Below are 57,411 nucleotides of genomic sequence, written 5' to 3' on the forward strand. Positions count from 1 at the left end.
GTGGTCAGCGGCGCGATCCAGGGCTACGTTTCGCCGGCGCAGGCGGGCGCCACCGTCTATGCCCAGCAGAATGGCGTGACCATCAAGGGTACGCTGGCCGACAGCAATGGCGCCTTCACGCTGTCGCCGCTGCTGCGCAGCAGCGATGCGGGCAACTACAGCGTCGTGGTGGTGCAGAACGATCGTGCGACCGGCGTGATCCAGAACGTGCCGGTCACCGCGCAGGCCACCACCACGGTGTCGACCTCGGCGGCGCCGATCGCGCTGCCGGCCTCGCCGATGCGCCGGATCACGGGCGCGGTGCTGCCCGCCTCCGCGCAGGCCTTCGTGCAGGCGAAGCAGAATGTCGCCGGCGCTCCGATCGAAGTGGCCGTCGCCAATGCGAACTTCGATACCGGCGCTTATCAGTTGAACGTGCCCAACGCCGCGCCGCTGGCAGGCACCTATCAACCGACGCTGCCGATCGTGCTGAGCGCGGATACCGCCGCGGCAGGCAGGTACACTGTCACGGCGACATCGATCACTGGCGCCACGCTGAGCACCGACCGCGACGTGTCGGCGGCCGATGCGACGGCGAACTTCCAGTTTTGATGAGCTGAACCCACAGATGGACGACAAGGAAAATATGATGAAGTCGATGAAGGCAATTTGCGCGCTGCTGCTCGGCGCCGGCACGATGCTCGGTGGCTGCGCCGTCTATACCCCGCACGGTGCGGTGGTCACGCCGGGCGCGGTCGTGGTCGATCCGGGTCCCGGCCCGTATCACTGCCCGCCGGGACAGGCCAAGAAGGGACGCTGCTGATCGCGGCGACAGGTTGGCGATCCGCCGACCGCCACGGTAAGGATGGGCCTGCGGGCCCATCTTTTTTTGCCTGCTTTTGCCAATACGGCCGGTGGCAATTGCTCAATCGCGGATCAGCTTGTCGAGCTTGCCGTGGACGCTGGCCCAGACCTCGTGCTCCGGCAACGGCCCCTTTGCCTGCGTCAGCCGTTTCCATTCCGGCTTGCGGGCCAATTCCGCGTTGATGGCAACGAAATGGCGCTGGTCGTCGGGAAGCATCTCTTCGGAATAGATCGCGCCCACCGGACATTCGGGCACGCACATCGAGCAATCGATGCATTCGTCCGGGTCGATCACGAGGAAATTCGGCCCTTCGTGGAAACACGACATCGGGCAGACTTCGACGCAATCGGTATAGCGGCACTGGATGCAGGCATCCGTTACGACAAACGTCATGGGGCAACGCGCAAGAACGGCGGGGACAACGAAAAACCCGATGCTAGCGCGCGAGCCGGCGGATGTGCCGGCCCGGGTTTGTGCGACACCATCAAGAACTTTCAAGCCATGCGATGACGCGGGCGGGCGCCTGCCGGACCGCCAATAAAAAGGTTCATCGAGGAATACCGGGGAAGGCAGCGCGGATTTTGAGGAAGAAGTACTCCTCATCGCGATAGCCGTAAGCGCGCCGCTTGATGACCTTGATGGTGTTATTGATGCCTTCGACGACGCTGGTGTTCAGCGGGTGCCGGCACCGGGCCACAATGCCGTGCCAGTAGCCGCTCAAGCGATGGGCGAACTGCTGTAACGGACCAATACCGCTTTGCTGCGCTTGCTCAAACCAGTTGTGCCATGCCCGCTGCGCCCATCCCGGGCGGCGGTAGAACCACAGCCGCTTGAGTTCGTCGCGCAGGATGTAGACCGTCATCAACGGTCGGTTCGCAGCCAACACCTCGTTCAGATGAATGGCCTGACCCTCGCTCAGATTGGCCCGATTGCGCAGCAGGAGCCAACGCGTCGACTTCAGAACGCGTCGCGCCTGCCTGTCGTGGCGTAGCCGATTGGCTTGATCGACCCGAACCCGATCAATGACCTCGCGTCCATATTTGGCCACGATATGGAACAAGTCATAGACGACTTCGGCCTGCGGGCAATGCTCGCGGATCTCGAGTTCATATGCCGTCGTCATGTCGATGGCAACCGCTTCAATCCGCTCTGCCGCGCCCGCTGGCAGTTGCTCGAAGAAGGCGCGCGCCGTCTCGCGTGAACGGCCCTTGCCAATCCACAGCACCTGCCGGCCGATCGGGTCCACGACGACCGTGGCGTAGCGGTGGCCCTTATGCAGCGCAAATTCGTCCATCGCCAGATAGCGGATGTTGGCCCAGTCCGGCTCCGTCACCGCCTCGCGCAAGCGCGCCTTGTCGATGGACTTGATCGTGTGCCACCCAAGCTCATAGAACGCGGCGACAGCGCGCACCGAGCAGTCGCGCAACAGTCGACCACAAGCCTCGGCCAGGCGCGCTGTCACGCGCTGATAGCGCCCGAGCCAATCCAGCCGCTCCAGCCGCGGGCCGCCACATTGATCACACCAGACACGCCGGCGCGGCACGTGTAGAACGACGCGATAGTCGAAAATCGGCAGGTCTCGTACCCGCCGAACGGTGGTCTCGTGTACCTGCTTGCAGCGCGCGCCGCATTCCTGGCAGTGCATGACCTTGCTGGTCGGCTTCAGATAAAGCGATAGCGTCCGACTGTCGCCTTCGGGCCAGACTACCCGCTCAAGACGGTATCCGGTCCAGCAACCCAGCGCCTGCAACGTCTTCCGATCCAGCATTCCCGCTCCTGACCCCTGAAATAACAGGCATCAAGCATACGAAAAACCGGAACCCTTCACGGAATTCTGCGAAGAACCAATAAAAAGGGGCCGGTAATACTACCGGCCCAACGTCCTTGCACCCATGAAGAAGACAAGGTCGATATGATCGTTCGCGCGGCGGCGCGCCCTGGCGCCGCCGCATGCCCGCATGGCGGGCGTTCGAGGCTTCGCTTAGAAGCGGTGACGCATGCCGATCGTCACGCCGGTCTGGTTCTCGCCGGCCTGGGCGGTACCAGCGCCGTTCAGGCCCCGGTCCGAACCGTCCTTGTTGCGCACGTAGCCGACGTTCAGGTAGACGTCCGTGCGCTTGGACAGCGAGTAGTCGGCGGACAGCACGAACATCCACGGATCGGCACCGGTGTTCTTGGTGTCTTCGTAGTAGGCCGCGCCGGTCAGGCTGAAGGCCGGGGTGAACTTGTAGCGAGCGCCGGCCCAGTACAGGTTGCTGCGGGTGCTGGTGTCGGTCAGCGCGCCGAGGCCTTCGTCGCGCATCCAGCGATAGCCGGCGAACACCTTGGCGGCGCCGAATTCGTAGGCGGTACCGACCGCCAGGCGCTTGGCCGCGCGGTCCTGCAGCGCGACGGTGGCGCCCTGGTACTGGTCGTAGGCGGTGCCGATCGAGAAGCCGCCCGCTGCATACGACAGGCCGCCGCCGAACTGGCGCGCCACCTTGGCTTCGCCCGGCACTTCACCGTTGTTGTCGCGGCCGAAGCTGTAGAAGCCCGTCGCGGTCAGGCCACCGAACTTGCCGGTGTACTTGATGTTGTTGTCGGCGCGGCCGTTGAATGCCGAATCGACGCTGTTCAGCGAGTAACGCGGACCGACGCCCATCGGGTCGAAGGCGCCGAACAGGTCGTACAGCGCGTTCTGCTGACGGCCCAGCGAGATGGTGCCGAAGTTGCCTTGCAGGCCGACATAGGCGGCGCGGCCGAACAGGCGACCGCCCTGGGCCGAACGGCCGGTGTCGATGTCGAAGCCGCTTTCCAGCACGAACAGACCCTTCAGGCCGCCGCCCAGGTCCTCGGTGCCGCGCAGACCCCAGCGCGAGCCCGACAGGTTGCCCGAGTTCATGCGCACGGCGGTGTCGCCGCCGCCGGCACTCGGCGCGTTGCTGATGACTTCGATGCCGGCATCGACGATGCCGTACAGCGTGACGTTGGTTTGGGCGGACGCTGCGCCGGAGGCGGCGGTGGCAGCGGTCGCGGCCAGCGCGAGGAGGGCTTTCTTCACGGTGTGTTCTCTTTTGACTGGTGATGGAAGACTGAAGAGGTCTGCCGCCGGCAGCGTGGCGCGGGTTCGACCCGTGAACCCCTGCCGGCGCAAACGGGGGCGATCTTCGCTTGCTTTTATGACACCTATAAGTAAGGTGAAAATCACGTTGTAAAAAAGCCGCAGTGCCATCCCGTTACGGCGTGCGGGGTCCGTGAAGACTTCGGATCAAACAGAGATGAAAAAGGGCGAAGCGCCGTCGCGCTTCGCCCTGGTGGCCATTCACGGCGAGCGACGGCCCGCGGCGGTTCAGCCGCCCTTGGCCAGACGGCCTTGCATGCGCTTGGCGCGATCGGCCGAGCCCGGGTGCGAATCGAACATGCCGGACTTGCCGCCGTCGAGCTTGGCCAGCTTCTCGAAGGCCGTCACCAGGCCCTGGCGATTGGCCTTGTGCCGTATTGCCCCTGGATTTTTATTGATTCGAATCAAGCGTGCCCGACGAATAAAGGCGGCGCATTGTACGATCGTTTTATATTCGGATTGCAAACAACGGTAATAGAAAAAACGCCGGTCAGGCCGGCGCTTTGTTGGAATCGCGGCGCAATTCAACGCTTGCGATTGACGAATTCCGCCATATAACGCTGCGGCTCGCCGGTATCGAACGCACTGCCGAATTCCGCGACGCTGTTGGCGATTGCCGTATCGACCGGCTGATCCTCCCATTCGCGCAGCAGCCGCTTCTGCTGGCGCACGACTGTCGGCCCGAAGCCTGCCAGCAGCAGTGCAACCCGCTCGACTTCGGCATCGAGCTCGGCCAGCGGCACCACGCGATGCACCAGCCCCCACGACAGCGCCTGCGCGGCATCGCACAGCTCGCCGGTCAGCAGCATCCAGGCCGTGCGGGCATTGCCGATCAGGCGCGGCATCAGCGCGGCGTGAATCACCGACGGAATGCCGACCTTGACCTCGGGCATGCCGAGGTTCGCGTTGTCGCCTGCGATCCGCAGGTCGCACGCCAGCGCCAGTTCCAGTCCGCCGCCCAGGCACCAGCCCGGCATGCGCGCGATCACGGGCACCGGGCAGTGCCGCACGGCGTCGCACAGCGCGCGCAAGCCGGAGATGAAGCGCTCGGCGCTGTCCCGCGTCAAGCCGGCCATCTCCTTGATGTCCGCGCCGCCGATGAATCCCTTGTCGCCGGTGCCGCGCAGGATCAGCACGCGCACCCGGGGGTCGGCGGCCAGCGTGCGTACCGCCTCGGTCAGCGCGGCGATCACCGGCGTGCCGAGGATATTGAGCGAGCCGGCCTCGCTGATGGTCAACGTGGCAATGCCGCGCGCGTCGACGGCGACGGCGGCGTGGCGGCCCGGATCGGCAACCGGTGTGGCGGTGGTGCTCATGGTGTCCTCACTGCAGTTTGGCGAACTGGATCTTGTCGACGACGCGTTTCCAGTGCTGGTTTTGATTGCGGATCAGGTCGGCGAAGGCCTTGCGCGAGGTCCACGCCGGAATCGCGCCCTGCTTCTCGATGGCGGCGATGACCTCGGGATCGGCCAGCGCCTGGCGCACCGCGTCGTTGAGCTTGTCCAGGATCGCATCGGGCGTGCCGGCCGGGGCGCCGAGGCCGAACCACGATGGATTGTTCATCGCCGGCAGTCCGGCCTCCGCGTAGGTCGGCACATCGGGCAGCAGCTTCAGCCGCTGCCTGGCGGCCACTGCCAGCGGCTTCAGCCGCTTGCCCTGGATCAGCCCCGACGAGGACGGAATATTGTCGAACACCACCTGGATCTGTCCGGCCACCGCGTCGTTCAGCGCCGGTCCCAGGCCCTTGTAGGGGACATGCAGCATGCGCGTGCCGGTCTCGCTCATGAACAGCTCGCCGTTCATATGGCTCAGGCCGCCGTTGCCCGAGGAGCCGAACGAGTATTTGCCGGGGTTGGCCTTCAGCAGCTTGATGAAGGAGGCCACGTCGGTCGCCGGGAACGAAGGGTTGACCACCAGCACGTTGGGCACGTCGGCCAGGTTGCTGATCGGCGCGAAGTCCTTGACCGGGTCGTACGGCGTCTTCACGTAGACGTTGGGATTGACCGCGTGCGAGCTCTCGACCTCCATGACCAGCGTGTAGCCGTCGGCCGGCTGCTTGGCCGCATAGGCGCTGCCGACCGCGCCGCCGGCGCCGGGCCGGTTTTCCACCACGACCGGCTGCGCCAGGATGGCGCCCATCTTCGTGCCGACGATCCGCGCCAGGATGTCGGTGGTGCCGCCGGCCGCGTAGGGAACGATCAGCTTGATCGGCTTGCTGGGATAGCTGTCGGCATGCGCGTGCGTGGCGACGGCGGCGATGGCGAGGATCGCCGCGAACGACGGAATGGATTTGCGCGCGGCGGCGCGACGCGAATGTTTCAAGGGTGTCTCCTCGTGGATGTTGGTATGGGACGAAAGAAATCAGGCGCTGTGCTCGCCAAGCAACGGCGGCGCGGCGAGCGAAGTGGTCGGTGCGTCGGTCGTGGTGGTCGGCGAACCCGGCAGCATCGGATTGCGCACCATCGGAATGCGGCCGAGCACCGGATGCTCGGCGTACTGCAGCAGGCCGCGATGCCGGACCTGCGGATGCGCGAACACTTCCTCGATCGAGTGGATCGGCCCCCAGGGTACGCCGGCGGCATCGAAGGCGTCGGTCCATTGCCGGCGCGAGCGGGTTGCAAAGACCTGCGCGAGCAGGACCCGCAATGCCGGCAGATTGGCGATGCGCGCGCTGTTGGTCCGATAGCGCGGATCGGCCGGCAGGTCGGCGAGACCGGCCACCTCGCAGAAACGCGCGAACTGCGCATCGTTGCCGATCGCCAGGATCAGATGGCCGTCCGCACAGCGGAATACCTCGTAGGGCGCGCAATTCGGGTGGGCATTGCCGCTGCGCGGCGGATTGCGGCCCGAGAACAGATAGTTGGCGCCCTGGTTCGCATTGAGCGCCACCGCGACATCGAGCAGTGCGATGTCCAGATGCTGTCCCGCACCGGTGGCCTGGCGCTGGAACAACGCGGCCAGCACCGCCGACGTGGCATACATGCCGGTGCTCAGGTCGACGACCGCGACGCCGGTGCGCAGCGGTCCCTCGCCGGGCTCGCCGTCGGGCTGGCCGGTATAGCTCATCAGCCCGCCCATGCCCTGGAACACGTAGTCGTAGCCGGGCTTGTCGGCCATCGGGCCGCTTTGGCCGAAGCCGGTGATCGACAGGTAGACCAGCCGCGGGTTGCGCGCCTGCAGGCTCGCGTAGTCCAGCCCGTAGCGCCGCAGCGTGCCGGCCTTGAAGTTCTCGACCAGCACGTCGGCCTCGTCGGCCAGCGCCAGGATGGCGGCCTTGCCCTCGGCGGTGGTGAAGTCGATCGCCAGCGAGCGCTTGCCGCGATTGCAGCAGGCGAAGTACGCGGACATCCGTTCGCTGCCGTCGGCCGATTGCAGATAGGGCGGGCCCCAGCCGCGCGTATCGTCGCCGCGCTCGGGGTGCTCGATCTTGATGACCTCGGCGCCGAGGTCGGCCAGATTCTGGGTACACCAGGGCCCGGCAAGGATTCGGGACAGGTCCAGCACCTTGATGCCGGACAGGGCCTTGTGCAGCATGGGGTCTCCGCGTCGATTCGATCGCGGAGCAGTATATTTTTGCGCCCGGCGGCCAACCAGTCGAATGTCTTCAAGCCACCGTTCGCGGCAATTCAACGGTCGGGCGGCCGGTCACGCCAGCGCGTCGCGGGTCGCCGCCACGTGCGGATCGCCCAGCAGGAACTCGGCAAAGGCCTCGGCGAAGGCGGGCAGCTTGCCGGCGGCCGGCAGCACCAGATTCAGCCGGCGCCGCGCCCAGTCCTCGGCCAGGCGTACGCCGGCGACGCGGCCGTCGCGCAGCGAGGCCGCGGCGACGCTGCGCGGCACCAGCGCCAGCCCGACGCCGGCTTCGACCAGCGCCAGCACCGCGTCGAAGGTCGGCGCGTGCAGGCGGATATTGGGCGAGCGGCCGAGCCGGTGCGCGGTATCGCGCAGGAACACCACATTGCTGGTATCGCGGCCCGGGCAGACGAAGTCGTGGTCCAGCGCTGCGCCAAAGCGTACGCCGCCCGGCTGCGCCTCGGCCTCGCGCGCCAGCGGATGATCGGCGGGCACGGCCAGCATCAACTCGTCGACCGCATACGGCATCCATCGCACCCCCTGCGTCTCGACTTCGCCGGCCTGCACGCCGACATCGGCCTCGCCAGCGGCGATGGCGGCCGCGATCTCGAGGCTGGCCCGCTCCTCCAGATCGATATTGACCTCGGGATGGGCGTTCAGGAAGCGGCCGACGCTGGGCAGGATGAAGCCGTTCAGCGAACTGCTGTTGGCGATCAGGCGGATGTTGCCCTTCAATCCCGCGGAAAACCGGCCGAGCTCGCCATGCATTCGTTCGAGGCCGCGCAGCAGCTCGCGCACGTGGCCGAGCAGCGCGGTGCCGGCCGCCGTCAGCTCCATGCCGCGCGCCGCGCGCACGAACAGCGGCGTGCCCAGCGCCAGCTCGAGGTTCTTGAGCCGATAGCTGGCCGCCGACGCAGTGATATGGATGGCGGCGGCGCCGCCGGACAGGCTTTGCGATTCGGCGATGGCCTGGAACAGCCGAAGGTCCGTCAATTCGTAGCGCACCGGGTTCTCTCTGGCGGGTCGGTCGGCGGGCGGCGCCTTGCATGGCGCGCCCGGTGCCGCATTCTAAGCCCCCCGCCGCGGCGGCCGGCGTCGGCGCGCAGCGGCTACAGGCCGAACGGATACGTGTCCGGCATGCCGGTGCGCGCCGCGGTCGGCAACGGCGTCACGGCGTCGGTGCGATCGAACCAGGCCAGCGCATCGAACTGCTGCGGCAGGCAGGCAAACGCATAATGGCTGGCGAACTCGGTATCGGGCCGGTACACCACGCCGATGAAGCGCTCCTGGCGCGGCACCGTCAGCAGCGCGCGAGCCTGCTCGTGGACGCCTTCGCGCAGGTCGATGAAGCAGCGGTCGATGCCGGTGCGCTGGAACAATGCCTCGTAGCTGTCGGCGCGCGCCGGTACGACGTCCATTACCTGCATCGGCCCGTCCCAGTCGGACGCCGCGGCCACCGTGCCGCGCGACGTGGAAAAGCCGATCAACGCCGCGTCGCTGCCGAAGCGCGCGCGGCACAGGCGGCCGATATTGGTCTCGCCATGGTCGCGGCCCATCGCGGTCGCCTCCGCATCGCCGATATGCGAGTTGTGCGCCCACACCACCGCCTTGGCACCGGGCGTACAGGTGTCCAGCAGCCGGGCCAGCGTGTCGAACATATGGGTGTCGCGCAGGTTCCAGCTTTCCGGGCCGCCGTAGTACATCAGCCGGTAGTACTGCTCGGCCGAGGCGACCAGATGCGCGTTCTGCGCGGCGTCGAAGAACGGCTCCTTGCCACGCGTCGCGTAGTCGAGCTGGCGCTCCAGCAGCGCCTGCAGCTGGGCGATGACTTCGTCCTCGCAATCGCGGGCGCGGCCGGTCAGCACCGCACGCCCATAGCGCGACGGGTCTTCGCGCCACGGCAGCAGGCAGCCGTAGCGCTCGCGCGCCTCGCGCGCGCCGTCGGGATCGACACGATTCAGGTAGCCGAGCACGGTGGCGATCGAGCTGCCCAGGCTGTAGATGTCCAGACCGAAGAAGCCTGCGCGCGTATCCGGCGCGCGTTCGGCGTTGTAGCCGCGCATCCATTCGACCAGCGCCTCCACCGACGTATTGCGCCACATCCAGGTCGGAAAGCGCCGGAACGGCGGTTCCTGGTGCTCGGCCGCTGGCAATTGCCGGACATAGCGGTCGATCGCCGCGGCATCGGGCCAGTCGGCCTCGACCGCGACGATGCGAAAGCCGTGCCGCTCGATCAGCCGTCGCGTGAAGGCGGCGCGGGCCTCGTAGAACTGCGCGGTGCCGTGCGTCGATTCCCCGAGCAACACCACGCGGCAATCGGCAAACCGGTCTACCACGGTGGCGAAGCCGGCATCGTCGATGGCCGGCAGCCGTTCGGCCGCCTCGGCGATCCGCTCGACGATATCGGTGTCGGCGAGCACCTGGCCGGTCAGGGGATCGTGCAGTGCGCTGGTCATGTCGGTCCTCCGTGGATGGTCGATGGCCTTCAACTCGATGGACTTCAACTCGATGGACTTCAGTCGCCGGGTGGTTCGTTGCCGGCCTCCTCGGCCGTGCGCGCGACCAGCGGCACGAAGGCCACGCCGGCGAGATCCTCGCGCTCGAGCGTGCCGTCCTCGCGCTTGGCGATGCGCAGCAGCCGTTGCGCATGGCCGGGATGGCCGTGCGGCATCACCAGCGTGCCGCCCGGTGCCAGCTGCGCCAGCCACGCGGCGGGGATATCAGGGCTGGCCGCGGCGGAAACGATGGCGTCGTACGGCGCGCCCGCCTCCCAGCCGGCGGTGCCGTCGGCCAGGTGCACTTCGACGTTGTCGAAATCCAGCGCGCGCAACACGTCGCTGGCCCGCTCTGCCAGCCGCCGCCAGCGTTCCAGCGTGATGACGCGCGCCGCGATACGTGCCATCACCGCGGCCGCATAGCCCGAGCCGGTGCCGATCTCGAGCACGCGGGAGGTGGGATGCAGCCGCGCGGCCTCCACCATCCGCGCGACGATATAGGGCTGCGAGATGGTCTGGCCGGAGCCGATCGATAGCGGCGCGTCATCGTAGGCGGAATGGCGCAGCGCGTCCGGCACGAAGCGCTCGCGCGGCACCTCGCGCATTGCCGCCAGTACCGCGGGATCGCGAATGCCGCGCGCGGCGATCTGCAGTTCGACCATACGCTGGCGGTAGAACTCAGGCTGTTGTTCGGGGCTGTTCAAGAGAGCAGGGGTCATGGCGGCATCGAGGGGCGGCGAGCGTGGCGCGCGCCGTGCCAGCCAGTCGTGCTGGCGTGTCGTGCTGACGTGTCTGGTCCGGATTGACGCATCGACCGTGCCATCGATGACGGGGACCATGCCGCGCGGATTCCATCACGTCGTTTCGCTGGCGTTCACGGGGCTGGAAGATCGTGCACGGGCCCGCGTACAAGCCGTGTAAATGCTCCCAACGCGTGCGCGTCGCCGCGGGGGCGATGCCGCTGGCGCCATTCTTGCGTACCGCTCGGCGTCTTTCCCCCGCCGTCCGGCGGCTTCCAAGGAGCATGACGATGAAGAGCAAAGCACCTCACACGAGCGCGATCTCCGCTGACGTCACCGATGTCACCGATGTGACCGAAGTGACCACCGGGCGCCTGGCTGAGCAGCGGCCGATTCCCGCGGTCACCGAAGTGCCCGACGCCTCCACCATGCTGGCGCGCGACTATCTGAAGCTGACCGCGCTGGGCTGGAGCTTCTATGCGGCACTGATGGAAGAAGCAGGCTTCCAGTGGACCTCGTGGGCCTGGAAGTGGAGCCCCGACGAGCGCCTCGCGCAGCAGATCACCGCGCCGGCACCGGCACTGTCGATGGCGACGAAGTACGGGCAGACCGCATGGGAAATCGGCGCCGACATGCAGGGGCGCTGGCTCGATGCGTGGATGCGGTTCCTTACCTGGAATCCGGCGGCGATGTTGGGCGGGATGACGGGGACGGCGAACGTGCGCGCTGGCTCGTAGCCGCAGTCGTGCGCATGTTCGAGATGGGACGATCTACCGCTGGCGCTGGTGAAACGCTCCCCTCTGCTTGTGGGAGCATGGTTGCGGAGAGGCAGGGGCGGTCCAGCGTCAGATATCGCTGTTGCGAACGACCTCTCCACCCACCCCTCTCCCGCCTCGCGGGAGAGGGAGCAACTCATCCAGCGCGCAGGCGCCGAAGCACGCTTACGGCGCGGTGCATGTGTAATTCGACGCCTGCGCCGCCGCTGCCGCGTCGTTCGCCGGTCCCGTGTAACGCGGATACTGCGGGTAGCGGCACAGCGGACGCGAGAACGCGGTGGCGCCGTTGTTCTCCTTGGTCGCGGTCAGCGTACCTGGCGCGTCGCCTTTGGTGACCCAGCTGTCGAGCGCGGCCAGCAGATCGGTCTGGTCCGCGCCCGGTCCGCCCGCGCAATGGTTGACGCCCGGTGCCAGGTAGTAGCGCACGAACTCGTCGGCCGGTGCCTGCCCGCCCACCGCGGCGACCATCCCTTCGTAGTAGGCGTTGGTAGCCTTGAAGCTCAGTGCGGCATCGTTGGTGCCATGCCAGAGGATCAGCTTGGCGTTGCTGTTCTTCAATGGCCGCAGATCGGTATTGGTCGCGTCGTTCAGATTGGACAGGTTGGCCAGCGCGGCGACATTGCTGTCCCAGGTATAGGCCAGCGAGTTCTGCGAGCGGTCGCGCGCGAGGTAGTTCTTGACTGTCGTGTCCTGGAAGAGGAACTGCAGCGCCATGTTGACGTTGCCGTTCCCGGTCAGCCAGGCGCCCCACGCTCCCGGGTCGTCCTCGTTGCCGCTCAGCGCCCAGCCGGCATTGGAATAGGCGCCGTTGGCCCACACCGCAGGCGAGGTCCACGATTGCACCGCCGCCAGCTGCGCGTCCGACAGGCAGGCGTCCCCGCCATCCGTGCCGCCGGCACAGCGAAGCACCGCCGGATCGAAGCTGCACGACCGCGGATTGGAAACGACGCCGTCCGCGATGCCATCCTGCGCATCGCAGGCATCCCGCACCGCCTTGGCGAGCAAATTGATCTTTGGCGCGCCCAGCATGCCGCCCGGAGCGGCGAGGGCCTTGGCATTGCGATTGAAGGCGCCCATGAAGCCGACCCAGTTGTAGGCCGGCGCGCGGGCGATGATGCCGTCGAACAGGTCCGGATTGCGCTGCGCCGCCATCAGCGCCTCACGGCCGCCATTGGAGCAGCCCTCGAAGTAGGACCGCTCCGGCGCCTTGCCATAGGCGGTTTGCAGCATCTGCCGCGCCGACGACATCACCGTCGGTACCGACTGATGGCCGAACAGCGCGGCGGCGTGCGGATCGTCGAGCGCGAAGTCCGCTGACAGCACGTTGCCGGCATGCCCGGAGTCGCTGTTGACGGTGGCGTAGCCCTGTTTCAACGCGGTCAGGTTGGTGGGAACGTCGATGCCGGGGATCGACCCGTTGTAACCGCCGCCGCCGCCGTAATACAGCTTGCCGTTCCACCGATCGGGGAGCCGCAGTTCCAGGTTCAGTCGCGGTGCGATGGTCGCGTTGACCTTGCAGAATAGCGGTTGGGGCCCGCTTGCCGCGACGGTCGCGGCCGCCGTGACCGTCGCGCCGGCGACGGTCTTGCCCGCCAGCTGCGAGCACGCCTGCTCGGCATTGGCCGAGGCCGACGGCCCCGGTTTGTGGTCGTCGTCGCTGCCGCCGCAGGCGGCCAGCGCGGCCATCGCGACAGCAGTCAGGGCGATACGATGCCAACGGAAAGCGAAAGTCTGTGCCATGTCGTCTCCTTCGATGTCGTGGAGTCAGGCCAGGACGGGCGCGACCTGCCCCTCGACACCGGTCTGGCACAGACTCGAGCGGCTGCTGCTGTTGCTGCTGTTGCTGCTGCTGGGGGCGGTCCGAAGGAAGAATAGACGGGAGGCGAGGTGCAGATTGTCCCCGCGCGGACAATCGCGCCGCCATCGGATCGGGGTTTGCCCTAGGCTCGGCACTTGATGTGCTGCGCGGGCAGCCTGCCGGCAAGGGAACGGCGGGCGGTGCCGTGCCTCAGCGCCGCCGCTCGTGCTCGATCAGCTGGGCCAGCAGCCGCACGCCTTCCTCGATCCGTTCCTCGGCGATCCCGGTGTAGCCGAGGCGGAAGTGCGGCGATGGTCCGTCGGTGGCAAAGAACACGTCGCCGGGCTCGATGATCACGCCGTGCCGCAGCGCGATATCGCCGAGCTTGCGCGCGTCGAGGCTCGGCGGTCCCTCGACCCAGAACGATGACGCGCCGGGCGAATTCTGGACGCGGCATTGCGGCAGATGCCGCGCCAGCATGTCGCGCAGCACGGCCGCGCGGCGCTGGAAGATCGGGGCGACCCGCCGCAGCAGCGCGTCGTGGTGGCCCAGCGAGATGAACAGCGCGGTGGCGCGCTGGTTGTTGGCCGGCGGGTGCCGCAGCATGTAGCGCCGCAGCGCCCGCGCCTGGCGGATCACCGAGCTCGGCGCGACGATATAGCCGAGCCGGATGCCGGGCACGAAGGACTTCGACAGGCTGCCGACATAGATCACGCGGCCCTCGCGATCCAGGCTCTTCAGCGCGGGAATCGGCTGTGTCAGCGCCGGATTCTCGGTGTCGTAGTCGTCCTCGATCAGCACCACGTCGTGCCGGTGCGCCTCGGCCAGCAGCGCCTCGCGCCGGTCCAGCGGCATCGTCACCGTGGTCGGGCACTGGTAGCTGGGGGTGACGAAGGCATAGTCGCAGCGCGCCAGCTCACCCTCGGGACGCAGGCCCGAGTCGTCGACCGGCAGCGGCACCACCTCGCGCGCCCGCATGCCGAAGATCGCGCGGGCATCGCTGTAGCCCGGCTCTTCGAGGCCGACCACGGCGTCGCGCATCAGCAGATCGGCCAGCAGGTAGAGCGCATGCTGCGCGCCCAGCGTGACCATGATCTCGTCCGGATTGGCCCAGACCCCGCGGCGCGGCAGCACGTGCCGCTGCAGCTGCTCGATCAGCAGCGGATCGTCGCGGTCGATCAGGTCGGACGCCCAGCCGCGGATCTCCAGCACGGCCAGCGCCATGCGCGAGCATTCGCGCCAGTCCGCGGTCGGAAACAGCGCCGGATCGAACTGCCCATAGATGAACGGGTAGGGGTAGTTCTGCCAGTCGTTGGGTTTGACGATCGCGCGCTGCCCGCTGATGTCGGGCAGCCGTTCGCTCCAGTCGGGGCCGATTGCCCCGCTGCCGCCCTCGGTGCCGGCCGCCGTGTTGGCGCTCGCGGCGCAGGCCGGTGGTGCCACGCTGGGCAATTGCTGTACGACGAAGTAGCCGCGCCGCGGCCGCGTTTCGAGGAAGTGCTCGTCAACCAGCTGCTGGAAGGCCAGGATCACGGTATTGCGCGCGATGCCGAGCGTCGCCGCCAGTTCGCGGCTCGACGGCAGCGCGCTGCCTTCCGGCAATTGCCGCGACAGGATGGCGGAGACGATCTGCTGGCGCAGCTGCGCCTGCAGGCTCAGCGCCGAGTCGGCGGGCAATTGCAGCAGCCGATTCCAGAAGGTGTTTCCCTTGCCCGCCGTGGCCATGCCGTTCGCGCTCCGTATCGTCGGTTTCGTCCTTGGATCGGGGAGCATTATCGGATATGGGGCGGGGAGGGGGTATGGGTGGAAAGCCGGTGAGCGAAGGCGATGCGCCGCTGAAGGCTTTGCTCCCTCCCGCTTGCGGGAGGGGGAGCGCTTAGGCGGTCGGCCAGTCGCGCCGCACTGGCAAGCGCCTCAACTACAGCACATCATCCTTCAGGTGATACCAGTGGTACAGGAACCGCTGCCCCAGCCGCCGGAACGGGGCGAACGCCGGCGACTCGACCCACTCGCGCACATTGGGGAAGGGCAGCGCCGAACGGAAGATCGGCAGTTCCGGTCCCGGGTTCTTGCCCGCAATCATCGCGGCCATGCGCCGGCCGGCCTGGGCCGAATACATGACGCCGTTGCCGCCATAGCCCATCGCGTAATAGATCGTCTGCGCGGGATCGGGCCGGAAGATGCGCGGCATCATGTCGTGGCTGACGTCGACCCAGCCCCACCACGAGTAGTCGATCGGAATGCCTTTCAGCGCCGGGAACTTGCGCACCATGTCGTCGACCAGCTTCTGTTCGTATTGGGGCCGCGGTGCGTCCGTGCCGGTGATCGCGCTGCGGCTGCCGATCTGCAGGCGGCCGTCCGGCATCAGCCGGTAGTAGTGGCGCAGGATGCGGGTGTCGGTGATCACCTGCGTCGTGCGAAAGTTGCAGGCCGCGATTTCATCGGGCGTCAGCGGCCGCGTCACGATCGAGTTCGACAGGATCGGGAACAGCCGGTTCTTCAGATGCGGATGCAGGTTCTGCGAGGTATAGCCGCCGGTCGCGACGCCCACCGCGCGCGCCCGCACGATGCCGCCCGGCGTGCGCAGATAGTGCACGCCGTCGCGCGTTGTCCAGTCGAGCACCGGGCTCGACGGGTGCACGGTCGCGCCCAGCGCGCGGGCACGGCGCAGATAGCCGAAGGCCAGCTTGCCGGCATGGATGCCGATGCCTTCGGGCTCGTGCATCGCGCCGGCCGCCTCCTTGTCGTCGACGTATTCGCGCTTGACGGTATCGGCATCGAGAATGCGGGCGTCGTAGTGGAAGACCTCGCGCAGCAGCCTGGCCTCCTTCTCCAGCGCCGGCATCGCCTCCGGACGGTGCGCGATGTACAGGTGGCCGCCGGGCTGCGGATCGCAGTCGATATCGCGGATCAGCGTCTTGAAGGTCTCCATGCCGGCGCACACTTCCTCGTGCAGCCGGAGCGCGGCGTCCAGCCCGTAGCGCTGGATCCATTGCGAGCGCTTGAGCCGGCCCGACGCGCATTGCGCCTGCCCGCCGTTGCGCGTGCTGCAGCCCCAGCTGACGCGGTTGGCCTCCAGCACGGTCGCCTTGATGCCGTGCTCCTGCGCCAGGAAGATCGCGCAGGTCAGCCCGGTGAAGCCCGAGCCGATGATCGCGACATCGACGTCGACGTCGTGCGTGATCGGGCCGTCGTCGGGCGGCGGCTCGCCGGCGGTGCCGATCCAGTAGGTCGGTGCGTAGTCGCGGCCCTGGCCGGGCGTGGGCGCGACCAGCGGGTCGTAGGCGGGATCGTAGGGCCGGGACGGACCGGTTGCCCGGTTTTGTCCGGTGTGGCCGCCGGCCTGTCCCGGCGCTCCGTTCTCCCGTCCGATGGCGGTGATATCGGCAATGGCTTCCATCGCTGCGCTCCTGTTGGCGACGCGTTTGGCGACGCGTTCGATCAGCCGCGCGAACCGGCCGCGAGCGCGGGACGATCCTTGCGATAGGCGTTCTTGACGGCGATCTTGCCGTCGCGGAAGGTGAACACGTCGACCATGCGGGCCTCGATGCGCGAGCCGTCGGCCTTGGTGCCGCGGAACGTCGATTCGCTGACGCCGCGGTCGCCGCAGACGAAATGCTCGCCATCGAGCCAGGCCGCGTCCGGGAAGGTCTGCCAGGCCAGCTGGAAGCCCTCGCGCACCGCCTCGCGGCCGCTGAAGGTGCGGCCGAACAGCTCGCCCCCGGCCACCGCGTGGAACACGCAGTCGTCGGTCATGAAGGACATCAGCGCGTCGATGTCGTGGCGGTTCCAGGCGTCGCTGAAGGCCTGCAGCGTGGCGGCGGTGACGCCGCCGCTGGCGCCACCGGCCTGCTGTCCGGACGGGTTGCTGTCGGCCGCGACGATGGCTTCGGTGCCGGCCTGCTTGCTTGCGTACTCCACTTGAATCTCCTCGATGTTGTTGCGGTCCGCGCGGCAGCGGACCCGGTCCTTTGCACGTTCCCAGCATAGGGAAGCGCCGGGATGCGCTGTAGGGCCAGTTGGATGGAATCGATTGGGCCAGCGGTTGCTGGCTCGGCTGGCCGTCCCCGGCGATCGCGGGGACGACAGGGCTAGCGCCGTACCGCCTGGGCGCGCGGCATGTCGCCCAGGTGCTGCTGGTGCGGGTCGATCTCGCTGTCCCGCAGCTCTGCGCCGCGGCGGTACTGCCGACGCACCAGATAGGCCAGCAGCAGGATGCCGAGGCTGACGACGCCGAGCAGCAGCGGCTTGCGCTGGTCCGGGATGAAAGCCATTGCGATCACGATGCCGGCCATGCCGATGATCGCCACATAGGTCAGATACGGATACATCCACATGCGCACGCGCAGCTTCTCCGGCGCCTCGCGTTCGAGCCGCGCGCGCAGCCGCAGCTGCGACACCGCGATCAGGATGTAGACGAAGATCGCCACCGTGCCGTAGGAATTGACCAGGAAGGCGAACACCGTATCGGGCGACACGTAGGACATCACCACCGCGGCATAGCCGAACAGCGTCGAGAACAGGATTGCGCGGACCGGCACGCCATTGCGGTTCAGTTTGGCCAGCGCGGCCGGCGCGTCGCCGCGGCGCGTCAGCGCGAAGATCATCCGCGACGACGCATACAGGCCCGAGTTCAGCGCCGACAGCACCGCGGTCAGCACCACCGCGTTCATCACCTGCGCGGCGCCGCGAATGCCCATCGCGTCAAGCGCGCTGACGTACGGCGTGGCGATGCCGGGCGAGTTCCACGGCACCAGGCAGACCACCAGCAATACCGAGCCCACGTAGAACACCAGCACGCGCGTGATCACCGAGTGGGTCGCCTTGGCCACGGCCTTCTGCGGCTCCGCGGTCTCGGCCGCGGCGATCGTGACGATCTCCGCGCCGAAGTAGAACCCGGTCGCGGCGACGGCGCCGGTCAGCACCGGCATGATGCCGTTGGGCGCGAAGCCGCCATGCGCGCTCAGGTTGGCGACGCTGGGCGCGGTATCGGGCCACATGCCGAGCACGAACAGGCCGGCCAGGAACAGGAACACGACGATCGCCGCCACCTTGATCGAGGCGAACCAGAATTCGAACTCGCCGAAGGACTTGACGGAGAACAGGTTGGTCAGCGTCAGCATCACCAGCAGCACAAGGCTGATGGCCCAGGACGGCACGTCGGGCAGCCAGTAGCGGATCAGGTCCGCGCCAGCCACCGCTTCGATGGCGACCACGATGACCCAGAAGTACCAGTACATCCAGCCGGTCAGGAAGCTGGCCAGCGCTCCGGTCTGGGGCTTGTCGCGCCATGCTTCGCGCGCGTATTCGTAGAAGGAGCCGACGGTGGGCAGCGCGCACGCCATCTCGCCGAGCATCCGCATCACCAGCACCACCAGCATGCCGGTCAGCAGGAAGGACAGCACGGCCGCCGGGCCGGCCGACTTGATCACCACGCCGCTGCCGACGAACAGTCCGGCACCGATCACGCCGCCGAGCGCGATCATCGTCATGTGGCGCTGTTTCAGGCTGTGCTTGAGGCCGCGCGAGCCCTCGGGGTTATCCAGCAATTTTTGTCTCCAGTGCTTCTCATGATGGTGTCGTCACGGCTTCGCTGTCTTTGTTTTGTCTGTCCGGGGCCGCATTGCTGCGGCGGCCCCGCAGGCCGTGATCGCGCGGCGCGGCAGGGCCGCACCGCGCGCCTCGTTGCTTCCGTTATACGTAATCCTTGTACTTGTCGAGCAGGCGGACCGGCTTGGACAAGGCATCGCGGCGGAACGGATCGCCCAGTTCGCGGGTGCACATGATTTCCACGATGGTGGTCTTGCCGTGGTTCATCTGCAGGTCGATGGCCTTCTTCAGCGCCGGGCCGACGTCCTCGAGCCGATCGACCACGATGCCTTCGGCACCCATCGCGCGGGCGATGTTGGCGAAGCTCGGATTGTCCAGCTCGCCGGCGACGAAGCGGCGATTGTAGAAGTCCACCTGGTTCTTCTTCTCCGCGCCCCACTGGCGGTTGTGGAAGACCACCGCGGTGACCGGGATGTTGTGGCGCACGCAGGTCATCGTTTCCATCAGGCTCATGCCCCATGCGCCGTCACCGGCGTACGAGATCGCCGGCCGGTGCGGCGCGGCAACCTTGGCGCCGATGATGGTCGGGAAGGCGTAGCCGCAGTTGCCCCAGCTCATCGCCGCGAAGAAGCTGCGCGGCTTTTCGAAGCGCAGATAGCTGTTGGCCACCGAGTTGATGTTGCCGATGTCGGTCGACACCATCACGTCGGCCGGCATCGCCTTCTCGAGCTCGCGCAGCACCTGGCGCGGATGCAGGTAGGTGCCGCCGTTCGGCGTGCGTTCGTTCTTCTGCTCCTCGATCATGTCGAGGCTGAACGGGTCGCGCTCGTGCGTCCACTCGTCCAGTTCCTTCTCCCAGGCGGCCTTCTCGGTGGCGATCTGGTCGGCGCGCGCGGCGCGGGTTGCGTCGCAGGCCAGCGTGCGGTTGGCCAGCCGTTCGGTCAGCGCGACGGCGGCCGCCTTGGCGTCGCCGCAGATGCCGACCGAGATCTTCTTGACCAGGCCCAGCATCTTGTGATCGGCGTCGATCTGGATGATCTTGGCCGTCTTCGGCCAGTAGTCCATGCCGTGCTGCGGCAGCGTGCCGAACGGTCCAAGGCGCGAGCCGAGCGCGACCACGACGTCGGCGCGCGAGATCAGCTTCATCGCGGCCTTCGAGCCCTGGTAGCCGAGCGGCCCGCACCACAGCGGGTGGCTCGCGGGGAAGGAGTCGTTGTGCAGATAGCTGTTGACCACCGGCGCGCCCAGCCGCTCGGCCAGCGCCTTGCATTCCTCGACGCCATCGGCCATCACCACGCCGCCGCCGGAAATGATCACCGGGAACTTCGCCTGCGCCAGCAGCTCGGCCGCTTCGTTCAGGCTCTGCTCGCCGCCGGGGCCGCGGTCCAGCCGGCGCGGCTGCGGAATCTCGGCCTTGATCTGGCCGTAGAAGTAGTCGCGCGGGATGTTCAGCTGGGTCGGGCCCATCTCGGACATCGCGCGATCGAAGCAGCGGCCGGTGAATTCGGCCATGCGCGCCGGATTGGTGACGTGGCCCTGGTACTTGGTGAACTCCTGGAACATCGGCAGCTGGTTCGCTTCCTGGAAGCCGCCCAGGCCGATGCCCATGGTGCCGGCCTCGGGCGTGACGATCACGACCGGGCTGTGCGCCCAGTAGGCCGCGGCAATCGCGGTCACGCAGTTGCTGATGCCCGGGCCGTTCTGGCCGATCACGACGCCGTGGCGGCCCGACACGCGGGCATAGCCGTCGGCCATATGGCCGGCGCCTTGCTCATGCACCACCGGGATCAGGCGGATGCCGGCCGGCGCGAAGATGTCCATCGCATCCATGAAGGCCGAGCCCATGATGCCGAACATATCGGTGACGCCGTTGGCGGCGAGGGTTTCGACAAACGCCTCGGAAGGCGTCATGGCCTGCGGGCCGGCGGTGGGGGTGTGGTCGGACATGCTTGCGGTCTCCGGTAGGTTGGGATCGTTGTGACTCGTAAAACGGTACGTTGTGTACCGAAAACTGTTGTTTGGCTGAAATGTAGGACGGAGCTCGGGCATCGTCAATAGGAAAATCCATTATTCGGTATGAGTTGTACCTAAAAGTGAGACTGGGATAAGATGGCCTCGTGAACAGCCGGCGGCGGGCATGCGCCTGCGCGGCGCGTCGAAGTAGTCCAGCCTTATCCAGGAGAAACCGAAGTGGCGATCGACCTTGCCAGCGTGGCACCGGACCGCATGGTGTCGGTGCGTGAAGTGTTCGGCATCGAGAGCGCGATGCGGGTGCCGGCCTTCGGCGTGCGCGACGACCACGTGCCGGAGATCGATCCGGGCTACCGCTTCGAACCGGAGGTCACGCTCGCGATCCTGTCCGGCTTCGTCAGCAACCGCCGCGTGCTGGTGCAGGGCATGCATGGCACCGGCAAGTCGACCCATATCGAACAGGTGGCGGCGCGGCTGAACTGGCCGTGCGTACGCGTCAACCTCGATGGGCATATCGGCCGCATGGACCTGGTCGGGCGCGATACCGTGGTACTGCGCGACGGCCAGCAGGTCACCGAATTCCAGGAGGGCATCGTGCCGTGGGCACTGCAGCGGCCGATCGCGCTGGTGTTCGACGAATACGACGCGGGCCGGCCGGACGTGATGTTCGTGATCCAGCGCGTGCTCGAGCGCGATGGCCGCTTCACGCTGCTCGACCAGAACCGCGTGATCCAGCCGCATCCGTTCTTCCGGCTGTTCGCGACCGCCAATACGGTCGGCCTGGGCAACCTGACCGGCATGTATCACGGCACCCATCTGCTGAACCACGCGCAGATCGACCGCTGGAACGTGGTGGCGACGCTGGACTACCTGCCGCGCGAGGCGGAGATCGATATCGTGCTGGCGCGCGTGCCGGAACTGTCCGATGCGGCCGGGCGCGAACTGGTCGGCACGATGGTTGCCGTCGCGCAGTTGACGCGCGAGGGCTTTGCCGCGGGGGACGTGTCGACGCTGATGTCGCCGCGCACCGTGATCGCCTGGGCCGAGAACTGCCAGATCTTCCGCGATCCGGCGCTGGCGTTCCGGCTCAGCTTCCTGAACAAGTGCGAGCCCGGCGAGCGAGCGATCGTGGCCGAGTATTTCCAGCGCGGCTTCGGCACCGAGCTGCAGCCCTGCGGCGACGCGGCGGCCTGACGATGTCGACGCCGGCGATACCGGACGCGTCGGGCACCACGGACGCCGCGATCACGGAGCCCGCGAAACCCGCGCTGCCGGCTGCGACGCAGCGCCGGCGCGAGGCCTTGTGCGCGGCGGCCTTGCGCGCGCTGGCAGGGGACGCCGCCTTGCATTACCGCGCAGGAAGGCCATGGCGCGGCCAACGGCCGCTGCCGCTGCAGGCCCCGCACCTGCTGACCGATGCCGGCCGCGATTCCCTCCCCGACCTGCGCGGCAGCGTGGACGCGGTCGCGCTGCGCCTGCGGCATGGCGATGCGGCCCTGCACCGTGCGCTGCGTCCCGCCGATCCCGTCGCGCGGCTGCTGTTCGAGCTGTTCGAACAGCTGCGCTGCGAGACTCATCTGCCCGCCGGGATGTCCGGCGTGGCCGCCAACCTTCATGCCCGCTTCGAACGATGGTCGCTGGCCTTCCATCGCTCCGGGCTGACCGAAGGGCGTTTCGGCATCCTGATCTACACGGTGGCGCAGGTGGTCTGGTCGCGCCTGTCGGGCCGGCCGGTGGTCGAGCAGACCGAGGACCTGATCGAGGCCACGCGCGCCGCCATCGTGCCGGCGCTGGGCACCGCGCTGGCCGGCATGCGCCGCACGCGCGCCGACCAGCGCGCCTTTGCCGAACATGCGCTGGCCGCGGCCGGGATGGTGGCCGGAATGCTGCGCGACGATGCGCGGCGAGCCGGGGGGGCCGACGGCGATGGACGCGAAGCGCCCGAGTCCGTGCGCGACGGCTTCTCGCTGCTGCTCGATTTCGAGGACGAGGCGCTGTTGCAGGAAGGAGGCGGCGCGGGCCAGGGCAGCGCGCACGCCGGCGCCGGCGAGTCCGGCGTGCCAGCCTACGCCGCCTTTACCACTCGCTACGACCGCGAACTTCGCGCGGCCACGCTGGCGCGGCAGGCTTCGCTGCAGGCCTGGCGTGAACGCCTGGACCGGCGGATCGTCGACGGCGGCATCAATGCCGTGCGTATCGCGCGCACGCTGTCCTCCGCGTTTGCCATGCCGGCCGCCGATGGTTGGTCGTCCGGCGAGGAGGAGGGCCGGCTCGATCGAAGCCGGCTCGCGCAGCTCGCCTGCGCGGGCGGCCAGCCGCGCATCTTCCGCCAGCCGCGCCTGCAGCCGCGCACCGACGCGGTGCTGGCGTTCCTGATCGATTGCTCCGGCTCGATGAAGGCGCATGTCGACCACATCGCCTTGCTGGTCGATGTGATGACACGCGCGGCCGATGCCGCGGGCCTCGCCACCGAAGTGCTCGGCTTCACCACCGGCGCCTGGAACGGCGGCCGCGTGGCGCGTGACTGGCAGGCGGCGGGCCGCCCGCAGTCTCCGGGCCGCCTCAACGAGGTCTGTCATCTGGTGTTCAAGGATGCCGACACCAGCTGGCGCCGCGCCCGCACCGGCATCGCCGCGCTGTTCAAGGCCGATCTGTTCCGCGAAGGCATCGACGGCGAAGCGGTCGACTGGGCCTGCGCCCGCCTGCTGTCACGCCCGCAGGCACGCCGTCTGCTGGTGGTGGTATCCGACGGCAGCCCGATGGACCGCGCCACCGCGCAGGCCAACGGCGAGCGGCTGCTGGATGACCATCTGAAGGACGTGGCGGCCCGCCACGAGGCCCAGGGGCGGATCGAACTGATGGGGCTGGGCGTCGATCTGGACCTGAGCCCTTACTACCGGCGCCACTTCCCGCTGGACACCACCCGGCCGCTGGATACGGCGGCGATCGATGCCATTGCGAGGTGGGTGGGGAGTGGGGGGCGTGAGGCCCAACACTAGCGCCGCAGGTGCCTCGGATTCTTGGTAGGCCAGTCGCTGTTCATTTCCGCACCCGTCGCTTTTTGATCGCCGTGAGGTTCTCGATCCATGGTTCGATATCGTAGGCTTCTGCGGACAGCAACACCCCCAATTCCCGAAGCAGATGCAGAACCTTCCCCAATTGCGTTGTGGGTTTGCCGGCTTCGACATCGGTGATGAAGCTAGGCGACAGACTCGTTCCACGTGCCACTTCGTCACGGGTCAGTCGTTGAGACAAGCGGGCGGCGCGTACAAGTTGCCCAAGCGTTTCAGCGTCGGAGATGCGAACGATCATGGCGCCATACCTTAGAGGACCGGACTCGATCATAAAACGTCCGCTCGGCTCCTTTATGGCGATTTCAGGAGGGAAAGTTCCATAAAGGATACGAGCGGCTACGGTAGCCCTTATGGTTTTAAGCTGAATACGCCATAAACCACTGCCACAGCGCTCCCCCCATCAAGTACGCACCCAGCACGACCAGCACGCCAAACGCGAGCCTTCGGGTGGCTTCCGTCGACAACGGCGGCGGGAAGCGCCGTGCCGCGATCGTGCTCAGGGCCACGACCGGGAAGGCCAGTGCGGCCTGCAGCCACACGTCGCCGGCCAGCTCGCCTTGCCAGGCGCTGTAGGCGGTGCGGACGGCCGAAGTGGTGGTGAAGACCAGGATCAGCGCGCAGCGGATCTGCACCATGTTCAGCGGCTGGCGATAGAACTGGAAGATCAGCGGCGGCCCCGAGACGCCGAACAGGCCGCTGAGCAGGCCGCCACAGACGCCGCTGACGAAGAAGCTGCCGTCGCCGGAGCGGCTGGGCAGCGCGGCGGGGCGCAGCGCGGCGCCGATGCCGCCATACAGCACGACCGCACCGAGCATCAGCTGCAGCACGCCGGCGGCGGTGCCGCTCAGATAGTGCAGCAGCACGACACCGGCGACCACCGACGGCAGGATGCCGAGCGTGGCGGCCCGCACCGCGCGCCAGTCGATATGGTGCAGCTTGCCGGGCAGCGCCAGCGCGCCGTTGGCGAGCGTCAGCAGGCTGACCAGCGCGGCCAGCGTGGCGACCGGTGCCAGATGCAGGCCGCTGGCCGCGCCCATCACGATCAGACCCATGCCGAACCCGGTCACGGTCTGGAAATAGCTGCCGAGCCCGAGCAGGGCCAATACCGGCAGCAAGGTTTCGACATTCATCGGGACTGCGCGGCTCCCGATGGTGGCGTGGCGGAAGGCAGGTCGATGGGCAGCGCCATCTGCGCGCGGGCATCGGTATCTTCGAGGTCCGCGGCCTGCGCCTGCACCACGGTCACCGCGATCACGTGGAAGATGTCGTCGGCGCTGCAGCCGCGCGACAGATCGTTGGCGGGGCGCCGCAGGCCCTGCAGCATCGGCCCGATCGCCACCGCGCCGCCGAGGCGCTCGGCGAGCTTGTAGCCGATATTGCCCGCCTCCAGGCTCGGGAACACCAGCACGTTGGCATGCCCGTGCACCTGCGACGCCGGCAGCTTGCGCTCGGCGATCTCGGCGACGATCGCCGCATCGAGCTGCACGTCGCCGTCGATCGCCAGGCCGGGCCGCAGCGCACGCACCCGCTGCGTCGCTGCGGCGACCTTGTCCACGGCGGCGTGGTGGGCGCTGCCATTGGTCGAGAACGACAGCATCGCCACGCGCGGCGTTTCCATCAGCAGGCTCTGCGCGCTGTCGGCGGCGGCCATCGCGATCTCGGACAGCGCCTCGGCGTCCGGGTCGATCACCAGGCCGCAGTCGGAGAAGATCAGCCCGCCCTTGAGCGAGTGGAAGGGCTCGCAGAACATCATCAGGAAGAAGCTCGATACCAGCCGGAAGGACGGCGCGATACCGATGACCTGGATCGCGTGACGCACCACGTCGGCAGTGGTATGGACCGCACCGGCCACCGAGCCGTCGGCGTCCCCGGCCCGCACCATCAGGTTGGCGAAGCATAGCGGCGCCAGCACGTCGCGTTGCGCCTGCTCGGGCGTCATGCCCTTCGATCGGCGCAGCGCCAGCCATTGCCCGGCGTAGCGGTCCCGCTGCGCAGCGCTGGCCGGGTCGACCACGTCGATGCCGTCCAGCGCGATGCCGTGCCGCTCGGCGGCATCGGCAATACGGGCGGCATCGCCGACCAGCACGATGCGCGCGATGCCTTCTTCCGCGGCGCGCCGCGCGCCCTGCAGCACGCGCGGGTCCTCCGCCTCGCACAGCACGATGCGCCGGGGGGACGAGCGCGCGCGCTCGATGATGCGGTGGATCGCTTTCATGGCGGATACGGTGAATAAAAAAGCGGGATGAAACGTACCGAAAACGGGATCTTACCGAAGCATAGGGCGGCCGGCCCTATCGGTCAACAAAAATCTCGAAAAACGGTACGTTAGATGCACTAAAACGGGACGGAAGGGGCCGTCATGGTGCGAGCGACGAGCGCGCGCGGCTGGCCGCAGGGCCGAATACGGTGCCGTTCAGCGGCCGGTCAGCGCTTGGACCCACGATTGCCGCCCAGTGGCACTATGGCGCGCGCCACCCGCTGCCTACGATAGCGCTACCCAACGTGCAAGGCGTTGGCCGCCGATTGCCGCCACGATGCGGCGACGGCCGATCAAAGGACGCGACAGCCGTCCACTGCAAGGAGACATTGGCATGCGACCTGCTTCCAGTCTTCCCCTCCTCGAGTAGGCACCTCGCCGGTGCCTGGATTCTCCGTGCCGCTCCCTGGCTCCCTGCCGCGGCACGCAACCTGTCTTTCTTGAGGAATACGACGATGCGTTGGATCGAGCGTTGGATCAAGCAGTTCGCAACAGGCGCAGTGCTGGCCGCCGCCGTGCAGACGGGCGCGCTGGCACAAGCGAAGGAAGTGGTGATCGCCTACCAGGACATGGTGGTGCCATGGCGCCATGTGCAGGACGCCAAGGAGATCGAGAAGCAGACCGGCTACAAGGTGTCGTTCCGCCAGTTTTCCGGCGGCGGCGACGTGATTCGCGCGATGGCGTCGGGACAGATCGCGATCGGCGAGGCCGGCACCTCGCCGATTGCCTCGGCACTGTCGCAGGGGCTGGACGTCGAGCTGTTCTGGATTCTCGACGACATCAACGCCGCCGAGGCGATGGTCGCGCGCAACGGCACGCGCATCGACAGCGTCGCCGATCTGAAGGGCAAGCGCGTCGGCGTGCCGTTCGTTTCGACCACGCACTATCACACGCTGGTCGCGCTGGAGCAGGCCAAGGTCGATCCGAAGCAGGTCCGCATCATGAACATGCGGCCGCCGGAAGTCGCCGCGGCCTGGCAGCGCGGCGACATCGACGCGACCTTCATCTGGGACCCGGTGCTGGCACGCATCAAGCCGACCGGCAAGGTGCTGCTGACGTCCGGGCAGATCGCGCAGTCGACCGGCAAGGCCACCTTCGACGGCATGATCGTCAGCAAGAAGTTTGCGCGCGAGAACCCGGACTTCATGGTCAAGTTCGTCAGGATGCTGGCCGCCGCGGATGACAGCTACCGCAAGAACAAGGCCGCGTGGACCGCCGATTCGCCGATGGTCAAGACCGTCGCGAAGGTGTCGGGTGCCAGGCCCGAGGACGTGCCGGGCAGCATGTCGCTGTACGCGTTCCCGACGCTGGAGGAGCAGGCTTCGGCGCGCTGGCTCGGCGGCGGCGCGGCCAAGGCCCTGCAGTCGGCGGCGCAGTTCCTGAAGGAGCAGGGCACGATCCAGACCGTGCTGCCGGACTACTCCGCCGGCGTCAATGCCGAGTGGGTCAAGCGGGCGATGCGTTGAGCCGCCGTCTGTCCAGTTCTTTCAGCGATTCGCCAACGACCCCACAGGGAACCGAGATGGCCAAACTCGAAATCGACAACCTCAGCGTCAACTATGGCGGCGCGGGCGGCACGCAGACGCTCGCGCTGTCGCAGGTCAACCTGACCATGGAGCGCGGCGACTTCGTCGTCGCGCTGGGCGCCTCCGGCTGCGGCAAGACCACGTTGCTGTCCTGCATCGCCGGCTTCATGCAGCCGTCGGAAGGCGAAATCCGCCTCGATGGCCGCGCCGTCAACGGGCCCGGCGCCGAACGCGGCGTCGTGTTCCAGAAGCATGCGCTGATGCCATGGCTCAACGTCGCCGACAACGTCGCGCTGGGTTTGCGCATGCGCGGCGTCGGCCGTGGCGAGCGGCTGCGCATCGCACGCGACAAGCTGGCGCTGGTCGGGCTCGAGCATGTCGCCGACAAGCCGGTCTACCAGCTGTCGGGCGGCATGCAGCAGCGCGTCGGCATCGCGCGCGCGCTGGCCAACGATCCGGCGGTGATGCTGATGGACGAACCGCTGGGCGCGCTCGACGCGTTGACGCGCGAGTCGATCCAGGCGCTGATCCTGCAACTGTGGGCGCGCGAGCAGAAGATCGTTTTCTTCATCACGCACAGCGTCGAGGAGGCGCTGTTCCTGGCCACACGGCTGATCGTGATGACGCCGTCGCCGGGCCGCATCGCCCACACCTACGAGCTGCCGTATGCGCGCCGCTATATCGAATGCGGCGATGCCCGCGCCGTCAAATCCGATCCGGATTTCATTCGCCACCGCGAAGAAATCGTCGACCTGATCCATGCCACGCCACAAGGATAAGCCGATGCCTGCCACCGTTCAGAGCCTGCCGGGCGCGACGCGCGCGCCGGGCGCCGTTGTTGCCAACGAGATGTCTTCCACCACGACGACCGCCGCCGCGGCCCCGGCGGCACCGGCAGCACCTTCGGCGTCAGCACGCAAGATCCGCACGGTCTCCGGTTACCGGATGCCGGGCGAGGGCTCCAGTTCGCGCATTTCCGCGGTCACCGTGGTGTCGCTGCTGGTGCTGTGGTGGGTCGCCAGCCATTTCGGCTGGCTGCCGCCGCTGTTCCTGCCGACGCCGGAATCGATTGGCGCCGCCTTTGTCGATGCGTGGAACGGCAATGTGCAGGGCGGCCTGCCGCTGCTCGACCATTTCTGGGCCAGCATGGTCCGCGTGTTCGGCGCCTTCGCGCTGGCGGCTGTCACCGCGGTGCCGGTCGGCGTGCTGATGGGCGTGTCGCGCATCGCGCGCGGCGTCTTCGATCCGCCGATCGAGTTCTACCGGCCGCTGCCGCCGCTGGCCTATCTGCCGCTGATCGTGATCTGGTTCGGCATCGACGAGACCTCGAAGATCCTGCTGATCTTCCTGGCGTGTTTTGCACCGATGGCGATGTCCGCGCGCGCCGGCGTGCGTTCGGTGACGATCGAGCAGATCAACGCGGCCTATTCGATGGGCGCCACGCCGTGGCAGGTGATTCGCCATGTGGTGCTGCCCGCCGCGCTACCGGACATCCTGACCGGCATGCGCATCGCGATCGGCTTCGGCTGGACCACGCTGGTCGCGGCCGAGATGGTGGCCGCCACCGCGGGCCTGGGCCAGATGGTGCTCAACGCGTCGAACTTCCTGCGTACCGACGTGGTGGTGATGGGCATCGTGCTGATCGGGCTGATCGCCTATGGCTTCGACCTGCTGATGCGCGGCGTCGAGAAGTGGCTGGTGCCGTGGAAGGGAAGGGCTTGAAGGGCGGATGCGCGATGCCGCTGGACTACTTCCCTCTCCCGCGAGCGGGAGAGGGAACACCGCATCGACGCCGGTGCGCCTGCCTCAGAACGTCGAGGCCAGGTCCGCCGCGGCCTGCTGCAGCCGCGGCACGAATTCCAGCGAACGCGACAGCGGCGAGCGTACCGTCGGCGCATGGACGGCAAGGGCGGCCACCACCTGTCCGCGCTCGTCGCGCACCGGCACCGCGACGCAGCTGATGCCGGCGACGAACTCCTCGTTGTCGACGCCGATCTGCTTGTGCGCGCAGCGGTCGAGCTCTGCCTCGAGCAGTTCGACATCGGTGATGGTGTTCTGCGTGAAGCGCTCCAGCGGCAGTTGCCGCACCAGCGCGCGGCGCTGTTCGCGCGGCAGCAAACCGAGCAGCAGCTTGCCGCTGGCCGAGCAGTGCAGCGGCACATGGGAACCGGGCTTCAGGTCCAGCCGCAGTGGCCAGGGCGCCTCCATGCGGTCCAGGTAGAGCACCGCGCTCTCGTGCAGCATGGTCAGGTTGACGGTCTCGCCGATATCCTCGACCAGCCGCGACAGGATCGCGTGGCGCAACTGGCGGGTGCCGGAATGCGTGACGATGGCCACGCCCAGGCGTGCCAGCCGCGGACCGACCGCATAGGCGTTGCGCGCGCCGGGTTCGCGGATCACCAGCCCGCCGGATTCGAGTGCGCCCAGCATCCGGTGCAGCGAGGCCTTCGGCGCCTCGAAGCCTTGCATGATCTCCGCCAGCGTCAGCGGCCGGTCCGCGGCGACCAGGAATTCGAGCAGCGCGAAGGCGCGCAGCGTCGGCGTGTCGCCGCGGTCGTTGGCCGCTTCGCTGGGCGGCGGCGGGGGCGGCACCGGGGCGGGCCGCGCAGCGGCCTTGGCCGCTGCGGCTGGATTGGCCTTGGCGGCTCCGCGCGCGCGCGGAGCGGACGTCGCGGCGGTGGTGGCGGTTTTCAAAGCGATTCCTCCGTTCCGGAAAACGAGACAAAGCGATTGTACTTCCGGATTGGGTGTGCCGCCATGCGACCCCGGTACGGCACGGCGGCGGTCCGCGCCTCAGGCCCTAACGCGCCAGCTGCAACGTCACGATCCCCGCCAGTACCAGCGCCGTCGCCAGCAGCCGCCGGCGGTCGAACGGCTCGCGCAGCAGAAAGTGGCCCAGCAGCGCGGCGAAGATCACGCTCGATTCGCGCAGCGCGGCCAGCTTGGCGACCGGCGCCAGCGTCATCGCCCACAGCATCAGCGCATACGAGCCGACCCGGTTGATGCCGCCGATCCACGCGCGCTTCCACTCGGTGCGCAGCAGCGTCAGCAGCGTGCGGCCGCGCCGGACCGCCGCGTAGCCCGGCATGAACAGATGCGACAGCGTCTGCAGCCAGACGATGTACGAGAACACCTGCCCGTGGCGCTTGACCGCGGTGCCGTCGATCACGGTGCCGCCCGCCAGGCACGCGCCGGCCAGCAGCGCGAACCCCATCAACTGCGGCGATTGCGTGCGCCACCGCACCAGGCTGACCAGCCCGCAGCAGATCAGCGCGATGCCGGCGTAGCCGCCGGGACCCAGCCGCTCGCTGCCCATCGCGAGCAGCAGCAGCGCGACCATCATCGGCGCGCAGCCGCGCATCAGCGGATAGGCCTGGCTGAAGTCGCCGCGGTTGTAGGCGGCCACCAGCGACAGCTTGTAGACGACCTCCAGGCAGACCGTCGCCAGCAGGAAGGGCCAGACCGCCGGCGCGGGCAGCGGCACCAGCAGCAGGAAGGGCAGCGCCGCCAGCAGGCAGAACGTATCGATCAGCGCCATCGACGACAGCCGGTCGCCGCCGATCTTGACGATCGCATTCCAGGAGGCGTGCATCACCGCGGACAGCATCACGGCGACGAACGCCATCCAGTGGAAGTCGGCGGGAAGGGTCATGCCGCCCTGGCCAGCTGCGCCGCCATGTCGATGCCCATCTCCTGCAGCGTCAGCCCGATCGCGGACACCACGTTGCGCATTTCGTTGTCGTCGATCGCGCCGATGCAGCCGACGCGGAAGGTCTCGACCTGGGTCAGCTTGCCCGGATAGGGGATATAGCCGCGCTCGCGCACCTTTGCATAGAAGGTCTTGAAGTCATAGCGGGGGTCATCGGGCGCGTGGAACGTCACGATGATCGGCGCCTGTACCTCTGGACGCAGGAAGGGACGGAAGCCCAGCTCGCGCATGCCGTCGACCAGCGCGGCGCAGTTGCGGCGATAGCGCGCGCCGCGCACCGCTTGTCCGCCTTCGGCCAGATACTGGTCCAGCGCCGCGCGGAAGGCGGCGACCACGTGCGTGGGCGGCGTGAAGCGCCACTGCGTGGTCTTCTGCATATAGGCGTACTGATCGTACAGATCCAGCGCGAGCGAATGGCTGTTGCCCTGGCTGGCCTCCAGCACGTCCTTCCTGACCAGCACGAAACCCATGCCCGGCACGCCCTCGATGCATTTGCCGGTGGCCGCCACCAGCGCGTCGAACGGCATCGTGCGCGCGTCGATCTCGATCGCGCCGAACGAACTCATCGCATCGACGATCAGGCCCTTGCCGAGCCGCGCGCACAGCTGCGCGATCTCCGGCAGGGGATTGAGCACGCCGGCACCGGTCTCGCAATGGACCTGCGCCACATGGGTGATCGACGGGTCGGCGGCCAGCGCGGCCTCGATGGCCGCCGCGCTGGCGGGCTGGTCCTCGGGGATAGCCAGTTCGACCGCGGCGCGGCCGATCGCCTTGCAGATCTTCAGGATGCGCTGGCAATAGGCGCCGTTCTGCGGCACCAGCACCTTGCCGTCGCGCGGCACCACGTTCGCCATCGCCGCTTCGACGGAAAACGTGCCGCTGCCCTGCATCGGCACGCAGACATGGGTGCCTTCGCCGTGCACGATGCGAACCAGATCCTCGCACAGGCTGCCGGTGATGGCGTTGAAGGCGGCGTCCCACGAGCCCCAGTCGCGCAGCATGGCTTGCTTGGTCGCGAGCGAGGTGGTCAGAGGGCCGGGCGTCAGCAAGATGGGGTCGTTGCCGCGAATCATGGTCGAATCTCCTGGCAGGGTGTGGTGGAGCGGGAATCGTCTGTGGGTTGTCGGGCTCAGTCGGGCTTAGTCGGGCTTAGTCGGGCTCAGTCCGGCTCAGTCGCGTTGGCCGGCGCCGCGCCATGCCTGCGTGCGGCGCTCGAGCCAGCGCTGCAGGCTGTGGTATGCCAGGCACGCCGTGGCGCAGGTCAGCACGACCAGGGTCGCCATCGCCGCGGCTGGGCCGATATCGCCGGATTCGTCCAGATTGACGATCTCGACCGAGGCCAGCTTGGTGTCGGCGCCGTACAGGAACACGACCGCCGACACGGTGGTCATCGCATTGATGAACAGGTAGCGCGATATCTCGACGATCGCAGGCAGGCAGGCCGGCACGGTCACGCGCAGGAAGGTGGTGTAGAACGGCACCTTCAGCGAGGCGGAGACCGCCTCGAATTCGCCGTCGAGCTGCTTGAGGGCCGTGACGGCGGTCAGGTGGCAGGACGCGTAGTAGTGGACGATGGTGACGAGCACGAGGATGCCCAGCGTCTGGTACAGGACGTGGAGCGGATTGGCGGCCGGCACGAAGAAGAAGATATAGCCCAGCCCCAGCACCAGCCCCGGCACGCCCATCGGCAGCACCGCCATCAGCCGCACGAAGCCGCGCAGCCACTGCAGGCCGCGCGTCTTCTCCAGCAGATAGGCGGTGGTGAAGATGAACACGGGCCCGATCAGCGCGCAGGCCAGCGCCAGCTTCAGGCTGTTGAACCAGGAGGCGACGACGCCGCCCTCCACCAGTCCGACCCGGTAGTGGTTCAGCGACAGCGAGAAGTTGTAGGGCCACAGCTTGACGAACGACGCATAGATCGCCATGCCCATGACGGCGACCATCAGCGCGGCAACGAGCCAGCAGAACGCCGCCATCGCGAGGTCGAAGCGGCGGCTGCGGCGGGGGACGTAGGGCACCGAGCGGGCCGACATCTGCGCCAATTGCCGGCGCTGCACGCGCGCGTCGATGCAGTAGGTGATCAGCACCGGTACCAGCAGCATCAGCGCGACCACCGCGCCCTGCGAGAAGTCCTGCATGCCGACACCAGCTTGTAGATGTCGGTGGCCAGCATGGGGAAGTTGCCGCCGATCACCTTCGGGATGCCGAAGTCGGAGATCGCATAGGTGAAGACGACCATCGAGGCACTGACCAGGCCATACCGCGCGGCGGGCACGGTGATCGTGAAGAACTTGCGAATCGTCGATGTCCCCAGCGCGTCGGCCGCCTCGTACAGCCTGGCATCGGTCAGCGACAGTGCCGTGATCAGGATCATCAGCGCATGCGGGAAGGTCGCGAACACCAGCGCGCCGACCACGCCGAGCGGCCCGTAGATCTGCACGTCGCCCATATGGGGCTTGAGCAGCCCCTGGTTGCCGAACCAGAAGATGAACGAGATCGCGGCGAGCAGCGATGGCGCCAGCAGCGGAATCAGCGCGAGATTGCGCAGCAGGCCCTTGGCGCCGATGCGGCTGCGCGTCAGCGCGTAGGCGAAAGTCAAGGCGAGCGGCACCGTGATCGCGGTGGCCAGCGTCGATACCCAGACGCTGTTCCAGACCGAGCGCCACAGCGCCGGCGTCGTCAGGTACGCGCGGAAATGCGCGATGCCGGCCAGCGTGCCGTCGCGGTTCTGCACGCTCTTGGCGAGGATCATCACGATCGGCGCCAGCACGAAGCACAGCAGCGCCAGCGCGGCGAGCCACAGCAGTGCGTGGGCAACGCGGTCGGTCCAGTGGGTACGGACCGTGCCGCGGATGGCGCCGGATGCGATGGCGCCTGATAGCGGTGTGACGGGCGGAACGGTCGTCTTCGACAGGAGCAGGCTCATGGCTGACGGAACACGCGCAGGCGGTCGGCGGGAATGGCCAGGCGCAGCGGATCGCCGGCGCTGGGACGCAGTTCGTGCATGTCGTTGAGCGACAGGTCGGCATAGAGCGGCGCCGCCGCGGCGCCACCGTCAGCCAGCTTCAGCGTCAGCCGCGAGAAGGCGCCGAGGAACTCGATCTTGTCGACGGTGGCGTCGAGCACGTTTTCGCCCTGCTGGTCGCAGCCGCGCACGCAGACATCCTCCGGCCGGAAGAAGACCTGCACGGTGTCATCGGTACAGCAGCCCGGCGGCGCGATGCATTGCAGGCGCCGTTCGCCCAGCCGCAGATGGCCGTCGCTGCCTACCGTCGCGGGCAGCATATTGGTCTTGCCGACGAAGTCCGCCGCGAACGGCGTGGCCGGGCGCTGGTAGATCTGCGCCGGCGTGCCGATCTGCTCGATCGCGCCGTGGTTCATCACGACGATGCGGTCCGCCATCGACAGCGCTTCCTCCTGGTCGTGCGTGACCAGGATCGTGGTGATGTTCAGCCGCTGCTGCAGCGCGCGAATCTCGCTGCGCAGCCGCACCCGCACGCGCGCGTCGAGCGCGGACAGCGGCTCGTCGAGCAGCAGCAGGCCGGGCGAAGTCGCCAGCGCCCGCGCGATCGCCACGCGCTGCTGCTGCCCGCCGGACAGCTGGCCGGGATATTGCGCGCCGCGCTCGGGCAGGCCGACCAGGGTCAGCAGCTCGGCCACGCGCGCGCGCCGCAGCTCGCGCGGCATGCGGCGGTTGACCAGCCCGTAGGCGACGTTGTCCGCGACCGTCAGGTTGGGGAACAGCGCGTATGACTGGAACACGATGCCGTAGTCGCGCTCCATCGGCGGCAGCGTCGAGATGTCACGCCCCGCCTGCATGATGGTGCCGGCGGTCTGCGATTCGAGGCCGGCGATGATCCGCAGCAGCGTGGTCTTGCCGCAGCCGGACGGGCCGAGGAAACACAGCAGCTCGCCCTCGCGCACGTCGAGGTCGACATGTCGCAGCGCGGTGAAGCCGTCGGCGCCGCCGAACCGCTTGTGGATGCCTCTGAGGCTCAGATAGCTGTCGTGCCTGCCGGGGGACGTGGACATGGATGTGGGCTCCATCGGGTCAAACGAAGGCGGCGCGCCTGGCGGCCGCGGCGAGCTGTCGAGAGCGCGGCGTCCTACTATTTCTCGGCCTTGGCGCTGTAGCGCTTCTGCCATTCGGTCAGGACGCGCTCGCGGTGCTTCGCGATGTAGCCGAAGTCGTTCTTGACCAGCATCTTTTCGTAGCCGGCCGGAATCGTCTCGATCCTGCGGGCCACGCCGGGGTAGGCCACGATAGCCCAGTCGCGGGCGAACAGCTCGTTGGCTTCCCTGCTGGCGAGCCAGTCCAGATAGCGCTGCGCGGCCTCCTGTTTTCTGGTGCCCTTGACGATCGCGGCGGCCTCGATGTCGTAGCCGAGTCCTTCGCGCGGGAAGATGATGTCGATCGGCGCACCGGCGGCCTTGGTCTTGTGCGCCCGCAACTCGAACGAGATGCCGATCGGGAATTCGCCGGCGCCGGCCTGCTTGCACGGCTTCGAGCCCGAATGGGTGTACTGGGCGATGTTCTCGTGCAGCGCGTCCATGTACTTCCAGCCCTCCTGCTCGCCGAACAGCTGCAGCCACGCGGTCACGTCCAGAAAGCCGGTGCCCGAGGAGACCGGGTTGGGCATCACGATCATCCCCTTGTAGATCGGCTTGGCCAGATCGCGCCAGGTCTCGGGCCGGGGCAGGTTGCGCTTCTTCGCTTCGATGGTGTTGAAGCAGACCGTCGCGCCCCAGACGTCGAGTCCGACCCACGATGGCGGCGTCGCTTTGTCGCTGTAGTCGCGCGTCAGCCGTTCGAAACCCTTCGGGCTATAGGGCTGCAGCATGCCTTCCTGCTTGAGCAGCTCCAGGCTCGAGGCGGCGAGGCCGGCGATCACGTCGGCCTGCGGGTTGGCCTTTTCGGCGAGCGCCTTGGCGGTGATCACGCCGGTCGAGTCGCGCACGTACTTCAGTTCGATATCGGGGGCGACCTTGGCGAAGCCCTCGGCGTAGGGCTTCAGCGTCTCGATTTCCCAGGCGGTGTAGACGGTCAGCGTGGTCTTCTGCGCGAACGCGGCGCCGGTCAGAACAAGGGCGGCCGTGGCGGCGAGGGCTTGCTTGGCAAGTGTCATGGCGGTTCTCATTGTGGGGCTCCTTGTGGCATTGTATGTGCCATGTTGTGTCAATTTGGTGAATTACGTGCAGTGCCACACGAAGCCATGCACCACCTTGAATCACCGCGAAACCCTTGTGTAGCAACACCTGCAAGACATATGCCCATACGGAACCGCGCTTTTTTCTCCGATCCAGCGCTCCGCGGCGTCTTGGTTTGTTGACAATATACAAACCGCTTGCTTTAATCGCAACCAGCAAATGCACGCACGCCGGCCGGTCTTGGCGGACCGCTGAAACGCCCTGCGCCGCGTGCAACGCCATCCCCAGCAAGTCAGGAGTGTTCATGTCCCGCCAAGCGCCGCTGTCCAGCGAAATCGAGATCCTGCAGAGCCAGTCGCTGACCTCGCTGGTGCAGCGCGAGCTGGAGCGGCGCATCACCGCGGGCGAGCTTGCCCCTGGCGACAAGCTCAACGAGATCGAGCTGGCCAGCGAGCTCAACGTGTCGCGCGGCCCGGTGCGCGAGGCCTTTCGCGCGCTCGAGCAAGCCGGGCTGCTGCGTACCGAAAAGAACCGCGGCGTGTTCGTGCGCTCGGTGTCGCTGCAGGAGGCCGACGAAATCTATGCGTTGCGTGCCGTGCTGGACGAATACGTCGGCCGGCAGCTGGCGCAGCGCATCACGCCCGAAGCGCTGCGTGAGCTGCGCGCGATGATCGAGGCGCTCGGCGCCGCCAGCGCGGCGCGCGACCTCGACGACTATGCCCGGCTGAACTTCGCCTTCCACGATCGCATGGTCGAGCTGGCCGGCAATGGCAAGCTGCTCGAGACCTATCGACGCCTGGTCAAGGAATTGACGCTGTATCGCCGCGAGGCGCTGTCCGCCGCGCCGACCGCGATGCCTGCCTCGACCCGGGAGCATCGCGACATCGTCTCGGCGATCGCGTCGCGCGATCCGGAGCTTGCCGGCCGGCTGATGCGCGAACACGTCGAACGCGGCCGCGCCCGGCTGCACGCGGCGGTGCAGGGCCAGGCCGGAGCCGGCACGGCGGCGCCGCCCGACACACCTGCAGGTCCCGCCTGAATTCATCATCGACTGACGGCGCCTGGTCTCTGCCGGGCGCCGTCCGACCCTTGCGCTTCCTTCCGACCAGGACCACCGACATGCCCGCCCCTCGCTCCGACTCCTCGCCCGGCAAGCCAGCCGTGACCGTCAACCAGCGCACCTACCGATGGATGCAGCAGCCCGTGGTGGTGGTCTGCGTCGATGGCTGCGAGTTCGACTATCTGGAAGCGGCCGCCGCCAGCGGCACCGCGCCGTATCTGAAGCGGCTGCTGGCCGAGGGCGCGGCATTCCGCGGCGCCTGCGTGGTGCCGACCTTCACCAATCCGAACAACCTGTCGATCGTCTGCGGCGCGCCGCCGTCGGTGCACGGCATCTGCGGCAACTACTTCTTCGATCGCACGGCCAATGGCGGCCGCGGCGAGGAAGTGATGATGAACGACCCGAAGTACCTGCGCGCCGGCACCATCCTGGCGGCGTTCGCCGAAGCGGGCGCCAGCGTGGCGGTGGTCACCGCCAAGGACAAGCTGCGCCGGCTGCTGGGCCATGGGCTGCGCGGCATCTGCTTCTCGTCGGAGAAGGCGGACCAGGCCAGCGTCGAAGAGAACGGCATCGACAACGTGCTGGAGCTGGTCGGCATGCCGATGCCCAGCGTCTACAGCGCCGAGCTGTCCGAATTCGTGTTCGCCGCCGGCGTGCGGCTGATGCAGACGCGGCGTCCTGACCTGATGTATCTGTCGACGACCGACTATATCCAGCACAAGTTCGCCCCCGGGTCGGACGGCGCCAACGCCTTCTACGCGATGATGGACCGCTATCTGGCCCGGCTCGACGAGCTGGGCTGCGTGGTCGCGCTGACCGCCGATCACGGCATGAATGCCAAGCACGACGCCGACACCAAGGCTCCGAACGTGGTTTTCCTGCAGGACCGGCTCGATGCCTGGCTAGGCCGCGGCGTGGAGCAGGGCGGCGCGCGCGTGATCCTGCCGATCACCGATCCCTATGTCGTGCACCACGGCGCGCTCGGTTCGTATGCGACCGTCTATCTGCCCGACGATGCGGGCGCCGGCGACGCCGCCGCGTTGAAGGCGAAGCTCGGCGATATCGAGGGCGTCGAGGCCGTGCTCGACAATGCCGAGGCGTGCGCGCGCTTCGAGCTGCCGCCCGATCGCGTCGGCGATCTGGTGGTGATCAGCGGCAAGCATGTGGTGCTCGGCACCAGCCGCAGCCGCCACGACCTGAGCGGCCTGGACGCGCCGCTGCGCTCGCACGGCGGCGTGTCGGAGCAGACCGTGCCGCTGCTGTTCAATCGCCCCACTGCCGGCATTCCGGGCAAGGCGGTGCTGCGCAACTTCGACATCTTCGACGTCGCGCTCAATCATCTGCATTGATCGGGCCCGGCCCGGCCGGTCCGAATCGCATCACCCTTGCCTGCACCTCACGGAGCCCCGAACATGAACGCCCCCCAGTTTCCCGCCGCCCAGGTCAGCCCGCATTTCCGCGCCGAAGCGCTGCGTATCGACGGCGAGCGGGTCGTGCGCGACCGCGTCATCGAAGTGCGCAATCCCTACGACGGCACGCTGGTCGGCACGGTGCCGAAGGCGACCGTCGAGGACGTGCGGCGCGCCTACGCGGTGGCGCGCGCCTATCGCTCGACGCTGACCCGCTACGAGCGCGCCGCGATCCTCGATCGCGCCGCCGCGCTGCTGCGCGAGCGTACCGAGCCGGCCTCGGACCTGATCACGCTCGAGTCGGGTCTGTCGAAGAAGGATTCGCTGTACGAGATCGGCCGCGTCGCCGATGTGCTGAACTTCGCCGCCAACGAGGCGCTGCGCGACGACGGGCAGATGTTCTCGTGCGACCTGACACCGCACGGCAAGAAGCGCCGCGTGATGACGCAGCGCGAGCCGCTGCTGGGCGTGATCACCGCGATCACGCCGTTCAACCACCCGATGAACCAGGTCGCGCACAAGGTCGCGCCGTCGATCGCCACCAACAACCGAATGGTGCTCAAGCCGTCCGAGAAGGTGCCGCTGTCCGCGTACTACCTGGCCGATCTGCTGGTCGAGGCCGGCTTGCCGCCGCAGATGCTGCAGGTGCTGACCGGCGATCCGGCCGAGATCGCGGACGAGCTGATCACGCATCCGGCGGTGGACCTGATCACCTTCACCGGCGGCGTGGCGATCGGCAAGTACATCGCCGCCAAGGCCGGCTACAAGCGCGTGGTGCTGGAGCTCGGCGGCAACGATCCGCTGATCGTGATGGACGACGCCGACCTCGACCGCGCCTCCGACCTCGCGGTGCAGGGCTCGTACAAGAACTCCGGCCAGCGCTGTACCGCGGTCAAGCGCATGCTGGTGCATCAGGCCGTCGCCGCGCGCTTTACCGAGCTGGTGGTCGAGAAGACCCGGGCGTGGAAATACGGCGACCCGATGGACCGCGGCGTCGACATGGGCACGGTGATCGATGCCCAGGCCGCGGCGCTGTTCGAGGCGCGCGTCAACGAGGCGGTGGCGCAGGGCGCGCGGCTGCTGATCGGCAACCAGCGCGACGGCGCGCGCTACGCGCCGACAGTGGTCGATCGCGTCGATCCCGCGATGACGCTGGTGGGCGAGGAGACCTTCGGCCCGGTCTCGCCGATCATCACCTTCCGCGATATCGACGAGGCGATCCGCATCTCCAACGGCACGGCCTTCGGCCTGTCCTCGGGCATCTGCACCAACCGCATCGAGGACTTCACGCGCTTTGCCAACGAGCTGCATGTCGGCACGGTCAATCTGTGGGAGGTGCCCGGCTACCGCATCGAGCTGACGCCGTTCGGCGGCATCAAGGATTCGGGGCTCGGCTACAAGGAAGGCGTGCAGGAGGCGATCAAGAGCTTCACCAACTTGAAGTCGATCACGATGCCGTGGGGGTGAGGGTCGGGGTGAGGGACGGGGTGAGGGGCGGGGGAGCGGGCAAGCGGCGTGCACCGTTGCCCCGCCGTCCTGTCATGACGCTCGGCTAAAATTCCCGCACCTTCCACAAGCCCCGGAGTCCCCGTGCTGGCCGAACAACGGCAGAAATACATCCTCGACCAGCTGGCCGCCAGCGGCGCGCTGCAGATCGGCCAGCTGGTCGCCGAGTTCGGCGTGTCGCGCGAGACCGTTCGCCGCGACCTCAATGCGCTGGCCGCGCGCGGCCTGCTGGTGCTGACGCACGGCGGGGCGCTGGCGTCGAACCGCGCCGAGGCCGATACGCAGACGCGGGCGGCCGTCAATGCCGAAGGCAAGCGCGCGATCGGCGTGCGCGCCGCCGAGCTGGTGCCCGACGGCGCCTCGGTGATCATCGACTACGGGACCACCACCCATGCGGTCGCGCAGGCGCTGCTCGGCCACCACAACCTGCTTGTCTATACCAACGACCTGTCGATCGCGCTGCTGCTCGGGCGCCGCAATGGCAACCGCGTGGTCGTGCTGGGCGGCGAGCTGCAGGACAACGAGGACGCCACCAACGGCTGGGACACCGTCGAGCAGCTGTCGCGTTATCACGCCGATTTCGCCTTCATCGGCATCGGCGGCATCAGCAACGACGGCGAGGTCAGCGAGTATTCGCGGCCCGCGGCCGAGCTGCGCGGCCGTATGCTGCTGTCGGCCAGCGTGCCATGCGTGGTGGCCGACCATACCAAGTACGGCCGCCATACCGGCGTGCAGGTCAGGCACTTCGACAAGGCCGCCTATCTGATCAGCGACATGGCCCCCGAGGCCCCGCTGGCCGAGGCGCTCAAGCGCCGCGGGCCGGCGCTGCTGATTGCCTGAAGCGCGGGCCGGAACGCCCGGTCCGGCATTTTTTCGCTCGGGGTCACAACACTTTTGACTGTCGAAATTCACCATTTCGGTGCTAAAGTCGCGCTCCAACTCAAGAAAATCGACAGAGACAGCCGTGAGCCTTCCGACCCTCGAAGCCTTCCTTGCCGGCGTGGCCCGGCGCGATCCTGACCAGCCCGAGTTCCAGCAGGCGGTCAAGGAAGTGATGATGACCCTGTGGCCGTTCGTCGAGCGCAATCCGCGCTACGCCGACCAGGCCCTGCTGGAACGGCTGGTCGAACCCGAGCGCGTGATCCAGTTCCGTGTGGCATGGACCGACGACCAGGGCAAGGTGCAGGTCAACAGGGCGTTCCGCGTGCAGCACAGCTCGGCCATCGGGCCGTACAAGGGCGGCATGCGCTTCCACCCGACCGTCAACCTGTCGGTGCTCAAGTTCCTCGGCTTCGAGCAGACCTTCAAGAATGCGCTGACGACACTGCCGATGGGCGGCGGCAAGGGCGGTTCGGATTTCGATCCCAAGGGCAAGTCGGACGGCGAGGTGATGCGCTTCTGCCAGGCGCTGATGACCGAGCTGTATCGCCATCTCGGCGCGGACACCGATGTCCCGGCCGGCGACATCGGCGTCGGTGGCCGCGAGGTCGGCTTCATGGCCGGCATGATGAAGAAGCTGTCGAACCAGTCGGCCTGCGTCTTCACCGGCAAGGGCCTGGCCTTCGGCGGCAGCCTGATGCGTCCCGAGGCGACCGGCTACGGCACCGTCTATTTCGCGCAGGAGATGCTGCACCGGACCGGCCGCGACTTCGACGGCCAGCGCGTGCTGATCTCCGGCTCGGGCAACGTCGCGCAATACGCGGCGCAGAAGGCGATCGAACTGGGCGCCAAGGTGCTGACGGTGTCCGATTCGGGCGGCGTGCTGCACTATCCGGAAGGCATGAACGACGAGCAGCTGGCCGCGCTGATGGCGTTCAAGAACGAGGAGCGGGGCCGTCTGTCGGACTTCGCCGAGCGCCAGGGCCTGCGCTTCGAGGCGGGCCGCACGCCGTGGCATGTGCCGGCCGACATCGCGCTGCCGTGCGCGACGCAGAACGAGCTCGGCGGCGAGGATGCGAAGCGGTTGCTGGCCAACGGCGTGTTCTGCGTGGCCGAGGGCGCCAACATGCCGTCGACGCTGGAGGCGGTGGACCATTTCCTGGCCGCGCGCATCCTCTACGCGCCCGGCAAGGCCAGCAATGCCGGCGGCGTCGCGACGTCGGGCCTGGAGATGTCGCAGAACGCGATGCGCCTGTCATGGCATCACGCCGAGGTCGACGCCAAGCTGCACTTCATCATGAAGGACATCCATCAGAACTGCATCCATCACGGACGCAAGGACGACGGCTATGTCAACTATGTCGAAGGCGCCAATATCGCCGGCTTCGTCAAGGTGGCCGACGCCATGCTGGCGCAGGGCGTGATCTGACGATCGGGTCCGTCGCGCGGGCGATGTAGCTTCTTGCCGGCGTTGCCGCGACGCCGCTGGTGGCGTGGCAATTCTGCAAGCCCGTGTAAGAACGCGCCGCCGGCGCGCCGCGATACCGCACCGCACAGCGGGCCTTCGGGCCCGCTTTCTTTTTTGTCAGTCGCTGTCGGCCACGGCGCCCGCGGCCGGAATGGCTCTTGCATCTTGGCGCTGGCGCGGCCGGCACAGCGTGACCAGCGGCAGCGCGAGCCCGAAGGCGACATAGACCAGTGCCAGCGACCACGGCGACAGGCGCCGCTCGAAGCCCGGCGTCAGCCGTTTCGGCGTCAGGCGCAGGTCGACCACGCAGGCGGCGGCCGCGACCGCAAGCCCGGCCAGGATCGCCGCCGCGGGCCGCTGCGGCTGCGGCGAGCGGCCCACCCAGGCTTCGTAGAACGCGGCCCAGAATACCGACATCGCATGATGGATCACGTATCCCACCGCGGTATAGCGCCAGGCCGGACCATTGGCATGGATCGCGCGATCGCCCCAGACCCAGTGGCTGACCGCATTGACCGGCGCCAGCGTGTTGCGGCAATCGAAATGGCCGCCGCAGGCCAGGGCGATGGTGGACAGCACGCTGGCGCTGGTGCCGGAGGCGAGGCTCCGGCCGACGAAATCCTGGATGGCGCTCATGTCGGTTCCTCGGAACGGGATGCGGCGACGGGCGGCACCGCGCGTCCCACGGTGCTGCTGACCGGCGCCAGCGGCTTTATCGGCGCCGCGATTGCCTCGGCGCTGGCACGCGCCGGCTGCCGGGTCCTCTGCGGCGTGCGCGACCCGGCGAAGGCCCCGCGCGACCTCGGCTCATGCGAATTCCGTGCCGTCGATTTCGGCGCGCTGACCGATGCGCAGGCATGGCTGCCGCTGCTCGACGGCGTCGACGTCGTCGTCAATGCGGTCGGCATCTTCGCCGAGCGCGGCGAGCAGACCTTCGAGCTGTTGCACCGGCGCGCGCCGATCGCGCTGTTCGCCGCCTGCGCGCGCGCGGGCGTCCGCGCGGTGATCCAGATCTCCGCGCTGGGCGCGGACGAGCAGGCCACCACGCCCTACCACCTGAGCAAGAAGGCCGCCGACGATTACCTCGCTGATCTTGGCCTGCCCGCGGCGATCCTGCAGCCCTCGCTGGTCTACGGGCCGGGCGGCGTCAGCGCGCGGATGTTCGGCACGCTGGCGACGATGCCGCTGCTGCCGTTGCCCGGGGGCGGCAGGCAGCGCGTGCAGCCGGTCCATCTGGACGATGTGGTGACCACGATCGTCAGGCTGGCCACGATGGCCGACGGCAATCCGGGCGGTGCGGCGGCAATGCGCCCGGATTGGCCGCAAGGCCGCATCCCTGTGGTCGGACCGACTGCGCTGGACCTGCGCGACTATCTCGGCCAATTGCGCAGCGCGCTTGGGCAGCCCGGCCGGCTGCGCGTGGTGCCGATGCCCGACGCACTGGTCCGCGCCAGCCTGCCGCTGACGACGCGGCTGGCGCCCGGGCTGCCGCTGAACCAGGATGCGCTGGCGATGCTGGCGCGCGGCAATACCGGCGACCCGGAGCTGATGCATCGGCTGCTCGGCCGTCCGCCGCGTGCGGTTCGCGACTTCGTGCCCGCGCGTTGGCGCGAGGCCGCGCGCACGCAGGCCGTGCTCGGCTGGCAATTGCCGATCCTGCGCACCGCCGTCGCGCTGGTCTGGATCGTCACCGGCATCGTGTCGCTCGGGCTCTATCCGGTCGAGGACAGCTACGCGTTGCTGGCGCGCGCCGGCGTACCGCAGGCGCTGCGGCCGTTGGCGCTGTACGGCGCGGCCGGCCTGGACCTGCTGTTCGGGCTGATGTGCTTCGCCCCCGCGCGTTGGCGCTTTCCGTGGATCTGGGCCGCGCAGGCCGCGCTGATCCTCGGCTACACCGTGATCATCAGCGTGCGGCTGCCCGAGTTCTGGCTGCATCCCTATGGCCCGCTGACCAAGAACCTGCCCATGCTGGCCGTGCTGTGGCTGCTGGGTACGCTGGAGCGCAAGCGATGGACTACATGATCGTCAAATGGATCCACGTCGTCGGCAGCACGCTGCTGTTCGGCACCGGCGTGGGCAGCGCCTTCTATCTGCTGGCCGCCTCGCTGACGCGCGACAGCCACGCGGTCGCGGTGACCTCGCGCCATGTGGTGATCGCCGACTGGCTGTTCACCACCAGCACGGCAATCCTGCAGCCGGTCACGGGCTACATGCTGATGCGCATCGCCAATTTTTCATGGGAGCTGGCGTGGCTGCGCGTATCGATCGTGCTGTACGTCGTCGCCATCGCCTGCTGGCTGCCGGTAGTCTGGCTGCAGATGCGGATGCGCACCGTGTCCGCGGCAGCGGCAGGCGCGCGCACGCCGCTGCCGCCGGCCTACTGGCGGTACTTCCGCTGGTGGTTCGCGCTCGGTGTGCCGGCGCTGTTCAGCTTCCTGGCGATCTTCTATCTGATGATCGCCAAGCCGGCCACGCTGTTCTGAAGCGCGCGGGCGAAGCCGTCCACGCGCCTGCCTCCGGCGGCCGGCGTCAGCGCGCGCCGGTCTCGCGCGGATCGGTGCTGGGCTCGCGCGCCTGGTCGATCGCCGCGCCGCCGCTGCCCTTGCGCTCGCGGCCCTTCAGCGGCGCGGGCGGTGGCGACGGCGCGGCGCCGGAGGCCTGGGTGCGCGGCGACGGCTCGTCCTTGCCGCCGGGCGGGTTGGGCAGCGGATCGCCGAGCTTGCCGAGGCCGCCCGGATTCGAGCGGATCGCTTCGCCCTCGCGGGTCGACGGCTGGGTCACGGCCTTGGGCTGGCGCGACATCTGGCTGCCGCTGCCGCGTTCGGATTCGGTTGGCACATTCGCCGGCTGGGCGGCGGCGGTGGCGGCCCATGCCGTGCCCAGCGCCAGCAACGCCGCGCAAACACCATGTCGATGGAACAGCATGATTTCTCTCCTCGCAGGGGGATCTCGACATGGACAAGCACAACGCGGGCCAAGGTAGGCCACTCAAAACTAAAACCTGCGAATCGAACTTAACAGTTCGCTAACACTTCGGCCAACACTGCTGAACAGTATCGGCGAGCGACCCGGTACTGGCACCGCCAGGGCCTGGCGGTCCGATCGATCCCTTCGTCAGGAGCCATCATGACCGGCACGCCTACCGCCATTTCGCCCGCGGTCGTTGACCACCGGCCGCCGCGCGAGGCGGACACCGTTCCCCTGGGCAGCGCTGCGACGATGGCGGTGCAGGCCGGCGGCAGCGCCGTCCGCCTGCGATGTCACCCTTCGCCGGCCAGGCCGTTTCCATCGCGGTCGTCGGCAGACCGCGTGTCGGGCGCATGGCATGCGGTCGTGTCCCTTCTGCGGCGCAATTCGCCGAATGCGATGAAGCGGTGCGCCAGTTCGGAACTGCGTGCGGGTCCGGACAAACCGTGTCGTGCCGGTGGCGGCATCCGACCGGCCGCGGCGGACCCGCCGCCGCAGGCAGCGCAGCGTGCCTCGCGGTCTCTGTTGCTCGATCTTCCCCTTGAGCTGCTGTGCGAGGTGCTGGCGAAGGTGCCGGCTTGCGACCGGCATTTCGCGTTCAGTGGATCGCCGCTGTCCGCCACATGCCGGTTCTTTCATCTCGCGTGCAACACCATCGCGACGATGCGGCAATACCAGGACGAAGATGCCATCGCCCGGCGTATCGCGGGCATGCGGCGGCCCGCTCAGGTCCGGTCGACCACCGACGTGCTGGCCATGCAGCCGCCTTCGGTACGGGAGTGGGCCATGAAAGCGATCGTGTCGATGGCGGGCGCGATGTCCCCGGAGGACAGGCGGTACCTGATCGTCGCGGCGCTCGAGCGGGCGCGAGAACACTCCGAATCGTGGGCTCTCGAGTTGATGCGCCATTTCGCCCGCTGGATACCGCATGACGACACCGCGTCTCTCGACATGCTGACCGACTTTGCCGTTCGGTTGCTGCCAGGCAACGACGAGATCCGCTTCGCCAGATCGCGCGTTCTTGCGCAGCTGGCGCAGAGAATCAATCCCGCCGACGTGCCCGGATCGGTCCGACGTTGGGAAACGATCTATCGGGCCATGCCGCCCGATCTGCGCGGCGAGGACTATGTCGCGCTGCGCGGGCTACGTCAGGCGCTGAGCCATCTCGGCAACGACTTCGACGCCGCCTTCACGATCGGCGATCCGACGGACCTGCTGATCGATTTGCTGTCCCGGCTCGGCCGGTTGCGCGCAGCGGGATCGGACCTCCATATGGCTGCCTGCGGCGACGAAGAGCTCGCCTGTCTGCCGCTATCCGTGCCTGGCGCCGGGCCGTCGGCCTCGCGGCTGCGCGCCTGGACCGGCGCCCAGGCCAGGGCCGTACCGCAGGCCGATCGATTGCCTGCCCATATGGTCTAGTCCGCCAGTCCGCGCGCGAGGTTGCCGACGCGGCGGCCAACGCGGTCCGGACATGCGCCTTCCCTGAAGCACCGCAGATCACTGGAGGAAACCATGCCGATCAACGCGTATGGTTCGGTTCTACATGAGGCATCGCCTCCGCGCCTGGAACACGTCGCCGGCAATCGGGAATCGATGGCCAGCGGTTCCGGCCGGCAATGGCCTCCGGCGTTCGCGACGCACGCCAGGCTGTCCCGGTCGAGGGAATGGCACCTGCTCAACGAGGTCACGTACGCGGTGTGGGGAGGCGCGACGACGGGAAGAGCCGGGCTGCAGGTCGGCGCGTTCGTCACCGGGAAAATCGACACGCTTTCCATCACGTCCGTCGTGCCGGCGACCAGCGAGGCCGGCGTTGCCGGCGCCGTCTTCGCCGTCGTCGAAGCGGCCGGGGTGTTCCACCTGACATGGAAGGCGGGCTGGAAGAAGGCGGCGCTGAATGAACGCCAACGGCAATACGCACAGGGTCATGCCCGGTTCGTCCAGACCGATGCCGTGCGGCAGGGCCGGATAGGTTGGCTGCTGGCCAGGCAGCGGGAATTGCAAGCGCCTTTGCGGGGTTTGCCGGCCGGCGAAGGCGGCAATCTGTTGTTGCCGCCGGCCCGGCATGTGCCAGATGCCGGCGGTTCGCCGAGGATGCTGGCCGATATCGCGCTCGAACTGCGGGACGTCAGGATCGGGCTCGAGAAGCAGGCGCTGGACCTGAACAACGACCTCGAGCACTACGCCCTGTACGAGCAGGCGGCCAACGAACTGGGGCAGGCGGATGACAATATCCGGACGATGGGCGTGGCCGCCGCGCGTGACGTCGTCATTCAGTTGGGCGGCAGCGGATGCACCGTTGCCTCGGCGATCGGAAGGGCCGGCGTTCCGGGCGTGGACATGGCGGCGGTCGGCATCGCCGGTGGCGTGTTCAGCGTGGCGATGGGTGTGCTGCAGATGGCCGCCGGGTTGCTGAGCTGGTATCAGTCCGCGCGCCGGCTCGACGATCTCCGCGCAGCCCGTGCGCGCGCGTCGGAATGGCTGACGCCGGACCATCGACTGCAGCGCACGGCCGCCATCGCCGATGCCTTTTACGAAGCGGCGCGCAGCGAATCGGCGGAGCCGGCGCAACGAGGGCAACGTTCGCAGCAAGCGCGACAGGCGGAACTCGCCAGACGGGCGGACATCGAGCGTGCCAACGAACTGATCGACATCCTGATGCATCACCGCGAGCAGGCGTTCCAGGCCATCGAAGCGGCGGAGCGGAGCAAGGTCTGGTGGGCCAGGGTCCGCACGATATACGGTGCGGTGTCCGTCGGCATCGGTGTCGCCGCGATCGTGGCCACGACGGTATTCGCGCTGATACCACCGGTCGGCATCATCGTCGGCGCCGTCGCGCTGCTGGCGGGTACCGCGTGGCTGCTGGTTGCCTGTGTACGCCTCTATCGGGACCGGTGCCTTGGCCGCGCGGAATCGGCGCGAGATCGACAGGCTCGCGCGCAGGCGCAGCAATTCGCCGATGCCGGGCGTAACCCCACCGTGGAAGACCTGCGCGGCAACCGCCTGCTGGCCATCGATGTGCTGCTGCACACCTTGCTCGATCACGAGCAGCCGGTCGCCAGAGGCGCACTGTGGGAGATCCTGGCCGCGCTCGAGATGGACCGCGCCCTGATGCAGGCACTGGAGCTGCGCTCGTCGGTGCGGCTCGACGCCGTCTACGCCGATGACCGCCGTACCCTGATCGAAAGGACGCGGTGCTGCGCCTCTGCCACCGAAGAGGCGGCACTGAGAAAGATGATCGACGGCATGAGCGTGCGCAGCGACGACGCGGTGCTCGCGCTGCTGCGGCAGCTGTTCCAGGACTTCATCGAAGGCAAGACGCCGATGCGGCTGGAGTACCAGCGCCGCAGCGGCGTCTTCGCGTATCTGGGTGGGAAACTGCCTGCCGGCCTGCGCCGCTGGCTGGGGCTGGGCGGGGCCGACGCGGCACGGCGCGCGCCAGTGCCGACCACCGTCATGCCCCCGATGGTGCCGGCAATGGTGCCCGCCACCGAGGCGACGGAGCGGACCCCGTTGGTCGCGGCGCCGGCAATGCCGATGCCGGCCGAGCCCTCGCCCGTTCGCGTGCAGTGACGCGGCCGGGCCGGCCGGCACGGCCGATCAGGCGTTCGTGCGGAACGGGTGGTACTGATACAGCCAGGTCTCCGACAGCGGCTTGCCGTTCAGACGCAGGAACAGCCGCATGTCGACCGGCTCGTCGCCATCGACGGTCAGGTCGAACTGTGCGCGCCAGTGGCCCGGCACGCCGTTGGGCACGGCCTCGGTGAAGATGTACGAGAACTTGCCGCGCGAGGCCCACAGCACGGCCTCGGGCTTGGTGCCGAACGGCAGGCCCTCGAGCGGCGCGCCCTTGAACTCGACCATGAACTTGCGTACGCCCGGCGGGCGCGGCTGGCCGGGCTGGCCGCCGTTGCCCATGCGCGTGGCCACGCAGCGGGCCAGCGGCGTCGGGTAGGGCTCGTCGGCCAGCCAGTGCAGGCGGTAGCGCAGGCGATAGGCGCTGCCGGCCTTGGCCGGCGCCTTCGGCACCCACATCGCGACGATATTGTCGTGAATCTCGTCATCGGTCGGGATCTCGACCAGCTGCACGGTGCCCGCGCCCCAGCCATCGCGCGGCTCGACCCACAGGCTGGGCCGGCGCTCGTAGAAGACGCCGTCCTGGTAGTGGTCGAAATTGCGGTCGCGTTGCAGCAGACCGAAGCCGCGCGGGTTGTCGTCGCCGAACGCGGACGCGATGGTGCGCGGTGGGTTGTTCAACGGACGCCAGATGCGCTCCCCGGCGCCGGTCCACATCGCCAGCCCGTCGGAGTCGTGCACCTCGGGCCGCCAGTCGACGCCGGTGCGCTTGACCGACTCCGAGTACCAGAACATCGAGGTCAGCGGCGCCAGCCCCAGCCGGCCGACGTCCTTACGCAGGAACAGCGCGCAATCGACATCCATCACCACGCCCTTGGCGCGCTGCATCGTGAAGCGGTAGGCGCCGGTGACGCTTGGCCCATCGAGCAGCGCGTGCACGGTGACGGTATCGCTGCCGTCGCGCGGCGCCTCGAAATAGAAATGGGTGAAGGACGGGAATTCCTCGGGCTTGTCCGGCTGCGCGACATCGACCGCGATGCCGCGCGCCGACAGGCCGTACTGATAGAGCTCTCCGATCGCGCGGAAGTACGAGGCGCCGAGGAAGGCGACCCAGTCGTTCTTGCGCCAGTCGAGCTTCTTCTGGTCGCCGAGCCGGCTCTCCTGGAAGCGGAAGCCGGCGAAGCCGCTGCCGCGCGGCAGCTTGCGCGCCGGGCTGTTGGCCGGCATGTCGAAATACGACTCGTCGTAGACGATCTCGCGCGCAGTGCCCGCGGCCCCTCCACTGGTCTCGACCAGATGCATCCGTACCGGCACGCGGAAGAAGGTGCCCAGGTGGAAGAACGTCACCGGGAACTGGCCCGGGCCATCGGCGAACAGCGCATCGTCGGTGCGATAGCGGATCTTGCCGTGTTCCTCGTAGTCGATCCTGGCCAGGATGTCGGCCGGCGGCGAGGGCGGTGCGACGTACGGCCGGCTCGCCATGGTGCGGGCCAGTTCGACCAGGCCCTCATGGGTGAACGGTTGGCCCTTGGCCAGCTTGATGCGGCCGGCGGCCAGCGCGGAAGCGGGAATGCCCAGTGCCGCGAGCGCAGCAGTGGCGGCGGCGGAGACCAGCACGGTCCGTCGGTTCATTTTCGGCATGCGGTGATTCGGCGTCTGGCGCCTTCAATGAAGTTGCAGAAAAGACGCCCGCTGGCGCAAAAAGTTCGACCGCTCCGTGGGGAAGCGGACGCCGCGGGCACGACAGAACGCAGCATGGTACCGCATGGTCACGGCGCAGCCGTCACTCCGCGGCATGCAAATAGAGGTTGTGATTCCGTGCTTGTGAAATATAGTATGTGATATATCAAAAGATCCAATCCACAAAAAGCACGGGAGACAGCCATGAAGGTGTGTATCTACGGCGCCGGCGCCATCGGCGGCTACATCGGCGCGCAACTGGCCGGGGCGGGCGTCGATGTCAGCTTCGTCGCGCGCGGGCCGCATCTGGCGGCGATGCAGGCGAACGGCGTCAAGCTGCTGATCGACGGCGAGGAGCGGGTGCAGAAGGTGCGCTGCACGTCCGATCCGCGTGAACTGGGCCAGCAGGACTATGTGTTCATCACGCTGAAGGCGCATTCGGTGCCGGGCGTCGTCGACCTGATGCAGCCGCTGCTGGGGCCGGATACCGCGATCGTCACCGGTGTCAACGGCATTCCCTATTGGTATTTCTATCGGCACGGCGGCGAACTGGCCGGCACCACGCTGCAGAGCGTCGATCCGGGCGGCCGGCAATGGAGCGGCTTCGGCCCGGAGCGGGCGATCGGCTGCGTGCTGTATCCCGCCGCGGAGATCGCCGCGCCGGGCGTGATCCGCCACGTCTACGGCAAGAAGTTTCCGCTCGGCGAGCCTGACGGCTCGCGCTCGGAACGGGTGCTGCGGCTCAGCGAGGCGATGATCGCCGCCGACCTGGAGGCGCCGGTGCGCGAGGATATCCGCAACGAGATCTGGCTCAAGCTGTGGGGCAATCTGTGCTTCAACCCGATCAGCGCGCTGACCCATGCGACGCTGGACATCATCACCTCCGACCCAGGCACGCGCGCCTTGTCGCGCCAGATGATGCTGGAGGCCAAGTCGATTGCCGAGCGTTTCGGCGTCCATTTCCGCGTCGATGTCGAACGGCGGATCGACGGCGCGGGCGCCGTCGGCGCGCACAAGACGTCGATGCTGCAGGACCTGGAGGCGGGCAGGGCGATGGAAATCGACCCGCTGTTGACCGTGGTGCAGGAGATGGGCCGGCTGGTCGGCCAGCCGACGCCGATGATCGACGCCGTGCTGTCGCTGATCAAGCAGCGCGAGCGGATGGCGCAGGCGGCGTGAGCGCGGCGGGGCCCGCCATGGCGGCCACCATGGCGCTGGCCGTGGTGACCGCCATGCCGGTGACCATGGCCGGGGCGGCGCAACGGGTCGGTTGCGCCGCCGCCACGCCTTGACGATGCCGCCAGATCGAAGTGGCGGTGCACGCGTTCTGATATACCATATACAAAAATCGAAAGAGCGATCCCATGTCCGTGCAACCCGCGCAACGTCAAGCCGAGATGTCTTCCGCCACTGCCTCAGATGCGCCTCCCCCGGGCCTGGCGCTGTCCCTGCAGCCGATCAATGCCGGCGCGAGCCTGCGCGACCAGGCCTACGCGATGCTGCGGCAGGCAATCGCCGATGCCGACATCTACCAGTCGCGCGAAGAGATCCGGCTGGACGAGCGCGTTCTCAGCGAGGCGCTCGGCGTCAGCCGCACGCCGATCCGCGAGGCGATGACGCTGCTGGAGCAGGAAGGTTTCCTGCGCACGGTGCCGCGCCGCGGCATCTACATCATGCGCAAGACCAAGCGCGAGATCGTCGAGATGATCCAGATGTGGGCCGCGCTGGAAAGCATGGCCGCGCGACTGGCGACGCTGCATGCGACCGACGAGGAAATCTCGCGGCTGCGGCATATGTTCGACAACTTCCGCGATACCACGCCGGCCGAGCATATCGAGGAATATTCGGACGCCAATATCGCGTTCCATCAGGCGATCGTGCAGCTGTCGAAGTCGCAGATCATCATGGACACGATCAAGAACATCTTCATCCACGTCCGCGCGATCCGGAAGATGACGATTTCGCAGAGCGACCGCGCCGCGCGCTCGATCGTCGACCATCTGCGCATCATCGAGGCGCTGGAGCGGCGCGATACCGAGCTGGCGGAACGGCTGGTGCGCCAGCATTCGCTTGACCTGGCGGACTACGTCGAGAAGAACTGCGATTTTCTCGACTGACGGCTGTCCGCGGCATGCCCCACAAGCATCGAAGGCCGGCTCGCCGGCCTTTTTTCATGCTTCATGTCCCCGCCTTATGCCCGGGCCTTATGCCCGCGCCTGCGTCGCCCGCACGAATTCCGAGGCCGACTCCAGCAGCCACTCCCGCACCCGCGACATCGCGTCGCTGACCGGCTGCATCTCGGGATAGACGAGGTAATACCCGCCCGATGACGGCATCGCCAGCGGCACCGGCATCACCAATTCCCCTTCGTTCAGATAGCGCTCGACCAGGAAGCGCGGCACCAGCCCGATGCCGAGCTTGGCCCGCGCGGCGGCGATCACCATGCTGTGATGGTCGTAGCGCGTGCCGCGCATCGCATTGACATCCTCGACGCCAGCCAGGCGCATCCATTGTTCCCACTCGAATTGGCGCGTCGACAGATGCAGCAGCTCCGCCCCGGCGATATCGGCCGGACGGATGCGCTTGCGGCCGCCGAAGTAGTCGGGATGGCAGACCGGCACCGACTCTTCGGGAAACAGCGGATCGGCGCGCGCGCCCGGATAGTGCGGTTCGCCGAAGTGAATGGCGGCGTCGAAATCCGTGCCGTCGAACAGGAACACGTCGGAGCGCGCGGTCAGGTTCAGCACCACCTGCGGATGGCGTGCATAGAAGTCGGGCAGCCGCGGGATCAACCATTCGACCGCCAGCGTCGGCAGGCAGGCCAGCTCGACGATGCCGCCGCTGCCCTCGTGCGCCATGATGTCCAGCGTATCGCGCTGCAGCTTGCGCAGTGTCTCGCGGACCTGCCGGCTGTACAGCTTGCCGGCCGGCGTCAACGTCAGCCGCTGGTTGACCCGATGGAACAGCTGCACGCCGAGCTGGCTTTCCAGCGTGGCGATCTGCCGCGACACCGCGCTCTCGGTGACGTAGAGATCGGCCGCCGCGCGGCGCAGATTCAGATGGGCGGCGGCGGCCTCGAAGGCGCGAAGACTGGACAGGCTGGGGACGCGAAAAGCCATTGGCGCGATGGTTGTGACGTGTTTGGACGTGGTTGGGAGGTCGGTGCAGAAGTTGATGCGTTTTTCTCATCAGCCCCGGCAAATTTCTCGCTTGAGCGCGGTTCGGCGATGAGAAAGAATCGGCGCCGTAGCAAATACCAAAGCCAATACCAACACAGCAAGAGCCCCCGGAGGAGACCGCATGACACCGATCAATCCGTCCCGCATGCTGACCGCCATCGCGGCAGTCGCGCTGGCCGTGCCGACGAGCGCAGCCGTTGCGCAGGCGCAGGACTTTCCGAACAAGGCCGTCCGCATCGTCGTGCCGTACCCGCCGGGCGGGACGACCGATATGGTAACCCGGCTGATCGGCGATCAATTGTCCAAGGTCTGGGGCCAGCCGGTCATCGTCGACAACCGTCCCGGCGCCGGCGGCATCGTCGGCACCAGCCTGGCGGCCAAGGCGCCGGCCGACGGCTACACGCTGCTGATGGGCTCGGTCGGCGAGTTCGCCATCAATCCGACGCTGTACCGCAAGCTGGCCTACGACGTCGCCGACTTCGCGCCGGTGTCGCTGGTCGCCCGCGTGCCGAATGTGCTGGTGATGTCGCCGTCGTTCGCCGAGCGCTCGAAGGTGATGTCGCTGCCCGATTTCGTCGCCTACGTGAAGGCCCATCCGAAGAAGGTCAACATGGCGTCGGCCGGCAACGGTACCTCGACCCATCTGGCCGGCGAGCTGTTCCAGCGCATGACCCATACCGAGATGAGCCACGTGCCCTACAAGGGCAGCAGTCCGGCGATCTCCGACATGATGGCCGGCAATGTCGACGTGATGTTCGACAACCTGCCCGCCTCGCTCGAATTCATCCGCGCCGGCAAGCTGCGCCCGCTGGCCGTGACCTCGGCGCAGCGCTCGCCGGCGCTGCAGGACGTGCCCACGGTGGCCGCGGCCGGTCCGGTGCCGGGCTTCGACGCGACGCCGTGGTTCGGGCTGTTCGCGCCGAAGGGCGTGCCGCCGGCGGTGGCCGAAAAGATCGCCAAGGATCTGGCGGTCGCGCTGAACGACGCGAAGATCCTCGGCCGCATGCGCAATATCGGCGCCGAGCCCGCCTTCAACACGCCGGGCCAGTTCGCCGAGCTGGTCAAGCGCGACCGCGAGAAGTGGGGCGAGGTCGTGAAGCAATCCGGCGCGACCATCGACTGATCGCCATTCCCGCACGGCCTGCCGGCGACCTGAAGCGCAGGCCGGCCGTTTTTTTCACCCGTTTTGCTCTGCAAGATCTCCATGTCCGACCACATCCTCTCTCTGGTATCCGCCTGCGTGGGCGCGACCAAGGCCGCCAAGCTGCTGTCGCTGATCGAGACGCCCGCGGGCCTGCCCGCCGGTGCCGCCGGCCAGCCCAGCCGTGCCGAAATCGCTCACGCGCTGAACGTGGTGCTGTTCGACGGCATCCTGACCCGCGTGCCGACCGGGCGCGAGTACACCGAGGATGTCGCCGCGGCCGGCGGCAAGGTCAATTTCGACCATGGCGCGCTGCGCACGGTGGCGTGGCGGGCCAATGGCCAGCTGCCTCCGGGCGAGGCCGCCTTTACGCGTTTCCTGCGGCCGCTGGGTTACCGCCTGAACGGCACCTATCCGCTGGACCGCATCGGCATGACCGGCCGCTCCTACGCGCACGAGGACGCGCCGGACGGCATCGCGCAGTTCTTCGTCAGCGAGTTCCACCCCGAGCGCTTCAGCGCGGAGCTGCAGGCGGCGGTCACCCGCGTGGTTTCGACCTCGGTCGACCCGCTGCGTCCGGACACGGTCGCGCTGCTGTGGAAGCTGGACCGCGACCGCACGCTGCCTTTGGCCGAGGCCGTCCACGTGATCCGCAACCTCACCGCCTGCTTCGAGCGCCATCACGACACGCCGCGGCTCGAGGACTACCAGCGCATCCTGCAGGAATCGGCGGAGATGGCGTGGATCGCCACCGAGGGCAATGCCTTCAACCATGCGACCGACCGCGTCGAGGACGTGTTTGCGCTGAGCGACCAGCAGCGCGCGCTCGGCCGGCCGATCAAGGAGAAGGTCGAGGTCTCGGGCAGCGGCCGCGTCAAGCAGACCGCATTCCGTGCCGATCCGGTGATGCGCGAATTCGTCGGCGCCGCGGGCGAGATCGTGATGCGCGAGGTGCCGGGCTCGTTCTACGAGTTCATCACGCGCGACCGCTACGCCGATGGCGCGAGCCAAAGCAAGCTCGACCTGGGCTTCGATGCCTCCAACGCGCAGGGCATCTTCAAGATGACCGCGGCCACGGTCTGAGGCTGCGCAGATGTCGTCCAGCAAGGAGCTGATCGGGTATCTGTCGCAGGCCTATCCGGACCTCGACGTGCTGACCGATGCGACCGACCGCGCCGGCTACGAGACCGGCGCGCGCTACGGCGCCGGCACCGCCGCGGCGGTGGTGCGGCCGGCCACGCGCGAGCAGGTGCAGGCGGTGGTGGCCGCCGCACAGCGCTTCGGCGTGCGGCTGGTGCCCCAGGGGGCGAACACCGGCCTGGTCGGCGCGTCGACGCCCGATGCCGGCGGCGAGCAGATCGTGCTGAGCACCGTGCGTTTGAAGGGCGCCATCGAGGTCGACCCGCTGAACCAGTCGGTGACCGTCGGCGCCGGCGTGCTGCTCAGCGAGCTCAATACGCGGCTCGCGCAGGACGGCCTGTTCTTCCCGGTGGACCTCGGCGCCGACCCGACCATCGGCGGCATGATCGCCGCCAATACCGGCGGCGCGCGGCTGCTGAAGTACGGCGACGTCAGGCAGAACCTGCTGGGCGTCGAGGCCGTGCTGGCCGAGCCCGCCGGCGAACTGCTCGACCTGAACCGGGCGCTGCGCAAGAACAATGTCGGCTTCGACTTCAAGCAGCTGTTCGTCGGCACCGGCGGCGCCTTCGGCGTGGTCACCGCGGCGACGCTGCGGGTCTATCCGCTGCCGGCGCAGACCGCCACCGCGCTGCTGGTCCCCACCGGCGTGGCCGAGCTCGAGGCGCTGCTGCTGGCGTTGAACGCAGAGCTGGGCGATTTCCTGTCCTCGTGCGAGGGCATCTCGCGCGAAGCGGCGCAGGCTGTGGTGCGCCACCTGGACGATGTCGAGGACCCGTTCGCCGAGCTGGATGGGGCCGACTACGCGATGCTGGTCGAGCTGTCGTCGACGATGCCGAGCCGCGCCGGCG

49 protein-coding genes and 2 pseudogenes (2 of these 51 only partly in view) are annotated in these 57,411 nt (G+C 67.9%); 22 read left to right on the top strand and 29 right to left on the bottom strand.

From position 1 onward, the window contains the following. Window positions 1-591, top strand: partial view of a DUF4382 domain-containing protein gene (locus FOB47_RS03365; protein ID WP_174779952.1) — the 3' portion only. Its footprint begins 579 nt before the window's first position; 591 of the gene's 1,170 nt are visible here — the last part of the coding sequence; its start codon lies beyond the left edge, outside the window; it ends in the stop codon at window positions 589-591. Between the two features lie 16 nt (window positions 592-607). Next, entirely contained in the window at window positions 608-802 is a 195-nt protein-coding gene (locus tag FOB47_RS03370) for a hypothetical protein (protein WP_006576741.1), read from the top strand. 102 nt (window positions 803-904) lie between these two features. Here FOB47_RS03370 and fdxA read toward each other — a convergent pair whose 3' ends face one another. The 10 genes and pseudogenes from fdxA to FOB47_RS03420 all read right to left on the bottom strand — a co-directional run bounded on the left by fdxA (window position 905) and on the right by FOB47_RS03420 (window position 10,731). Beyond that, window positions 905-1,237: a ferredoxin FdxA gene (gene fdxA / locus FOB47_RS03375; protein ID WP_053824200.1), complete on the bottom strand. Its 333-nt coding sequence runs from the start codon at window positions 1,235-1,237 to the stop codon at window positions 905-907. 154 nt (window positions 1,238-1,391) lie between these two features. Then, window positions 1,392-2,612, bottom strand: a complete 1,221-nt coding sequence (locus FOB47_RS03380; protein ID WP_174779953.1) for an ISL3 family transposase — start codon at window positions 2,610-2,612, stop codon at window positions 1,392-1,394. Between the two features lie 213 nt (window positions 2,613-2,825). After that, window positions 2,826-3,884, bottom strand: a complete 1,059-nt coding sequence (locus FOB47_RS03385) for a porin (RefSeq protein ID WP_174779954.1) — start codon at window positions 3,882-3,884, stop codon at window positions 2,826-2,828. Between the two features lie 288 nt (window positions 3,885-4,172). Then, a pseudogene (locus FOB47_RS03390) lies at window positions 4,173-4,319 on the bottom strand (peptidase); the annotation flags it as partial. Window positions 4,320-4,468: 149 nt separating this feature from the next. After that, complete coding sequence (locus tag FOB47_RS03395; protein WP_174779955.1) at window positions 4,469-5,260, bottom strand: enoyl-CoA hydratase; 792 nt, start codon at window positions 5,258-5,260, stop codon at window positions 4,469-4,471. Between the two features lie 7 nt (window positions 5,261-5,267). Then, window positions 5,268-6,230, bottom strand: a complete 963-nt coding sequence (locus FOB47_RS03400; protein ID WP_174780855.1) for a Bug family tripartite tricarboxylate transporter substrate binding protein — start codon at window positions 6,228-6,230, stop codon at window positions 5,268-5,270. 75 nt (window positions 6,231-6,305) lie between these two features. Next, window positions 6,306-7,478, bottom strand: coding sequence for a CaiB/BaiF CoA transferase family protein (locus FOB47_RS03405; protein WP_174779956.1), 1,173 nt, complete (start codon window positions 7,476-7,478; stop codon window positions 6,306-6,308). A 111-nt stretch (window positions 7,479-7,589) separates the two neighbouring features. Continuing rightward, a complete protein-coding gene (locus FOB47_RS03410) occupies window positions 7,590-8,522 on the bottom strand; it encodes a LysR family transcriptional regulator (protein WP_053824198.1) in 933 nt (310 codons plus the stop codon). A 104-nt stretch (window positions 8,523-8,626) separates the two neighbouring features. After that, a complete protein-coding gene (locus tag FOB47_RS03415) occupies window positions 8,627-9,973 on the bottom strand; it encodes an erythromycin esterase family protein (protein ID WP_244959276.1) in 1,347 nt (448 codons plus the stop codon). Window positions 9,974-10,032: 59 nt separating this feature from the next. After that, window positions 10,033-10,731, bottom strand: coding sequence for a protein-L-isoaspartate(D-aspartate) O-methyltransferase (locus tag FOB47_RS03420; RefSeq protein ID WP_244959277.1), 699 nt, complete (start codon window positions 10,729-10,731; stop codon window positions 10,033-10,035). A gap of 311 nt (window positions 10,732-11,042) precedes the next feature. Here FOB47_RS03420 and FOB47_RS03425 point away from each other — a divergent pair, with 311 nt between their 5' ends. Then, a complete protein-coding gene (locus tag FOB47_RS03425) occupies window positions 11,043-11,489 on the top strand; it encodes a hypothetical protein (protein ID WP_174779957.1) in 447 nt (148 codons plus the stop codon). A 204-nt stretch (window positions 11,490-11,693) separates the two neighbouring features. Here the strand turns inward: FOB47_RS03425 and FOB47_RS03430 are convergent, their stop codons facing one another. The 6 genes from FOB47_RS03430 to xsc all read right to left on the bottom strand — a co-directional run bounded on the left by FOB47_RS03430 (window position 11,694) and on the right by xsc (window position 20,823). Then, a complete protein-coding gene (locus FOB47_RS03430) occupies window positions 11,694-13,268 on the bottom strand; it encodes a tannase/feruloyl esterase family alpha/beta hydrolase (protein ID WP_174779958.1) in 1,575 nt (524 codons plus the stop codon). Between the two features lie 268 nt (window positions 13,269-13,536). Further along, a complete protein-coding gene (gene pdxR, locus FOB47_RS03435; protein WP_174779959.1) occupies window positions 13,537-15,051 on the bottom strand; it encodes a MocR-like pyridoxine biosynthesis transcription factor PdxR in 1,515 nt (504 codons plus the stop codon). A 193-nt stretch (window positions 15,052-15,244) separates the two neighbouring features. Then, window positions 15,245-16,726, bottom strand: coding sequence for an NAD(P)/FAD-dependent oxidoreductase (locus FOB47_RS03440; protein WP_244959278.1), 1,482 nt, complete (start codon window positions 16,724-16,726; stop codon window positions 15,245-15,247). A 41-nt stretch (window positions 16,727-16,767) separates the two neighbouring features. Next, on the bottom strand, window positions 16,768-17,139 hold the full coding sequence (locus FOB47_RS03445; RefSeq protein WP_043437690.1) for a nuclear transport factor 2 family protein: 372 nt from the start codon (window positions 17,137-17,139) through the stop codon (window positions 16,768-16,770). A 278-nt stretch (window positions 17,140-17,417) separates the two neighbouring features. Beyond that, window positions 17,418-18,818 (bottom strand): amino acid permease, encoded by a 1,401-nt coding sequence (locus FOB47_RS03450; RefSeq protein ID WP_174780859.1) that lies wholly within the window; start codon window positions 18,816-18,818, stop codon window positions 17,418-17,420. 202 nt (window positions 18,819-19,020) lie between these two features. Continuing rightward, window positions 19,021-20,823: a sulfoacetaldehyde acetyltransferase gene (gene xsc / locus FOB47_RS03455; protein WP_170265926.1), complete on the bottom strand. Its 1,803-nt coding sequence runs from the start codon at window positions 20,821-20,823 to the stop codon at window positions 19,021-19,023. Window positions 20,824-21,102: 279 nt separating this feature from the next. Between xsc and FOB47_RS03460 the strand changes: the two genes are divergently transcribed. Beyond that, window positions 21,103-22,041: an AAA family ATPase gene (locus FOB47_RS03460; RefSeq protein WP_174780860.1), complete on the top strand. Its 939-nt coding sequence runs from the start codon at window positions 21,103-21,105 to the stop codon at window positions 22,039-22,041. Window positions 22,042-22,043: 2 nt separating this feature from the next. Further along, window positions 22,044-23,846, top strand: coding sequence for a cobaltochelatase CobT-related protein (locus tag FOB47_RS03465; protein WP_174779960.1), 1,803 nt, complete (start codon window positions 22,044-22,046; stop codon window positions 23,844-23,846). 40 nt (window positions 23,847-23,886) lie between these two features. Here the strand turns inward: FOB47_RS03465 and FOB47_RS03470 are convergent, their stop codons facing one another. From FOB47_RS03470 to pta, 3 genes are all read right to left on the bottom strand, one after another. Further along, window positions 23,887-24,159: a helix-turn-helix domain-containing protein gene (locus tag FOB47_RS03470; protein WP_144425972.1), complete on the bottom strand. Its 273-nt coding sequence runs from the start codon at window positions 24,157-24,159 to the stop codon at window positions 23,887-23,889. A gap of 118 nt (window positions 24,160-24,277) precedes the next feature. Further along, window positions 24,278-25,051: a sulfite exporter TauE/SafE family protein gene (locus FOB47_RS03475; protein WP_053824193.1), complete on the bottom strand. Its 774-nt coding sequence runs from the start codon at window positions 25,049-25,051 to the stop codon at window positions 24,278-24,280. Beyond that, a complete protein-coding gene (gene pta / locus FOB47_RS03480) occupies window positions 25,048-26,136 on the bottom strand; it encodes a phosphate acetyltransferase (protein WP_082371789.1) in 1,089 nt (362 codons plus the stop codon). Before pta ends, FOB47_RS03475 begins: the two co-directional genes overlap by 4 nt. A gap of 497 nt (window positions 26,137-26,633) precedes the next feature. Between pta and tauA the strand changes: the two genes are divergently transcribed. The 3 genes from tauA to FOB47_RS03495 all read left to right on the top strand — a co-directional run bounded on the left by tauA (window position 26,634) and on the right by FOB47_RS03495 (window position 29,426). Continuing rightward, on the top strand, window positions 26,634-27,644 hold the full coding sequence (gene tauA / locus FOB47_RS03485) for a taurine ABC transporter substrate-binding protein (protein WP_174779961.1): 1,011 nt from the start codon (window positions 26,634-26,636) through the stop codon (window positions 27,642-27,644). Window positions 27,645-27,700: 56 nt separating this feature from the next. Beyond that, window positions 27,701-28,483, top strand: a complete 783-nt coding sequence (locus FOB47_RS03490; RefSeq protein ID WP_053824191.1) for a taurine ABC transporter ATP-binding protein — start codon at window positions 27,701-27,703, stop codon at window positions 28,481-28,483. A gap of 70 nt (window positions 28,484-28,553) precedes the next feature. After that, window positions 28,554-29,426, top strand: coding sequence for an ABC transporter permease (locus FOB47_RS03495; RefSeq protein WP_053824676.1), 873 nt, complete (start codon window positions 28,554-28,556; stop codon window positions 29,424-29,426). An 84-nt stretch (window positions 29,427-29,510) separates the two neighbouring features. Here FOB47_RS03495 and FOB47_RS03500 read toward each other — a convergent pair whose 3' ends face one another. From FOB47_RS03500 to FOB47_RS03525, 6 genes and pseudogenes are all read right to left on the bottom strand, one after another. Further along, a complete protein-coding gene (locus FOB47_RS03500) occupies window positions 29,511-30,296 on the bottom strand; it encodes an IclR family transcriptional regulator (RefSeq protein ID WP_170292912.1) in 786 nt (261 codons plus the stop codon). Between the two features lie 208 nt (window positions 30,297-30,504). Further along, entirely contained in the window at window positions 30,505-31,356 is an 852-nt protein-coding gene (locus FOB47_RS03505) for an EamA family transporter (RefSeq protein WP_174779962.1), read from the bottom strand. Beyond that, the gene (locus FOB47_RS03510) at window positions 31,353-32,486 is read right to left on the bottom strand and encodes a 2-aminoethylphosphonate--pyruvate transaminase (protein ID WP_174779963.1); all 1,134 of its coding nucleotides are present in this window, start codon (window positions 32,484-32,486) and stop codon (window positions 31,353-31,355) included. Before FOB47_RS03510 ends, FOB47_RS03505 begins: the two co-directional genes overlap by 4 nt. A gap of 96 nt (window positions 32,487-32,582) precedes the next feature. After that, a pseudogene (locus FOB47_RS03515) lies at window positions 32,583-34,339 on the bottom strand (putative 2-aminoethylphosphonate ABC transporter permease subunit). Further along, window positions 34,336-35,445, bottom strand: coding sequence for a putative 2-aminoethylphosphonate ABC transporter ATP-binding protein (locus tag FOB47_RS03520; protein WP_174779964.1), 1,110 nt, complete (start codon window positions 35,443-35,445; stop codon window positions 34,336-34,338). The pseudogene FOB47_RS03515 and the gene FOB47_RS03520 overlap by 4 nt, the downstream one beginning before the upstream one ends. 77 nt (window positions 35,446-35,522) lie before the next feature. Further along, the gene (locus tag FOB47_RS03525; RefSeq protein ID WP_390884803.1) at window positions 35,523-36,551 is read right to left on the bottom strand and encodes a putative 2-aminoethylphosphonate ABC transporter substrate-binding protein; all 1,029 of its coding nucleotides are present in this window, start codon (window positions 36,549-36,551) and stop codon (window positions 35,523-35,525) included. Between the two features lie 314 nt (window positions 36,552-36,865). On the opposite strand from FOB47_RS03525, the gene FOB47_RS03530 reads away from it, so the two are divergent. The 5 genes from FOB47_RS03530 to gdhA all read left to right on the top strand — a co-directional run bounded on the left by FOB47_RS03530 (window position 36,866) and on the right by gdhA (window position 42,844). Further along, on the top strand, window positions 36,866-37,600 hold the full coding sequence (locus tag FOB47_RS03530) for a phosphonate utilization associated transcriptional regulator (RefSeq protein WP_174779966.1): 735 nt from the start codon (window positions 36,866-36,868) through the stop codon (window positions 37,598-37,600). Between the two features lie 80 nt (window positions 37,601-37,680). Further along, entirely contained in the window at window positions 37,681-38,970 is a 1,290-nt protein-coding gene (gene phnA / locus FOB47_RS03535) for a phosphonoacetate hydrolase (protein WP_174779967.1), read from the top strand. 63 nt (window positions 38,971-39,033) lie between these two features. Beyond that, a complete protein-coding gene (gene phnY / locus FOB47_RS03540) occupies window positions 39,034-40,497 on the top strand; it encodes a phosphonoacetaldehyde dehydrogenase (protein WP_174779968.1) in 1,464 nt (487 codons plus the stop codon). Window positions 40,498-40,620: 123 nt separating this feature from the next. After that, entirely contained in the window at window positions 40,621-41,376 is a 756-nt protein-coding gene (locus FOB47_RS03545; protein ID WP_174779969.1) for a DeoR/GlpR family DNA-binding transcription regulator, read from the top strand. Between the two features lie 124 nt (window positions 41,377-41,500). Next, window positions 41,501-42,844 (top strand): NADP-specific glutamate dehydrogenase, encoded by a 1,344-nt coding sequence (gene gdhA, locus FOB47_RS03550; protein ID WP_174779970.1) that lies wholly within the window; start codon window positions 41,501-41,503, stop codon window positions 42,842-42,844. Window positions 42,845-43,000: 156 nt separating this feature from the next. Here the strand turns inward: gdhA and FOB47_RS03555 are convergent, their stop codons facing one another. Further along, window positions 43,001-43,519 carry a hypothetical protein gene (locus FOB47_RS03555; protein ID WP_174779612.1) on the bottom strand — a complete coding sequence of 173 codons (519 nt, stop codon included), beginning with the start codon at window positions 43,517-43,519 and terminating at the stop codon, window positions 43,001-43,003. Window positions 43,520-43,570: 51 nt separating this feature from the next. Between FOB47_RS03555 and FOB47_RS03560 the strand changes: the two genes are divergently transcribed. Together FOB47_RS03560 and FOB47_RS03565 are read left to right on the top strand one after the other, a co-directional pair. Further along, window positions 43,571-44,905, top strand: coding sequence for an SDR family oxidoreductase (locus FOB47_RS03560; protein ID WP_244959279.1), 1,335 nt, complete (start codon window positions 43,571-43,573; stop codon window positions 44,903-44,905). Further along, a complete protein-coding gene (locus tag FOB47_RS03565; RefSeq protein WP_053824178.1) occupies window positions 44,893-45,366 on the top strand; it encodes a DUF2269 family protein in 474 nt (157 codons plus the stop codon). The genes FOB47_RS03560 and FOB47_RS03565 overlap by 13 nt, the downstream gene beginning before the upstream one ends. 46 nt (window positions 45,367-45,412) lie before the next feature. On the opposite strand, the gene FOB47_RS03570 is transcribed toward FOB47_RS03565, so the two are convergent. After that, entirely contained in the window at window positions 45,413-45,808 is a 396-nt protein-coding gene (locus FOB47_RS03570; protein WP_064576941.1) for a hypothetical protein, read from the bottom strand. A 201-nt stretch (window positions 45,809-46,009) separates the two neighbouring features. Here FOB47_RS03570 and FOB47_RS03575 point away from each other — a divergent pair, with 201 nt between their 5' ends. Beyond that, window positions 46,010-47,269, top strand: coding sequence for a hypothetical protein (locus tag FOB47_RS03575; RefSeq protein ID WP_174779972.1), 1,260 nt, complete (start codon window positions 46,010-46,012; stop codon window positions 47,267-47,269). A 93-nt stretch (window positions 47,270-47,362) separates the two neighbouring features. Then, window positions 47,363-49,420: a hypothetical protein gene (locus FOB47_RS03580; protein ID WP_174779973.1), complete on the top strand. Its 2,058-nt coding sequence runs from the start codon at window positions 47,363-47,365 to the stop codon at window positions 49,418-49,420. Window positions 49,421-49,447: 27 nt separating this feature from the next. Here FOB47_RS03580 and FOB47_RS03585 read toward each other — a convergent pair whose 3' ends face one another. Then, window positions 49,448-51,064, bottom strand: a complete 1,617-nt coding sequence (locus tag FOB47_RS03585) for an OpgD/OpgG family glucan biosynthesis protein (protein ID WP_174779974.1) — start codon at window positions 51,062-51,064, stop codon at window positions 49,448-49,450. Between the two features lie 243 nt (window positions 51,065-51,307). Between FOB47_RS03585 and FOB47_RS03590 the strand changes: the two genes are divergently transcribed. Both FOB47_RS03590 and FOB47_RS03595 read left to right on the top strand, forming a co-directional pair. Then, complete coding sequence (locus FOB47_RS03590; RefSeq protein ID WP_174779975.1) at window positions 51,308-52,282, top strand: 2-dehydropantoate 2-reductase; 975 nt, start codon at window positions 51,308-51,310, stop codon at window positions 52,280-52,282. Window positions 52,283-52,500: 218 nt separating this feature from the next. Further along, a complete protein-coding gene (locus tag FOB47_RS03595; protein WP_053824674.1) occupies window positions 52,501-53,220 on the top strand; it encodes a GntR family transcriptional regulator in 720 nt (239 codons plus the stop codon). An 87-nt stretch (window positions 53,221-53,307) separates the two neighbouring features. Here FOB47_RS03595 and FOB47_RS03600 read toward each other — a convergent pair whose 3' ends face one another. Continuing rightward, window positions 53,308-54,222, bottom strand: a complete 915-nt coding sequence (locus FOB47_RS03600; RefSeq protein WP_174779976.1) for a LysR substrate-binding domain-containing protein — start codon at window positions 54,220-54,222, stop codon at window positions 53,308-53,310. Between the two features lie 181 nt (window positions 54,223-54,403). Here FOB47_RS03600 and FOB47_RS03605 point away from each other — a divergent pair, with 181 nt between their 5' ends. The 3 genes from FOB47_RS03605 to FOB47_RS03615 form a co-directional block, all read left to right on the top strand. After that, window positions 54,404-55,405 (top strand): Bug family tripartite tricarboxylate transporter substrate binding protein, encoded by a 1,002-nt coding sequence (locus FOB47_RS03605; protein ID WP_053824172.1) that lies wholly within the window; start codon window positions 54,404-54,406, stop codon window positions 55,403-55,405. A gap of 81 nt (window positions 55,406-55,486) precedes the next feature. Continuing rightward, a complete protein-coding gene (locus FOB47_RS03610; protein ID WP_174779977.1) occupies window positions 55,487-56,506 on the top strand; it encodes a DUF1338 domain-containing protein in 1,020 nt (339 codons plus the stop codon). 10 nt (window positions 56,507-56,516) lie between these two features. Further along, window positions 56,517-57,411 carry the 5' portion of an FAD-binding oxidoreductase gene (locus tag FOB47_RS03615; protein ID WP_174779978.1) on the top strand. Its footprint extends 533 nt past the window's final position, so the window shows 895 of its 1,428 coding nt (coding positions 1-895); its start codon is at window positions 56,517-56,519; the stop codon falls past the right edge of the window.

The organism is Cupriavidus gilardii, from assembly GCF_013347325.1.
GTDB lineage: Bacteria > Pseudomonadota > Gammaproteobacteria > Burkholderiales > Burkholderiaceae > Cupriavidus > Cupriavidus gilardii.

Excerpts from the sequence above, each read along its gene's own strand:
- FOB47_RS03525 (WP_390884803.1), bottom strand. The coding sequence starts at position 36,551 with ATGAGAACCGCCATGACACTTGCCAAGCAAGCCCTCGCCGCCACGGCC.
- FOB47_RS03420 (WP_244959277.1), bottom strand. The coding sequence starts at position 10,731 with ATGACCCCTGCTCTCTTGAACAGCCCCGAACAACAGCCTGAGTTCTAC.
- FOB47_RS03610 (WP_174779977.1), top strand. The coding sequence starts at position 55,487 with ATGTCCGACCACATCCTCTCTCTGGTATCCGCCTGCGTGGGCGCGACC.
- FOB47_RS03470 (WP_144425972.1), bottom strand. The coding sequence starts at position 24,159 with ATGATCGTTCGCATCTCCGACGCTGAAACGCTTGGGCAACTTGTACGC.
- FOB47_RS03520 (WP_174779964.1), bottom strand. The coding sequence starts at position 35,445 with ATGTCCACGTCCCCCGGCAGGCACGACAGCTATCTGAGCCTCAGAGGC.
- phnA (WP_174779967.1), top strand. The coding sequence starts at position 37,681 with ATGCCCGCCCCTCGCTCCGACTCCTCGCCCGGCAAGCCAGCCGTGACC.
- FOB47_RS03590 (WP_174779975.1), top strand. The coding sequence starts at position 51,308 with ATGAAGGTGTGTATCTACGGCGCCGGCGCCATCGGCGGCTACATCGGC.
- FOB47_RS03605 (WP_053824172.1), top strand. The coding sequence starts at position 54,404 with ATGACACCGATCAATCCGTCCCGCATGCTGACCGCCATCGCGGCAGTC.
- FOB47_RS03495 (WP_053824676.1), top strand. The coding sequence starts at position 28,554 with ATGTCTTCCACCACGACGACCGCCGCCGCGGCCCCGGCGGCACCGGCA.
- FOB47_RS03405 (WP_174779956.1), bottom strand. The coding sequence starts at position 7,478 with ATGCTGCACAAGGCCCTGTCCGGCATCAAGGTGCTGGACCTGTCCCGA.
- tauA (WP_174779961.1), top strand. The coding sequence starts at position 26,634 with ATGCGTTGGATCGAGCGTTGGATCAAGCAGTTCGCAACAGGCGCAGTG.
- FOB47_RS03395 (WP_174779955.1), bottom strand. The coding sequence starts at position 5,260 with ATGAGCACCACCGCCACACCGGTTGCCGATCCGGGCCGCCACGCCGCC.
- FOB47_RS03530 (WP_174779966.1), top strand. The coding sequence starts at position 36,866 with ATGTCCCGCCAAGCGCCGCTGTCCAGCGAAATCGAGATCCTGCAGAGC.
- FOB47_RS03580 (WP_174779973.1), top strand. The coding sequence starts at position 47,363 with ATGCCGATCAACGCGTATGGTTCGGTTCTACATGAGGCATCGCCTCCG.
- FOB47_RS03460 (WP_174780860.1), top strand. The coding sequence starts at position 21,103 with ATGGTGTCGGTGCGTGAAGTGTTCGGCATCGAGAGCGCGATGCGGGTG.
- FOB47_RS03425 (WP_174779957.1), top strand. The coding sequence starts at position 11,043 with ATGAAGAGCAAAGCACCTCACACGAGCGCGATCTCCGCTGACGTCACC.
- FOB47_RS03510 (WP_174779963.1), bottom strand. The coding sequence starts at position 32,486 with ATGATTCGCGGCAACGACCCCATCTTGCTGACGCCCGGCCCTCTGACC.
- FOB47_RS03430 (WP_174779958.1), bottom strand. The coding sequence starts at position 13,268 with ATGGCACAGACTTTCGCTTTCCGTTGGCATCGTATCGCCCTGACTGCT.
- phnY (WP_174779968.1), top strand. The coding sequence starts at position 39,034 with ATGAACGCCCCCCAGTTTCCCGCCGCCCAGGTCAGCCCGCATTTCCGC.
- FOB47_RS03600 (WP_174779976.1), bottom strand. The coding sequence starts at position 54,222 with ATGGCTTTTCGCGTCCCCAGCCTGTCCAGTCTTCGCGCCTTCGAGGCC.
- FOB47_RS03475 (WP_053824193.1), bottom strand. The coding sequence starts at position 25,051 with ATGAATGTCGAAACCTTGCTGCCGGTATTGGCCCTGCTCGGGCTCGGC.
- FOB47_RS03370 (WP_006576741.1), top strand. The coding sequence starts at position 608 with ATGGACGACAAGGAAAATATGATGAAGTCGATGAAGGCAATTTGCGCG.
- FOB47_RS03380 (WP_174779953.1), bottom strand. The coding sequence starts at position 2,612 with ATGCTGGATCGGAAGACGTTGCAGGCGCTGGGTTGCTGGACCGGATAC.
- FOB47_RS03415 (WP_244959276.1), bottom strand. The coding sequence starts at position 9,973 with ATGACCAGCGCACTGCACGATCCCCTGACCGGCCAGGTGCTCGCCGAC.
- FOB47_RS03575 (WP_174779972.1), top strand. The coding sequence starts at position 46,010 with ATGACCGGCACGCCTACCGCCATTTCGCCCGCGGTCGTTGACCACCGG.
- FOB47_RS03490 (WP_053824191.1), top strand. The coding sequence starts at position 27,701 with ATGGCCAAACTCGAAATCGACAACCTCAGCGTCAACTATGGCGGCGCG.
- FOB47_RS03595 (WP_053824674.1), top strand. The coding sequence starts at position 52,501 with ATGTCTTCCGCCACTGCCTCAGATGCGCCTCCCCCGGGCCTGGCGCTG.
- FOB47_RS03565 (WP_053824178.1), top strand. The coding sequence starts at position 44,893 with ATGGACTACATGATCGTCAAATGGATCCACGTCGTCGGCAGCACGCTG.
- FOB47_RS03465 (WP_174779960.1), top strand. The coding sequence starts at position 22,044 with ATGTCGACGCCGGCGATACCGGACGCGTCGGGCACCACGGACGCCGCG.
- pta (WP_082371789.1), bottom strand. The coding sequence starts at position 26,136 with ATGAAAGCGATCCACCGCATCATCGAGCGCGCGCGCTCGTCCCCCCGG.
- fdxA (WP_053824200.1), bottom strand. The coding sequence starts at position 1,237 with ATGACGTTTGTCGTAACGGATGCCTGCATCCAGTGCCGCTATACCGAT.
- FOB47_RS03570 (WP_064576941.1), bottom strand. The coding sequence starts at position 45,808 with ATGCTGTTCCATCGACATGGTGTTTGCGCGGCGTTGCTGGCGCTGGGC.
- FOB47_RS03585 (WP_174779974.1), bottom strand. The coding sequence starts at position 51,064 with ATGCCGAAAATGAACCGACGGACCGTGCTGGTCTCCGCCGCCGCCACT.
- FOB47_RS03505 (WP_174779962.1), bottom strand. The coding sequence starts at position 31,356 with ATGACCCTTCCCGCCGACTTCCACTGGATGGCGTTCGTCGCCGTGATG.
- FOB47_RS03555 (WP_174779612.1), bottom strand. The coding sequence starts at position 43,519 with ATGAGCGCCATCCAGGATTTCGTCGGCCGGAGCCTCGCCTCCGGCACC.
- FOB47_RS03440 (WP_244959278.1), bottom strand. The coding sequence starts at position 16,726 with ATGGAAGCCATTGCCGATATCACCGCCATCGGACGGGAGAACGGAGCG.
- xsc (WP_170265926.1), bottom strand. The coding sequence starts at position 20,823 with ATGTCCGACCACACCCCCACCGCCGGCCCGCAGGCCATGACGCCTTCC.
- pdxR (WP_174779959.1), bottom strand. The coding sequence starts at position 15,051 with ATGGCCACGGCGGGCAAGGGAAACACCTTCTGGAATCGGCTGCTGCAA.
- FOB47_RS03450 (WP_174780859.1), bottom strand. The coding sequence starts at position 18,818 with ATGACGATGATCGCGCTCGGCGGCGTGATCGGTGCCGGACTGTTCGTC.